51 protein-coding genes and 2 pseudogenes (1 of these 53 cut by a window edge) are annotated in these 56129 nt (G+C 73.0%); 19 read left to right on the plus strand and 34 right to left on the minus strand.

Going from position 1 to position 56129, the window contains the following annotated elements:
* Positions 1-139 precede the first annotated feature (139 nt).
* The 3 genes from ACZ3IG_RS33170 to ACZ3IG_RS33180 all read left to right on the plus strand — a co-directional run bounded on the left by ACZ3IG_RS33170 (position 140) and on the right by ACZ3IG_RS33180 (position 2903).
* Positions 140-943, plus strand: coding sequence for a polysaccharide deacetylase family protein (locus ACZ3IG_RS33170; protein WP_467436755.1), 804 nt, complete (start codon positions 140-142; stop codon positions 941-943).
* An 87-nt stretch (positions 944-1030) separates the two neighbouring features.
* Entirely contained in the window at positions 1031-2125 is a 1095-nt protein-coding gene (locus ACZ3IG_RS33175; protein ID WP_467436756.1) for a DUF5925 domain-containing protein, read from the plus strand.
* 7 nt (positions 2126-2132) lie between these two features.
* Positions 2133-2903: a DUF72 domain-containing protein gene (locus ACZ3IG_RS33180; protein ID WP_467436757.1), complete on the plus strand. Its 771-nt coding sequence runs from the start codon at positions 2133-2135 to the stop codon at positions 2901-2903.
* A 146-nt stretch (positions 2904-3049) separates the two neighbouring features.
* Here ACZ3IG_RS33180 and ACZ3IG_RS33185 read toward each other — a convergent pair whose 3' ends face one another.
* Positions 3050-3418 carry a GntR family transcriptional regulator gene (locus ACZ3IG_RS33185; RefSeq protein WP_467436759.1) on the minus strand — a complete coding sequence of 123 codons (369 nt, stop codon included), beginning with the start codon at positions 3416-3418 and terminating at the stop codon, positions 3050-3052.
* 70 nt (positions 3419-3488) lie between these two features.
* Here ACZ3IG_RS33185 and ACZ3IG_RS33190 point away from each other — a divergent pair, with 70 nt between their 5' ends.
* From ACZ3IG_RS33190 to ACZ3IG_RS33205, 4 genes are all read left to right on the plus strand, one after another.
* On the plus strand, positions 3489-4418 hold the full coding sequence (locus ACZ3IG_RS33190; protein ID WP_467436760.1) for a GNAT family N-acetyltransferase: 930 nt from the start codon (positions 3489-3491) through the stop codon (positions 4416-4418).
* Positions 4399-4956: a ribonuclease FAU-1 family protein gene (locus ACZ3IG_RS33195; protein WP_467436761.1), complete on the plus strand. Its 558-nt coding sequence runs from the start codon at positions 4399-4401 to the stop codon at positions 4954-4956. The genes ACZ3IG_RS33190 and ACZ3IG_RS33195 overlap by 20 nt, the downstream gene beginning before the upstream one ends.
* 125 nt (positions 4957-5081) lie before the next feature.
* Complete coding sequence (locus tag ACZ3IG_RS33200) at positions 5082-5225, plus strand: hypothetical protein (RefSeq protein WP_467436763.1); 144 nt, start codon at positions 5082-5084, stop codon at positions 5223-5225.
* 251 nt (positions 5226-5476) lie between these two features.
* Complete coding sequence (locus ACZ3IG_RS33205) at positions 5477-6487, plus strand: lytic polysaccharide monooxygenase auxiliary activity family 9 protein (protein WP_467436764.1); 1011 nt, start codon at positions 5477-5479, stop codon at positions 6485-6487.
* Positions 6488-6496: 9 nt separating this feature from the next.
* On the opposite strand, the pseudogene ACZ3IG_RS33210 reads toward ACZ3IG_RS33205, so the two are convergent.
* Positions 6497-6808: pseudogene (locus ACZ3IG_RS33210) on the minus strand (MarR family transcriptional regulator); the annotation flags it as partial.
* On the opposite strand from ACZ3IG_RS33210, the pseudogene ACZ3IG_RS33215 reads away from it, so the two are divergent.
* Positions 6801-7037, plus strand: a pseudogene (locus tag ACZ3IG_RS33215) (cupin domain-containing protein); the annotation flags it as partial. The pseudogenes ACZ3IG_RS33210 and ACZ3IG_RS33215 sit on opposite strands and share 8 nt — an antisense overlap.
* Positions 7038-7079: 42 nt before the next feature.
* On the opposite strand, the gene ACZ3IG_RS33220 reads toward ACZ3IG_RS33215, so the two are convergent.
* Positions 7080-7418 (minus strand): hypothetical protein, encoded by a 339-nt coding sequence (locus ACZ3IG_RS33220; RefSeq protein WP_467436765.1) that lies wholly within the window; start codon positions 7416-7418, stop codon positions 7080-7082.
* 83 nt (positions 7419-7501) lie between these two features.
* Positions 7502-7942 carry a hypothetical protein gene (locus ACZ3IG_RS33225; protein ID WP_467436766.1) on the minus strand — a complete coding sequence of 147 codons (441 nt, stop codon included), beginning with the start codon at positions 7940-7942 and terminating at the stop codon, positions 7502-7504.
* 257 nt (positions 7943-8199) lie between these two features.
* On the opposite strand from ACZ3IG_RS33225, the gene ACZ3IG_RS33230 reads away from it, so the two are divergent.
* Positions 8200-9123, plus strand: a complete 924-nt coding sequence (locus ACZ3IG_RS33230) for an RICIN domain-containing protein (protein ID WP_467436767.1) — start codon at positions 8200-8202, stop codon at positions 9121-9123.
* A gap of 165 nt (positions 9124-9288) precedes the next feature.
* On the opposite strand, the gene ACZ3IG_RS33235 is transcribed toward ACZ3IG_RS33230, so the two are convergent.
* The 3 genes from ACZ3IG_RS33235 to ACZ3IG_RS33245 all read right to left on the minus strand — a co-directional run bounded on the left by ACZ3IG_RS33235 (position 9289) and on the right by ACZ3IG_RS33245 (position 14449).
* Positions 9289-9663 carry a peptidase inhibitor family I36 protein gene (locus ACZ3IG_RS33235; RefSeq protein WP_467436769.1) on the minus strand — a complete coding sequence of 125 codons (375 nt, stop codon included), beginning with the start codon at positions 9661-9663 and terminating at the stop codon, positions 9289-9291.
* A gap of 296 nt (positions 9664-9959) precedes the next feature.
* Positions 9960-10928 carry a DNA polymerase Y family protein gene (locus ACZ3IG_RS33240; RefSeq protein ID WP_467436770.1) on the minus strand — a complete coding sequence of 323 codons (969 nt, stop codon included), beginning with the start codon at positions 10926-10928 and terminating at the stop codon, positions 9960-9962.
* A complete protein-coding gene (locus tag ACZ3IG_RS33245; RefSeq protein ID WP_467436771.1) occupies positions 10925-14449 on the minus strand; it encodes a DNA polymerase III subunit alpha in 3525 nt (1174 codons plus the stop codon). The genes ACZ3IG_RS33240 and ACZ3IG_RS33245 overlap by 4 nt, the downstream gene beginning before the upstream one ends.
* Positions 14450-14603: 154 nt before the next feature.
* On the opposite strand from ACZ3IG_RS33245, the gene ACZ3IG_RS33250 reads away from it, so the two are divergent.
* Positions 14604-15665: an ABC-2 transporter permease gene (locus ACZ3IG_RS33250; RefSeq protein WP_467436773.1), complete on the plus strand. Its 1062-nt coding sequence runs from the start codon at positions 14604-14606 to the stop codon at positions 15663-15665.
* Between the two features lie 69 nt (positions 15666-15734).
* Here ACZ3IG_RS33250 and ACZ3IG_RS33255 read toward each other — a convergent pair whose 3' ends face one another.
* From ACZ3IG_RS33255 to ACZ3IG_RS33270, 4 genes are all read right to left on the minus strand, one after another.
* Entirely contained in the window at positions 15735-16817 is a 1083-nt protein-coding gene (locus ACZ3IG_RS33255) for a S1 family peptidase (protein ID WP_467436774.1), read from the minus strand.
* Positions 16818-17052: 235 nt separating this feature from the next.
* On the minus strand, positions 17053-17904 hold the full coding sequence (locus ACZ3IG_RS33260; RefSeq protein WP_467436824.1) for a slipin family protein: 852 nt from the start codon (positions 17902-17904) through the stop codon (positions 17053-17055).
* 158 nt (positions 17905-18062) lie between these two features.
* Positions 18063-18968 (minus strand): S1 family peptidase, encoded by a 906-nt coding sequence (locus tag ACZ3IG_RS33265; RefSeq protein ID WP_467436775.1) that lies wholly within the window; start codon positions 18966-18968, stop codon positions 18063-18065.
* A 205-nt stretch (positions 18969-19173) separates the two neighbouring features.
* A complete protein-coding gene (locus ACZ3IG_RS33270) occupies positions 19174-19980 on the minus strand; it encodes a DUF1684 domain-containing protein (RefSeq protein ID WP_467436776.1) in 807 nt (268 codons plus the stop codon).
* Positions 19981-20491: 511 nt separating this feature from the next.
* Here ACZ3IG_RS33270 and ACZ3IG_RS33275 point away from each other — a divergent pair.
* Positions 20492-20929 carry a cell division protein SepF gene (locus tag ACZ3IG_RS33275; protein ID WP_403544479.1) on the plus strand — a complete coding sequence of 146 codons (438 nt, stop codon included), beginning with the start codon at positions 20492-20494 and terminating at the stop codon, positions 20927-20929.
* Positions 20930-20977: 48 nt separating this feature from the next.
* On the opposite strand, the gene ACZ3IG_RS33280 is transcribed toward ACZ3IG_RS33275, so the two are convergent.
* Both ACZ3IG_RS33280 and ACZ3IG_RS33285 read right to left on the minus strand, forming a co-directional pair.
* On the minus strand, positions 20978-22150 hold the full coding sequence (locus ACZ3IG_RS33280) for an acyl-CoA dehydrogenase family protein (protein ID WP_467436778.1): 1173 nt from the start codon (positions 22148-22150) through the stop codon (positions 20978-20980).
* Positions 22151-22303: 153 nt separating this feature from the next.
* Entirely contained in the window at positions 22304-23914 is a 1611-nt protein-coding gene (locus ACZ3IG_RS33285) for an MFS transporter (protein WP_467436779.1), read from the minus strand.
* A gap of 294 nt (positions 23915-24208) precedes the next feature.
* On the opposite strand from ACZ3IG_RS33285, the gene ACZ3IG_RS33290 reads away from it, so the two are divergent.
* Both ACZ3IG_RS33290 and ACZ3IG_RS33295 read left to right on the plus strand, forming a co-directional pair.
* The gene (locus tag ACZ3IG_RS33290; protein WP_467436826.1) at positions 24209-25399 is read left to right on the plus strand and encodes a hypothetical protein; all 1191 of its coding nucleotides are present in this window, start codon (positions 24209-24211) and stop codon (positions 25397-25399) included.
* A gap of 241 nt (positions 25400-25640) precedes the next feature.
* Positions 25641-26645 (plus strand): phosphatase PAP2 family protein, encoded by a 1005-nt coding sequence (locus tag ACZ3IG_RS33295; RefSeq protein ID WP_467436781.1) that lies wholly within the window; start codon positions 25641-25643, stop codon positions 26643-26645.
* A gap of 69 nt (positions 26646-26714) precedes the next feature.
* Here the strand turns inward: ACZ3IG_RS33295 and ACZ3IG_RS33300 are convergent, their stop codons facing one another.
* Entirely contained in the window at positions 26715-26930 is a 216-nt protein-coding gene (locus ACZ3IG_RS33300) for an I78 family peptidase inhibitor (RefSeq protein ID WP_467436782.1), read from the minus strand.
* A gap of 489 nt (positions 26931-27419) precedes the next feature.
* Between ACZ3IG_RS33300 and ctaD the strand changes: the two genes are divergently transcribed.
* The 3 genes from ctaD (at position 27420) to ACZ3IG_RS33315 (ending at position 30705) form a co-directional block, all read left to right on the plus strand.
* Positions 27420-29111 (plus strand): aa3-type cytochrome oxidase subunit I, encoded by a 1692-nt coding sequence (gene ctaD, locus ACZ3IG_RS33305; protein WP_467436783.1) that lies wholly within the window; start codon positions 27420-27422, stop codon positions 29109-29111.
* Positions 29112-29447: 336 nt separating this feature from the next.
* Complete coding sequence (locus ACZ3IG_RS33310; RefSeq protein WP_467436785.1) at positions 29448-30239, plus strand: hypothetical protein; 792 nt, start codon at positions 29448-29450, stop codon at positions 30237-30239.
* A gap of 202 nt (positions 30240-30441) precedes the next feature.
* Positions 30442-30705, plus strand: coding sequence for a hypothetical protein (locus ACZ3IG_RS33315; protein ID WP_215169958.1), 264 nt, complete (start codon positions 30442-30444; stop codon positions 30703-30705).
* A 79-nt stretch (positions 30706-30784) separates the two neighbouring features.
* Here ACZ3IG_RS33315 and der read toward each other — a convergent pair whose 3' ends face one another.
* The 5 genes from der to aroH all read right to left on the minus strand — a co-directional run bounded on the left by der (position 30785) and on the right by aroH (position 35248).
* Positions 30785-32263 carry a ribosome biogenesis GTPase Der gene (gene der / locus ACZ3IG_RS33320; RefSeq protein WP_467436786.1) on the minus strand — a complete coding sequence of 493 codons (1479 nt, stop codon included), beginning with the start codon at positions 32261-32263 and terminating at the stop codon, positions 30785-30787.
* Between the two features lie 76 nt (positions 32264-32339).
* Positions 32340-32927, minus strand: a complete 588-nt coding sequence (locus ACZ3IG_RS33325) for a lysophospholipid acyltransferase family protein (RefSeq protein WP_467436827.1) — start codon at positions 32925-32927, stop codon at positions 32340-32342.
* 53 nt (positions 32928-32980) lie between these two features.
* Positions 32981-33676 (minus strand): (d)CMP kinase, encoded by a 696-nt coding sequence (gene cmk, locus ACZ3IG_RS33330; RefSeq protein ID WP_467436787.1) that lies wholly within the window; start codon positions 33674-33676, stop codon positions 32981-32983.
* Positions 33677-33803: 127 nt separating this feature from the next.
* Positions 33804-34889, minus strand: a complete 1086-nt coding sequence (locus ACZ3IG_RS33335) for a prephenate dehydrogenase (RefSeq protein WP_467436788.1) — start codon at positions 34887-34889, stop codon at positions 33804-33806.
* Positions 34886-35248: a chorismate mutase gene (gene aroH, locus ACZ3IG_RS33340; RefSeq protein ID WP_467436789.1), complete on the minus strand. Its 363-nt coding sequence runs from the start codon at positions 35246-35248 to the stop codon at positions 34886-34888. The genes ACZ3IG_RS33335 and aroH overlap by 4 nt, the downstream gene beginning before the upstream one ends.
* A gap of 241 nt (positions 35249-35489) precedes the next feature.
* Here aroH and ACZ3IG_RS33345 point away from each other — a divergent pair, with 241 nt between their 5' ends.
* Positions 35490-35906, plus strand: a complete 417-nt coding sequence (locus ACZ3IG_RS33345; RefSeq protein ID WP_467436790.1) for a Rieske (2Fe-2S) protein — start codon at positions 35490-35492, stop codon at positions 35904-35906.
* An 84-nt stretch (positions 35907-35990) separates the two neighbouring features.
* Here the strand turns inward: ACZ3IG_RS33345 and ACZ3IG_RS33350 are convergent, their stop codons facing one another.
* The 14 genes from ACZ3IG_RS33350 to ACZ3IG_RS33415 all read right to left on the minus strand — a co-directional run bounded on the left by ACZ3IG_RS33350 (position 35991) and on the right by ACZ3IG_RS33415 (position 51334).
* Complete coding sequence (locus ACZ3IG_RS33350) at positions 35991-37010, minus strand: ADP-ribosylglycohydrolase family protein (protein ID WP_467436792.1); 1020 nt, start codon at positions 37008-37010, stop codon at positions 35991-35993.
* The gene (locus ACZ3IG_RS33355) at positions 37007-37747 is read right to left on the minus strand and encodes an NUDIX hydrolase (protein ID WP_467436793.1); all 741 of its coding nucleotides are present in this window, start codon (positions 37745-37747) and stop codon (positions 37007-37009) included. The genes ACZ3IG_RS33350 and ACZ3IG_RS33355 overlap by 4 nt, the downstream gene beginning before the upstream one ends.
* A gap of 84 nt (positions 37748-37831) precedes the next feature.
* Complete coding sequence (locus tag ACZ3IG_RS33360) at positions 37832-38749, minus strand: transporter substrate-binding domain-containing protein (protein WP_467436795.1); 918 nt, start codon at positions 38747-38749, stop codon at positions 37832-37834.
* A gap of 87 nt (positions 38750-38836) precedes the next feature.
* On the minus strand, positions 38837-39598 hold the full coding sequence (locus ACZ3IG_RS33365) for a hypothetical protein (protein WP_467436796.1): 762 nt from the start codon (positions 39596-39598) through the stop codon (positions 38837-38839).
* Positions 39595-40080, minus strand: a complete 486-nt coding sequence (locus ACZ3IG_RS33370; RefSeq protein WP_467436798.1) for a hypothetical protein — start codon at positions 40078-40080, stop codon at positions 39595-39597. Before ACZ3IG_RS33370 ends, ACZ3IG_RS33365 begins: the two co-directional genes overlap by 4 nt.
* A gap of 234 nt (positions 40081-40314) precedes the next feature.
* Positions 40315-41433 carry a pseudouridine synthase gene (locus ACZ3IG_RS33375; protein WP_467436799.1) on the minus strand — a complete coding sequence of 373 codons (1119 nt, stop codon included), beginning with the start codon at positions 41431-41433 and terminating at the stop codon, positions 40315-40317.
* Positions 41433-42011, minus strand: a complete 579-nt coding sequence (gene scpB / locus ACZ3IG_RS33380) for an SMC-Scp complex subunit ScpB (RefSeq protein ID WP_467436828.1) — start codon at positions 42009-42011, stop codon at positions 41433-41435. The genes ACZ3IG_RS33375 and scpB overlap by 1 nt, the downstream gene beginning before the upstream one ends.
* A 68-nt stretch (positions 42012-42079) precedes the next feature.
* Positions 42080-43213 carry a segregation and condensation protein A gene (locus ACZ3IG_RS33385; protein WP_467436800.1) on the minus strand — a complete coding sequence of 378 codons (1134 nt, stop codon included), beginning with the start codon at positions 43211-43213 and terminating at the stop codon, positions 42080-42082.
* Positions 43214-43231: 18 nt separating this feature from the next.
* A complete protein-coding gene (locus tag ACZ3IG_RS33390) occupies positions 43232-43753 on the minus strand; it encodes a hypothetical protein (protein ID WP_467436802.1) in 522 nt (173 codons plus the stop codon).
* A 41-nt stretch (positions 43754-43794) separates the two neighbouring features.
* Complete coding sequence (locus tag ACZ3IG_RS33395) at positions 43795-44922, minus strand: ParA family protein (protein ID WP_215168121.1); 1128 nt, start codon at positions 44920-44922, stop codon at positions 43795-43797.
* Positions 44923-45344: 422 nt separating this feature from the next.
* Positions 45345-46469, minus strand: a complete 1125-nt coding sequence (ald, locus tag ACZ3IG_RS33400) for an alanine dehydrogenase (protein ID WP_467436803.1) — start codon at positions 46467-46469, stop codon at positions 45345-45347.
* A 133-nt stretch (positions 46470-46602) separates the two neighbouring features.
* A complete protein-coding gene (locus ACZ3IG_RS33405; RefSeq protein WP_467436830.1) occupies positions 46603-48633 on the minus strand; it encodes a tetratricopeptide repeat protein in 2031 nt (676 codons plus the stop codon).
* A gap of 324 nt (positions 48634-48957) precedes the next feature.
* A complete protein-coding gene (locus ACZ3IG_RS33410) occupies positions 48958-49584 on the minus strand; it encodes an NUDIX domain-containing protein (protein ID WP_467436804.1) in 627 nt (208 codons plus the stop codon).
* 82 nt (positions 49585-49666) lie between these two features.
* Positions 49667-51334, minus strand: coding sequence for a CTP synthase (locus ACZ3IG_RS33415; RefSeq protein WP_467436831.1), 1668 nt, complete (start codon positions 51332-51334; stop codon positions 49667-49669).
* A gap of 532 nt (positions 51335-51866) precedes the next feature.
* On the opposite strand from ACZ3IG_RS33415, the gene ACZ3IG_RS33420 reads away from it, so the two are divergent.
* Together ACZ3IG_RS33420 and ACZ3IG_RS33425 are read left to right on the plus strand one after the other, a co-directional pair.
* A complete protein-coding gene (locus ACZ3IG_RS33420) occupies positions 51867-53669 on the plus strand; it encodes a glycoside hydrolase family 15 protein (RefSeq protein WP_467436805.1) in 1803 nt (600 codons plus the stop codon).
* Between the two features lie 38 nt (positions 53670-53707).
* Positions 53708-55333: a PucR family transcriptional regulator gene (locus ACZ3IG_RS33425; protein ID WP_467436806.1), complete on the plus strand. Its 1626-nt coding sequence runs from the start codon at positions 53708-53710 to the stop codon at positions 55331-55333.
* A gap of 6 nt (positions 55334-55339) precedes the next feature.
* Here ACZ3IG_RS33425 and ACZ3IG_RS33430 read toward each other — a convergent pair whose 3' ends face one another.
* On the minus strand, positions 55340-56129 hold the 3' portion of the coding sequence (locus tag ACZ3IG_RS33430) for a glycosyltransferase family 4 protein (protein WP_467436808.1). Its footprint extends 353 nt past the window's final position; only the last 790 of its 1143 coding nucleotides appear in the window; its start codon lies off the right edge, out of view; its stop codon occupies positions 55340-55342.

The following is a 56129-nucleotide window of genomic DNA, read 5'->3' on the forward strand; positions in this document are numbered from 1 at the left end:
GACACCCCGCCACCGACCGGAGGCGACAGCCACGCCGACACCCCGCCACCGACCGGAGGCGACAGCCACGCCGACACCCCGCCACCGACCGGAGGCGACAGCCACGCCGACACCCCGCCACCGACCGGAGGCGGTGCGCATGGCTGATCCGCGCGTGCCGATCCTCATGTACCACGCCGTCGCCGCCGAACCGGACGACGCGACCCGCGCGCTGTCGGTGACCCCGGAGGCGTTCGCGGAGCAGATGGCGGTGGTGGCGGACCGCGGGCTCACTCCCCTCACCACCGCCGAGCTGGCCGCGGCCTGGCGCTCCGGCCGCCCGCTGCCCGCCCGGCCGGTGCTCGTCACCTTCGACGACGGCTACGAGGGCGTGCACCGCCACGCCCTGCCGGTGCTGGCCGAGCACGGCTTCCCGGCCACGCTGTTCGTCTCCACCGGCTGGCTGCGCGGCCCGTACGACACCGGGGGCGCCCTGGACACCATGCTCGACTGGGACCAGGTGCGCGAACTGGCGGGCGCGGGTGTGGAGATCGGCGGGCACAGCCACACCCACCCGCAGCTCGACCAGCTGCACGCCGGGGACCTGCGGCACGAGCTGATCCACTGCAGGGAGATCGTCACCGACCAGGTCGGCACGGCGCCGGTCTCCTTCGCCTACCCCTACGGCTACTCCGACCGCCGGGTGCGGGCGGCGGTGCGCGAGACGGGGTACGCGCAGGCGCTGGCGGTGGGCAACGGGCTGGCCCGGCGTGCCCAGGGACCGTACGCCCTGCGCCGGGTGACGGTGCGCCGCAGCACCGGCGCGGAGGAGTTCGCGCGGCTGGTCGAGGGCCGGGCGATCACCCGTGCCTTCGCCCGGGACCGGGCGCTCACCAAGGGGTACGCGGTGGTCCGCCGGGCGCGGCAGGTGCGCGGGAGGACCTTCGCCGGCGCGGACCGCTGAGCGCCGGCACGGACCGCTGAGCGCCGGGGTGGCGCGTCCGCCGGGAAACCGGGTGCACGCGCCGCCCCCGTGCCGGATCATGGCGGCATGTCAGTCAACCCGCACGACGCGCTGCCGATCCGGCTCCACGTCGACGACAGCGACTCCCCGACCGACGTCGTCGACGCGCTGTTCCTCGGCCGCTTCGCGACGGGCGAGCAGCCTTTCTCGCACGCGGCCAACATCGACCGGGTGCGCTCCGGCGCGACGCTGCTGCCGCCCGGCGCCAAGGTGCTGCGCGCCGCCCGCGACGGCGACCGCAGCGCGACGCTGGCCGAGGGCGACGGCTGGACCCTGCTGGTCTCCCGGTGGAACCGGGGCGCCGACGTCACGGTGACGGCGACCAGCGCCGACCTGGCCGAGCGGGTCCTCGGCGAGGCCACCGACGGCGCGGCCGACGAACCCGAGCCGCAGCCGGAGAACGTGACGATGGGGTTCTGGTACGTCTCCCCGCGCCGCGGCCCGCACCGCACCACCCGGCAGATCTCCGCCGGTACGTGGGAGGAGGTGCGGCCCAACTACACGGCGCCGGTGGCGGACGCGATGGACCGCCTGATGAAGACGGGCCCCGAGGACATCGCGGGCCGGCTGCTCCTGCTGCACGGCCCGCCGGGCACCGGCAAGACCTCCGCGCTGCGCACCCTGGCGCGGTCCTGGCGGGACTGGTGCCAGGTGGACTGCGTCCTCGACCCCGAGCGGCTCTTCTCCGACGTCGGCTATCTGATGGACATCGCCATCGGCGAGGAGGACGCGGCGGGCAAGGACCGCTGGCGGCTGCTGCTCCTGGAGGACTGCGACGAACTGATCCGCGGCGAGGCCAAGCACACCGCCGGGCAGGCCCTGTCCCGGCTGCTCAACCTCACCGACGGCCTGCTCGGCCAGGGCCGCAACGTGCTGGTCGGCGTGACGACCAACGAGGACCTGGAGCGTCTGCACCCCGCCGTGGTCCGCCCCGGGCGCTGTCTGGCCCGGATCGAGGTGGGCCCGCTCACCCGGTCGGAGGCGGTGGGCTGGCTCGGCACGGAGGAGGGCGTCGGCCGCGAGGGCGCGACGCTGGCGGAGCTGTACGCGCTGCGCCGGGGCACGTCGCCGACCGCGCTGCCGGAGCCGCGGGAGGGCGCGGACGCGGGGCTGTACCTGTAATGGGGTCATGACCCTGTTCGTCGGCACGTCCGGCTGGCAGTACCGGGACTGGCGGGACGTCCTCTACCCGTCCGGGCTGCCGGTGCGGCTGTGGCTGGAGGAGTACGCGGCGGGCTTCGCCACCGTCGAGGTCAACAACGCCTTCTACCGGCTGCCGGAGCGGGAGACCTTCGAGGCGTGGCGGGAGCGGGTCCCGGCGGACTTCGTCGTCGCGGTGAAGGCCAGCCGGTTCCTGACCCACGTCAAGCGGCTGCGGGAGCCGGAGGAGCCGGTGCACCGGCTGATGAGCCGCGCCGCCGGGCTCGGCGACCGCCTCGGCCCGGTCCTCCTCCAGCTGCCGCCCACCCTGCGCGCCGACCCCGCGCTGCTGGACGCCTGCCTCGCCCGTTTCCCGGCCGGCACCCGGGTGGCCGTGGAACCCCGGCACGACTCCTGGTGGACGCCGGAGGTGGGCGAGGTACTGCGCTCCCGGGGCGCCGCGCTGTGCTGGGCCGACGTGCTGTCCCGCCCGGTGACCCCGCTGTGGCGCACGGCCGGCTGGGGGTACGTCCGCTTCCACCAGGGCCGGGCGGTGTCCTGGCCGCGCTACGGCCGGCGTGCCCTGACGGCCTGGGTCCGCCGGATCGCGGCGACCTGGCCCCCGGAGGCGGACGTGTACGCCTACTTCAACAACGACCCGCACGCGGCGGCCGTCCGGGACGCCGTGGCGTTCGCGCGGCTGGCGGGGACGGCGGGGCTGCGGGTCACCCGCGTACCGGAGCGCCTGCCGACGCCCTGAACCGGGTCCCTCCCCGATCCGCCCCGCGTGACACGCCCAGGGGCGCGGGGAACCGCGCGCTCGACCACCACGCACCCGCAGGCAGAAACGCACCGAACCCCCACGGCGCGGCGCTCACCCCCGAACACCGCCCGCAGGGCAAGCGCTCACCCCCCGAACACCGCCCGCAGGGCATCCCGCACGGCGGCCACCGCGTCCTCCTCCGAACCCCCCAGCCGCCGGGCCCGCGCAGCGAACTCCTGCGCCGCCGCGGCCAGCTCCCGCTGCGCCGCCGCCCCCGCCGCGGCGACGAACGTCCCGTTGCGGCCCCGCGTCTCGATCACCCCGTCCGCCTCCAGCGCCCGGTACGCCTTGGCGACCGTGTTCGCGGCCAGCCCCAGGGACTCGGCCAGGCCGCGCACGGTGGGCAGCCGGTACCCGACCGGCAGCACACCCTCCCGGGCCTGCTCGGAGATCTGCGCGCGCACCTGCTCGTAGGGCGCGGCACCGTCGTCGATGTGGATCTTCAGGGTCACGGCACGATTGTCCCGTACCCGGCGGAAAATGAGAGGCGGCCGACCGCGTCCCGCCGTAGCGTGCGCGCACATGACCGTCTCCGTACGCGATCTGCGCCCCGACGTCCGGTCGGAGGTCGAGGAGTTCGCCCTCGTCCGCCACCTGGCCCTCCCGTTCGTCCTCTGGACGCCGGACGCCGTCCTCCACCACCTCACCCACACCCACCCGGACACCCGGGCCCGCTCCCTGGTCGCGGAGGAGGACGGCGAGGTGATCGGCACGGCCCAGGTCGGCCTGGTCCACGAGAGCCCGGAGCCGGGGCAGGCGTACCTCAACGTCTACGTGCGTCCGGACCGGCCGCGGCGCGGCGCCGGCGGGCTGCTGGTACGGGCGGCCGAGGAGTACCTGGCGGCCGAGGGGGCGACGCGGCTGCTCGCCTGGGTGCTGGACGCGCCGGGCAACCGGGCCTTCGCCGAACGGCGCGGCTACCGCGCCGGACGCTCGGCCCACTTCCTCCGCCTGGACCTGGCCGACTGCGGCCTGCCGCCGCTCCAGTCCCCTCCCCCGGGCGTCGCGCTGCGCACCGCCGCGGACTACGCGGACGACCCCCGCCCCCTGTTCGAGCTGGACGCGGAGACGTCGGCGGACGAGCCGGGCGACGTCGACACGGCGCTGGCCGACTACGAGGCATGGCTCACGGAGACCTGGCGGCACCCGCTGCTGGACCTCTCCCTGACCACCGTCGCGGTCGTCGACGGCCGCCCCGCCGCCTTCACCGCGGCGTACACGGACGGCGGCGGCCGGTACGCGACGGCGATGACCGGCACCGCCCGCGCCCACCGCGGCCGGGGCCTGGCCAAGCTGGTCAAGAACGCCTCCTTGCACCGCGCCCGCGCGGCCGGGTGCGCGGAGGCGTTCACGGGCAACGACACCGGCAACGGCCCGATGCTGGCCGTCAACAAGTGGTTCGGGTACGAGGTCTGCGCGACGGAGGTGCGCCATGTCCGCGAACTCGGCTGAGACCGGAGGGGAGACGGGTGGTCCGGTGGACGTGGTCCTGGTCAAGGGCGGCCGTACGAAGATCCGGTACCGGGGCGTGCTCCTGGGCGACGACGGCACCCGGATCACCGTCCGCGCCCCGTGGGCCGGCGCCGGCGTCCGGGACTTCGGCTTCGTACGGTTCGAGCCCGGGGACGTCTTCACCGAGCACTACTGGCGCGACCGCTGGTACTCGGTGAAGGAGGTCCGCGCGGGAACGGGCGTCCTGAAGGGCTGGTACTGCGACATCGTCCGCCCGGCCGTGCGCACCGGCGCCGAGCTGGTCGTCGAGGACCTCGACCTGGACCTGTGGTGCTCCGCGGACGGCACGGACGTACGCCGGCTGGACGAGGACGAGTTCGCCGAGAGCGGTCTGGCGGACCGTGACCCGCCCGCCGCTGCCGCCGCCGTCGCCGCGCTGGCCGACCTGGAACGGCTCGCCCGCGGGGGCGGCTTCGGGCACACGCCGGCACGGGGCGGAGTCGGTCCGTCACTCTCGTACGACCTGCCCCCAGGGTGACACCCGCCACTGACACTCGAATCGTGACAGTGGCCACTGACAGATCCGTACCGATGAGGAACTCTCGCGAAAAGGGTCTGCCCCCGTGAGATCGCGGAACCCGGTGGATCCGTGAGGAGGCAGCCATGCGCCGTGTGACCGTGCACAAGCCCCTGGACCCGAGGAAGAAGACGGACGCCCGCCGGATCCGGGAGGAGGCCGACGCGCGCCGCGCCGGCCGGCCCGAGATCCGCGAGGACATCGCCCGCACCTGGTGGCCGGACGCCTGAGCGGGCCACCTCTGACGGACACCTCCCCCGCGGCCACGTCACGCGCGCCGGCCGGCCCGATCGTCTCGTCGGTCATGACCATGCCGCCGACGGCAGCTACCTGAGCGCAGCCTGAGCACCCCCTTAACGCGACCATAAGGATCCCCGCCGTCGGCCTTCAGCAGGCGTTTCCACGGTTTTCCGGGGCTAGCGTGCTGGCACCCCCACGGGTTCCGGACCGCCTTTCCCAGAAGCCTTCCGAGGAGTTCGCCATGCCCGCACCCCGCAGAGCCGCCGCCGTCGCCGCCGCAGGCGCCCTCCCCCTCGCCCTGACCGTGCTGACGGCCGCGCCCGCGTCCGCGCACGGCACGATGGGCGACCCGGTCAGCCGGGTCTCGCAGTGCTACGCCGAGGGGCCCGAGAGCCCCGACTCGGCGGCGTGCGAGGCCGCGGTCGCGACCGGCGGCACCCAGGCCCTCTACGACTGGAACGGCATCCGCATCGGCAACGCGGCCGGACAGCACCAGCAGTTGATCCCGGACGGCAAGCTGTGCAGCGCGAACAACGACGAGTTCAAGGGGCTGGACCTGGCCCGCGCCGACTGGCCGGCCACCGGCGTGAGCAGCGGCTCGTACACCTTCAAGTACCGCGTGACGGCCCAGCACAAGGGCACCTTCACCGTCTACATCACCAAGGACGGCTACGACCCGGCCCAGCCGCTGGCCTGGGACGACCTCGACCTGTCCGCCCCGGTGGCGACGGCCACCGACCCGGTCGCCGCCGACGGCTTCTACACCTTCTCCGGCAGCCTCCCCGAGCGCACCGGCCAGCACCTGCTGTACGCCGTCTGGCAGCGCTCGGACAGCCCGGAGGCGTTCTACTCCTGCTCGGACGTCGCCTTCGGCGGCACCGGCCCCGCGCAGGGCGAGGACACCACGGACACCGAACCGGCCGCCGCCCCCACCGCCGCCGCCCCCACCGCCTCCGCCCCCTCCGACGAGCAGATCGAGGCCGGAGCCGACAAGTCGACGGTCGAGCACCACGGACACGGCGACCAGGACGCCACCACCACGACCGACCCGACGTCCGCGAGCGAGGCGACGACCGGGGAAAGCAGCCGGCTCACGGCCGCGGGCGGCACCACGAACCTCGCCGAGACCGGCGGGGACAGCACCACCCCGTACATCGCGGTCGGCGGCGCCGCCGTCCTGGCGCTCGGCGCGGCGACGCTCTTCGCGACGGCCCGCCGCCGCACGGCCCACGGCAGCCGGTCCGGCCGCTGACCGACGGGCTCACCAGGCTAGTCGGAGCGGTCCACCGGGCGCGTTCCGCAGCAGCCGGTCCCGCAGAACCCGCACCTTGTCCGCCGCCCGGGCGCAGGCCCATGCGTGCTCGGTCAGCACGACCAGCCGCGCCCGGGCGTCACCGGGACGGGGCCGCCGCTCGGCACACCCCTCGCGAGCCGGCTCGCCGACGAGCCGGCTCGCCGCCTGTCCGGTCACCCCCAGGTGCCGGGCGAGTCCGGTCACGGTGGCACCGTCCGGAGCCAGCCGGGAGAAGGCGGAACCGTGCGCGGGACGCCCTCGAAACCAACGCCCCCATACCGGCAGCGAGGAACTGTGCGCCTGGTCCCGGCGGGGTCCCCGCCGGGACCAGGGCGCCCGCCCACCCTCGACGGCCGCGCGGCCGCGGGCGACACGGTGATCGTCGACGCCGGCCCGGCCCTCGCCCGTCGAGAACCCCACCGGCCCGACGGCGACCATGTGGGTCACCGCCTTCGCCGGCCTGTCGGCGGAGCTCGCCGACGGCACCCGGATCACGCCCCCGTGGGCCTGTCAGCGGTATCCGACCGCACGCCGGGCGGTGGCACCGGCGTCAGCACCGGACCGCGCTGCCCCGGTCGATCCGCACGTACGGACTGTAGATCCAGCCGAAGGTTGTGGAGTACCAGAGGTTGCCCACGTCGTTCGTGTACTTGCAGTAGATCTCCACACGGCTGCCGTAGGCACGGTGACCCGTCACATCGCATCCCGCCGCCGGACCGTCGTGTACCGCCGCCTTGTCCTTCGTGATCAGGCCGGACGCCGTGAGCACGTCCGTGACCGCCCATCCGCAGGCTTCCGCCGGAGCGGGCTGTGCAGCCTGGGCCGGCGCGGCCGAGAGCGCCAGGACCATGGCGGCCCCCGCGGCGGCGGACATCGAACCGAGTCTCATGTGTGTCCCTTTCCGTGACGATGGAAGATGGTGGGCCGGACAGGACCGGGGCCCGCGTTCTCCGAGTGCGCGCTGTCGGCAGCTCAGGCTTCGAACCAGGCCGAACAGTTGGTGTTGACGCCGCCGTTGCACACCTTGTAGCGGGCGATCCCCCGCTCGTCGACTCCGGTCACGTAGTTGGCGATGTCCAGCGCCGGCCCGTCGTAGCCCTGGCTGTTGTGCGCCACCAGCTGGGTCGCGCCCCATCCCCCGGAGGTGAGTGGTTGCGCGTACAAGCGGGGCCCCAGCCCGTCCTTGGCGTAGTCGTGCAGGGTGCCGGTGACGTAGATGTAGTAGCCCCCGCCGGACGACCACAGACATTGCTCGCTGAAGTCGGCGTAGGCTCCGCCGTCCGCCGACCAGGACCCCGACGAACCGCAGAACGCGGCGGCGGAGTCCTCGGTCGCGTGCGAGGGCGCTACGCCGAACGCCAGGGCCGCCATGGCCCCGACAGCCGACAGAACCGCCACAGAGGGAAGTCTCACAGCTTCTCCTTTCGGAAGGGACGGAGGTTTCGATGACCGGCCGTGGCTCGGCCGTCTCGTCCGTGTGAATGGTCCGTGCGACGCGAAGCCGGAACAATGGCGGACGGCTGTCCCGGACAGGGCAGGGCTGTCCGGCATGGTCACCGGCTTGTCCGGGACACGCCCGGACGCAAGTCGGCGGGAAGTGGTCGCCGTCCGATCCGATTGGCGCGGACCGTGATTGACGGTGCCCGGGAACGGTCGCGAGGATCATGTCCATGACCAAACAGGGGGATGTCCGTCTGGAAGACATCAGTGACTTGACCGCGTTCATGGAGTCGCTCCGCCATGTGAAGACGCGGTCCGGCCTGTCGTACCGGCAGTTGGAAGAGCGCGCGGCAGCCCTGGGGGAAGTGTTGCCGCGCAGCACCACCGCCGACATGCTGGGCCGGGAGGTCGCACCTCCGCCCGAGCTGCTGGCCGCCTACTTGAGGGTGTGCGGAGAGGAAGCAAGGATCGGGCACTGGCTGCGGCTCCGCGACCGGATCGCCGGCCAGGCGACGGCCCCGACGCGGGCGGCGGGCCGCCCGGCCCCGCTCGGCCTGCGCGACCGGCGCGTACTCATGGCGGCGGCGACGGCGGCGGTCCTGGCGGCCGTGGCCGGCTTGGCGGCCGTGGCCGGGACCGACGACGGGCCGCCGGCCGCTCGTGAGACTCACGCCGCCGGTTCGCCTGCCGCCGTGAGCCAGGCTCTGCTGAGCGGTTGGGTACGCATTCGCCCGGTGACCGCCCCGGACCTGTGCCTGACCGACGGCCGCGTCCAGGACCGTCGCTACATCCCGTTGGTGGCCGTACAGCGGCCTTGTGCCGCGGTGGCACCGCAGGCCACCAGACTCGTGGACATGGGCAACGGCACCTACCGGATCCAGTGGCACCATCCGGACTACGGCAAGGGTTGTCTCATGGCCCTGGAAGACGGTCCGGGCGCGGGGCTGCTGGAACCGATGGACGACTGCGTCCGGGACAGCCGCTTCCATCTGGAACCCGCGGGTTCCTACGGCGCCGGCACCTACGTCCTGCGCATCGCCGGGCAGGGCTGTGTGGGCATCAGGAGCTCCGCCGCCACCGAGGGCACCGAGGCCGTGATGGAGCGGTGTGTGGGCAAGGGCGGCCAGGTGTTCTTCATCGAGCCGGTCTCCTGAAGCGGACGGCGGTGCCGGGAGGGCGCGGCCAGGAGGCCCTCCTCGCGTCATGACCGCCGCCGGGGGCTGTCCGGGACACGTGTCCCGGACAGCCCCCGGCCAGGCGGCGTCTTGCGCACCGGCGTGCCACATGGCCGGCTGCTGACCCCCGCGGCGGTGCTGTGTTCAGCAACCCCCCAGGTCATGAGAACGGAGCTTGTAGTCGCCGACCAGATTGCCGCTGTCCCCCAGCGAGGTGCATCCCACGTAACTCGTGTAGCTCGCTCCGAGGAAGTAGGCGACGTCGAAGTAGGCGTTGTTGTACACGGACTTCACCGGGTACGAGGACGACCACGAGCACACGACGCTCCCCGACCTCCAGTCGGGGTCGTCGGCCGACCAGTTGCACCGGCTGCCCGTGCCGTTGCTCCCGGAGTAGAAGCACACGTTCCCGACCGGGCACGAGTACGCGGCGGAGGCGGCGGAGGACGAGCCGGTGAGGCCTGTGGCGGTGAGTCCCGCCGCGAGAGCGGTCACCGCCAGGGCACGCTGTATACGCACGATGGTCTCCTTCTGTCGGATGGGCGTTGCCAGACCGTGCAGCCAGAGTCTGCGGAGGTCAGCGACCCCGCAGCAACGGCGTGGCGCTGTCCGGGACAGTCCGTGGCTGTCCCGCCTGCCGGCAGCGCTGTCCGGATGTGCGGCCTACCGGCGTCCGGGCCGCCGGACGGCGTGCGGCCTCTCGGCGCACCGTCCGACAGCATCACCCGTCCGCGCGACCGCGCCTTCGCCGGCCGGCCGGCCGGCCAGGAAGTGAACAGGCCGGCAGGGGCGGCGGACCATCCGCAGGACGGCCCTCAGGCCGCCAGCGCCCCCGGCATCACCGCCCGGGGGCCGAACCTCGCTCGCGCGCGATCCGCGGCCTCCTCGATCCGGCGGACCTTCTCGTCCACCGGGTCGAAGGTGAGCTGGTGGGACGCCTGTTCGGCGGGGGCGAGGCCCTCGGCGCGCAGGGTGACCGCGCGGACCCGGGCGCGCTGGAGGCCGAGCGCCTCGTACATCTCGTAGGCGGCCCGCGTGAGGGCCGCCGAGTGCGCGGTCGGTTCGCGCAGGGCGCGGGTGCGGGTGGTGGCCGACCGGTCGGCGTAGCGGACCGTGAGGGTCAGGGTGCGGCAGATCTTGTCGACGGCGCGCAGCCGGGAGCCCAGTTCCTCGGTGGCCGAGAGCAGGGCGCGGCGGTGCCGGGCGGGGTCGAGTTCGTCGCGGGGGAAGGGGCGTTCGGCGGCCAGGGAGCGGGAGATGCCGTTGGGGACGACGCGGCTCCGGTCGACGCCGTTCGCCTTCTCGTGCAGCTCGCGGCCCGTCTTCGCGCCGACCAGGCGCTGGAGTGTGGACAAGGGCGCGGCGGCGACCCGGCCGAGGGTTTCCAGGCCGTACTCGCACAGGGTGCGGGCGGTGGCCCGGCCGACGCCGGGCAGTTCGGCGACCGGGCGTTCGGCGAGGAACTCCACCGCCTCCTCCCCCGTCACCGCGCGGACCGCCCCCGGCCGGGCCTGGCGCAGCGCCATGCGGGCCAGCATCGGGCCCGGCCCGGCGCCGATCGCGCAGTCGACGCCGTGCAGCGCGAGGGTGCGGACGCGGATCACCGAGGCCAGTTCCACGGCGTCGCGCCCGAAGTACCGTTCGGCGCCGCGCAGATCGGCCAGTGCCCCGTCCGGCGGCAGGGCCTCGACGACCGGCGTGAACTCCTCCAGCAGACCGAGCAGCCCCGGCAGGGCCGCCTCGTACATCGGCGGCAGCTGGAAACGTACGCAGAGGATGGTCATCCCGCACTCCCCGGGCTCTGGTGCCACAACTTCCTTCCCACCGCGGGCCCTTCGCCCGCGGGGCGCAGATCGGCCCAGGGGTGCATCTCGTACCCCGTGGGCATGCGGACGGTCCGCCGCCGCTCCATCTCGTCCTGCGCGGCGGAGCCGGCCGGCGCGGGCCGGCCGTCCGAGCCGGCCAGGCGGCGCCGGGCCGGGCCGTCCCCGGGGGCGTCCCCCTGGGTCCCCCCGGCCAGCCGGGCCGCGACCCCCTCCAGGCCCTCCTCCCGCCGCACCTCCAGCAGTTCGGCCAGGTTCCAGGCGGCGGCGCCCACCACACTGAGGCTGCGCGGCCCGCGCCGCTGCACCACCCCGCGCACCAGCAGCAGCCAGGAGTGGAAGACGGTGTGCGCGCAGGCGTCGTGGGAGTCGTCGAAGAAGGCGAGGTCGACCAGGCCGGTGCCGTCGTCCAGGGTGGAGAAGATGACCCGGCGGCCGGAGCGGACCGGCGGCGTCTGGGTGGCCGCCTTGGCGCCCGCGACCAGTACCGTCTGCCCGTGCCGGGCCTCGCGCAGCCGCCGCGCGGAGACCACGCCCAGCTCGTCGAGGAAGCGGCGGTGGTCGTCCATCAGATTGCGCGAGGCGTCCATCGACAGCACGCCCAGCTCGGCACTGAGCTTCTCCGCCGAGGTGAGGTCGGGCAGCCCGGCCGACGCGGTCTTCCGGCCGCCGGACAGCGGGAGTTGGCCACCGCGTCCGGCGCGGGCGCCCCGGTGCAGTTCGGTCAGGTGCAGTTGCAGGTCGCGGCGGTTGGCGCCGAACGCGTCCAGCGCGCCGACCTGCGCCAGGCGCCCGGCGAGCGGGCGGCTGGGGCGGGCGCGTTCCCAGAAGTCGAGCAGGGAGGCGTACGGCTGCCCGGCGGCGATCCGTTCCGCCTCGGCCTCGCTGATGCCGTGCACGTCCAGCAGGGCCAGCCGCAGCCCCCACACCTTCCTGGAAACCTCCCCGGCACCGGACACCAGTTCGACTCGATGGGCGACCCCCGACTTGTTCACGTCCAGCGGCAGGATCGGCACCCCGCGCCGCCGCGCGTCCGCCAGCAGCAGCCGCTTGGGGTACATGCCGGGGTCGTGGGTGAGCAGCCCGGCGTAGAAGGCGGCCGGGTGGTGGGCCTTCAGCCACGCCGACTGGTACGTCGGCACCGCGAAGGCGACCGCGTGCGCCTTGCAGAAGCCGTACGAACCGAACGCCTCGACGATCTCCCAGGTCCGCCCGATGGTCTCCGCGTCGTACCCGTTCGCCGCCGCGTGCTGCGCGAACCACACCCTGATCCGGCCCTGCGACTCCGGATCGGACAGCCCGCGCCGCACCCGGTCGGCCTCGCCGCGCCCGCAGCCGGTCATGACCGCGATGATGTCGATGACCTGCTCGTGGAAGACGACGACCCCGTACGTGCTCGCCAGGGCGTCCGACAGGTCCTCGTGCGGGTAGCGCACCGGGGCGCGTCCGTGCCGGGCCTCGATGAACGGCCGCACCATGTCGGCGGCGACCGGGCCGGGGCGGAAGAGGGAGATGTCCACGACCAGGTCGTGGAAGCCGGCCGGCTGGAGGCGCCCGACCAGGTCCCGCTGGCCCGGCGACTCGATCTGGAAGCAGCCCAGCGTCTCGGTGGAGCGGATCAGCGCGTACGTCGCCGGATCGCCGTCCGGGACCGCGTCCAGGTCGACCCGCTCCCCCGACGCCCGCTCCACCTCGGCGACCGCGTGCGCCATCGCCGACTGCATCCGCACGCCCAGCACGTCCAGCTTGAGCAGCCCGAGGTCCTCCACGTCGTCCTTGTCGAACTGGGCCATCGGGAACCCCTCGCCACTGGTCGGCATGACCGGCGTACGGGAGAGGAGGGAGGCGTCCGACAGGAGCACTCCGCAGGGGTGCATGGCGACGCCGCGCGGGAGGGCGTCGAGGGCCTCGACCAGTTCCCAGAGCCGGCCGTACTCCTCCTTGCGGCCCGCCAGTTCGCGCAGCTCGGGCAGTTCGCCGAGGGCCGCGCGGGCGTCGCGGGCGCGGATGTGCGGGAAGGACTTGGCGACCCGGTCGATCTCGGCGGGGTCCATCGACAGGGCGGCGCCGACGTCGCGGACGGCGTGCCGGACGCGGTACGTCTCCGGCATCGCGACCGTCGCGACCCGCTCGGTGCCGAACCGGCCGATGATCGCCCGGTAGACCTCCAGGCGGCGCGCGGACTCCACGTCGATGTCGATGTCGGGCAGGACGACCCGCTCCTTGGACAGGAAGCGCTCCATGAGCAGCCCGTGCTCGACCGGGTCGGCGTGCGCGATGCCGAGGAGGTGGTTGACGAGGGAGCCCGCGCCGGAGCCGCGCGCGGCGACCCGGATGCCCATGTCCCGTACGTCGTCGACCACTTGGGCGACGGTGAGGAAGTACGAGGCGAAGCCGTGGTGGGCGATGATGTCCAGCTCGTGGTGCATCCGCTCCCAGTAGTCGCGCCGCCGCTCGTACCCCTTGCGGATCATCCCCGCCGCCGCCCGGGAGGCGAGCGTCCGCTGGGCGGTGCGGCGGCCCGCGCCGACCAGATGCGGTTCGGGGAAGTGGACGGCGCCCATGCCGAGGTCGTCCTCGGGGTCGACCAGGCACTCGGCGGCCGTGGCCCGGGTCTGCTCCAGCAGGCGGTGCGCGGCCTCGCGCCGGAAGCCCGCGGCCTCGACGATCCGCTCGGCGGCGTGCGTCATGGCGTCCGTGCCCTTGAGCCACGCCTCCCCGGAGTCCAGCTCCCCGGCCGCGCCGACCGGGACCAGGCGGCGGGCCGCGTCCAGTACGTCGGCGACCGGGCCCTGGCCGGGGTCGGCGTACCGCACGGCGTTGGTCAGGACGGGGCGTACACCTTGCTCGGCGGCGAAGCCGACGGTGCGGGCGGCCTGGCGCAGGGAGCCGGGGCCGGTGCCGGTACGGCCGTGCCAGACGGCCTCCAGACGCAGCGCGTCGCCGTACACCTCCCGCCAGGGGGCGAGGAGCCTGGCGGCGCGGTCGGGGCGGCCGGCGGCGAGGGCGCGGCCGACGTCGGAGTCGGGGCCGAGCAGCACGGTGAGGCCGTCGGCGTGGTTGTCGGCCCAGGACAGGAGCGGGGTCCCGGGGCCGCGGTGCGCGGCGGAGACCAGCGCGCACAGGCCGGCCCAGCCGCGGGCCCCGTCGCGGGCGAGGAAGGTGACGCGCGGGGCCGACTCGTCGACGAAGGCGCCGCCGCGCACGGGGATACGGCGCCGGTCCCGGCGTACGGAGGTGTCGCCGCGCTCCGGTGCCGGGGCGGGCGGCGCCACCGCCAGGTCCGCGCCGAACAGCGGGCGGACGCCCGCCTTCGCGCACGCCTTGGCGAAGCGGACCGCACCCGCGAGGGTGTCGCGGTCGGTGAGGGCGAGGGCGTCCATGCCCCGCTCGGCGGCGCGCTCGGCCAGCCGCTCCGGGTGGGAGGCGCCGTAGCGCAGGGAGAACCCGGAGACGGTGCGCAGATGCGTGAAACCCGGCACACGCACCTCCCGCACTGGTGACCTTCCGACATTCTGTCGAACGTCTGTTCCAACAACCTCACCCCCACCATACCTCCATCTTCGAATGTGTGTACGACATCCATCCGGCCCCGCCCCACCTGCACAAACGCCCTCCGGCAGGGACCGTGGGGGCATGGCGCACACCTCAGGCGGCACCGGCAACCGGAACGGATCGTTCCTGGATGAGGTGAAGGACGCGGTCACCCCGCGGGCCACGCTGCTCGTGCTCGGCGTGCTCGCGCTCCAGCTGCTGTTCATCGCCTCCTACGTCGGGGCGCTGCACGATCCGAGGGCGAAGGACGTGCCCTTCGGGGTGGTCGCGCCCGAGGACGCGGCCGGGCGGACGGTGGCCCGCCTCGAACGGCTGCCCGGCACGCCGCTGGACCCGCGCACGGTGGCCGACGAGGCGGGCGCCCGGAAGAAGATCATGGACCGGGAGATCGACGGCGCCCTGGTCGTGGACGCGCGCGGCACCCGGGACACGCTGCTGGTCGCCTCCGGCGGTGGCACCGCGCTCGCCACCACCCTGGAGCGCCTCGTCACCGAGGCGGAGCGGGCCGAGCGGCGGACCGTGGAGACCGTCGACGTGGCCCCGGCCTCGGCGCGGGACTTCGACGGGCTGTCGTCCTTCTACCTGGTCGTCGGCTGGTGCGTCGGGGGCTATCTGTGCGCCTCGATCCTCGCCATCAGCACCGGCGCCCGGCCGGCCAACCCGCGCCGCGCGGCGATCCGGCTGATCGTGATGGCGCTGGTCGCGATCGTCGGCGGGCTGGGCGGGGCGGTGATCATCGGGCCCGTCCTGGGGGCGCTGCCCGGCAGCGTGGTCGACCTGTGGGGACTGGGCGCCCTGGTCACCTTCGCCGTCGGCGCCGCCACGCTCGCGCTCCAGGGGCTCTTCGGGGTCGTCGGCATCGGGCTGGCGATCCTGCTGGTGGTGATCGCCGGCAACCCGAGCGCGGGCGGCGCCTTCCCGCTGCCGATGCTGCCGCCGTTCTGGAAGGCGATCGGCCCGGCGCTGCCACCGGGCGCCGGCACCTGGGCGGCCCGCTCGGTCGCCTACTTCAGGAGCAACGACCTGACCCTCCCGCTGCTGGTGCTGTGGTCCTGGGCGGTGGCGGGGACGGTGATCACGATGCTGGCGGCGGTGCTGCGCCGGCGGCGGCAGGGGGCGCGGCTGCCGACGCAGGCCGGCTGACGCCCCCGTACACCCGCCGAGGTCCCGCCCCTCGCGCGCGGGGCGGGACCTCACAAGAGCCTCTGCGGGTCAGCCGATCTCGGTGCCCGTGGCCGACAGCGCCTCCGTCACCGGCTGGAAGAAGGTCTCCCCGCCCGAGGTGCAGTCGCCGCTGCCGCCGGAGGTGAGGCCGATCGCGCTGGAGCCGGAGAAGAGGGAGCCGCCGCTGTCGCCGGGCTCGGCGCAGACGTCGGTCTGGATGAGGCCGCCCACGATGTCACCGCTGCCGTAGTTCACGGTGGCGTCCAGGCCGGTGACCGTGCCGTCGTGCACCTCGGTGGTGGAGCCGCTGCGGGTCACCCGCATGCCGACGGTGGCCTCGGCGGCGTCCGTGATGGACTGCGCCGAGCCGTCGTAGAGGTTGACCTCGCTCGGGTGGTCCACGTCGGCGGTGTACTTGACCAGGCCGTAGTCGTCGTCGGGGAAGCTGGAGACCTCGTTCTCCCCGATGACGGTGCCGGACGAGTCCGACCAGGAGGTGATGGACTCGGTGCAGTGGCCGGCGGTCAGGAAGTACGGCTCGCCGCCCTTGGTGACGTTGAAGCCGAGCGAGCAGCGCCCGCCGCCGCCCGTGATGGCGTCGCCGCCCGCGACGAAGGGCTTGTACTCCCCCTTCGTCCGCTTCAGCTCGGCCTTGGCGCCGAGTCCGTCGACCACCTCGGTGAGCTTGGCCCACTCGGCCTTCGAGACCGTGCGGTCGGCGGTGACGACGACCTTGTTGGCGGTCGGGTCGGTCACCCAGGAGGTACCCGGGATCGTGGCGTCCCGCTTGAGGGTGGTGCGCGCGCTCTTCAGGTCGGCGAGCGAGTTCTCGACGATTCTCGCGGTGGCGCCGGCCTCCTCGACGGTCCGCGCGGCGGCGGCGTCGAGGACGTTGACCACCAGGCTCTCGGACCGGGCGTCGTAGTAGGTGCCCGCGGCGTCGGCGCCGAGATCGCCGAGCAGGGTGGAGGCGAGCTTTCCGGCCGCGATGGCCGACAGGGTCTCGGGGGTGGCGGACGCCGGGGTCTCGCTGGCGTTCGCGCTCTGGAACGTGACTCCCGTGGCGACCAGCGCGACGATGCCCGCGCCTGCCACGGCTGCCCGCCGCCTGGGTATGCGTCGGTGCTTCAACTCATGTCCTCCTGTGGGGGGTCGGCCCGTGGGGTTGTGGGGACCTCGCGGACCGGAAGGCCGGTTGACGGGCGCTTACTCTTCCGAACGGCACAGGTCGCACACAAGGTCGACTTCGAGACGTGCGCACGACAACTTCAGCGCGGGCACACGGCCTCCACCCTTTGCTCCCGGTCCAGGGAAAATTCGCAGAGCAAACACTCCGGGCGAGGAACCCGTCAGCGGAGCGTGAGGTCTAGTCCTGTCTGGATTCCACCTCTTGCGCTCCGCCGTCCTGGTGTGCATCTACGCGCGATGGCCCGCTCCGCGCGGCCTCCGGCGGGACCGTCTGCTGCGCCCGCTCCAGGAACCGCAGCAGTTCCACCGGGAAGGGCAGGACGAGCGTGGAGTTCTTCTCGGCGGCGACCGCCACCACCGTCTGCAGCAGGCGCAGCTGGAGCGCGGCCGGTGTCTCCGACATCTCCTTGGCCGCCTCGGACAGCTTCTTCGACGCCTGGAGCTCGGCGTCGGCGTTGATGACCCGGGCCCGCCGCTCCCGGTCGGCCTCGGCCTGCCGGGCCATCGAGCGCTTCATGGTCTCGGGCAGGGAGACGTCCTTGATCTCGACGCGGTCGATCTGCACGCCCCATCCGATGGCCGGGCTGTCGATCATCAGCTCCAGGCCCTGGTTGAGCTTCTCCCGGTTGGACAGCAGGTCGTCGAGGTCGCTCTTGCCGATGATGGAGCGCAGCGAGGTCTGCGCCATCTGCGAGACCGCGAAGCGGTAGTCCTCCACCTGCACCAGGGCGTCCGCCGCGTCCACGACCTTGAAGTAGACGACCGCGTCGACCCGCACGGTCACGTTGTCCCGGGTGATGCCCTCCTGGGCGGGGACCGGCATGGTCACGATCTGGAGATTGACCTTGTGCAGCCGGTCCACGAACGGCACGACCAGGGTGAAGCCGGGGCCGCGCACCTGCGGCCGGAGCCGGCCGAGCCGGAACACCACACCCCGTTCGTACTGCTTGACGACCCGCGCCGCGGCCATCGCGTAGACCACCGCCGCGGACGCGACCGCCGCTCCCGCCGCCATCAGCTCCTCGACCATCACGGCCCCCAGGGTCCGAAGTGGGCGCATCGAGTGCTCTTTGTGCGCTCTTCGACGGTAACGCCGGTTCCGTGCAAAAGGGAGCCCCCGCACGGCAACTGCCGTGCGGGGGCTCCCGGTACTGCCGGCCGCGCCCGCGGGAACGGGATCGGTGAGGATCAGTAGACGCTGACGCCGTAGGCGCTCAGGGCCTCCGTGACGGGCTGGAAGAAGGTCGTGCCGCCCGAGGTGCAGTCGCCGCTGCCGCCCGAGGTCAGACCGTACGCGGTGCCGTTGCTGCCGTAGAGCGAGCCGCCGGAGTCACCGGGCTCGGCGCAGACCGTGGTCTGGATCAGCCCGTAGACGATGTCGCCGCTGCCGTAGTTCACGGTGGCGTTGAGGGCGGTGACCCGGCCGCTGTGGGTACCGGTGGTGGAACCGTCACGGATGACGGTGGCGCCCACGCTCGGCGTCCCGGCGCTGGTGATGTCCACGCCGTTCGCGGTGCCGGGCCGGGCGACGGACCCAGTGTACCGCACGATGCCGTAGTCGTTGGTCGGGAAGCTGGAGCCCGCGGTGGTACCGATGGCGGTGGTGCGCGCGGAGTTGGAGTACCAGGTGCCCGCGCCGTCGGTGCAGTGCCCGGCGGTCAGGAAGTACTGGGTGCCGCTGCTGTTCTGGACGTTGAAGCCGAGGGAGCAGCGCCAGCTGCTCGCGTAGATGGCGTCGCCGCCCTGGATCAGCTTGTTGAACGTACCGTTGGTGCGCTTGATCGTGAGCGCGCCGGCCTTGTCGCCGGCCTGCTCCTTGATCTTCGCGATCTCGGCCTGGGACACCGTCTCGTCGATGGTGACCAGGACCTTGCCGCTCTTGCTGTCGACGGCCCAGGCGGTGCCGGGGACGTCGGCCTTCAGCACCGAGTTGCTGGCGCTCTTGAGCTCGGCGGAGCTGAAGGTGGTGGGGGTGTCGGCCGCGGTGGCGCTGGGGACCGCGATCGCGGCGGCGGCCACGAGGCCGGTGGAGACGGCGATCAGCCGGGTGCGTCTCGTGATACCGCTGCGGGGGGTGGTGCGCTTGATCCTCACTTTTCGTTCCTCCACGGGGGAAGTAGGGGGCCCGTTCGTGGGGTTGCAGGGCCCGTGAGGCGCAGCCAGGGGACCCCGGATGTCCGGATTCCGGAAACGGCGTGCCCCTGACAAGCGCTGAGTGGGAGTATTCGGCCGAACGAACGGTCGGCGCAAGGGTGCCTTTCGGCCGTCACCACTAGTACGACCGGTACGGCCGCCTCACTCAGCGCACCCGGCGCAGCTGCCGCTCCCCCGCCTCGACGCCGACGTCGAGGGTGTTCCCCGGCGGCGGGAAGGGGCAGACGAAGTGGTCGGCGAAGGCGCACGGCGGCAGCTGCGCGCGGTTGAGGTCGACCGTGGTCCGCCCGTCGGCGTCCGGCGCCGGCGGGTACAGGAACCGGAAGCGGTAACTGCCCCGGCCGCTGGTGGTGTCCGCGAACACCGCCCACAGCGAGCCGTCCGCCTCGACGGCCACCTGGAGCGTCAGCTCCCGCCCGGCCAGGGTGAAGGCCACCTCCCCGCCGAGCCCGAGGCCGCGCTCGCGCCCGTCGGCGTTGGGCACCCGCACGCTGCGGTGCCCGCCGGTGTACGGGGTGAAGCGACCGGGCACCGACCAGCGCGGGTCGTACGACGTGGCCTCGATGCCGCGGAACGCCCGCCGCGCGTCAGCCCCCGGGTCGAAGTCCCGTACCCCCCACACCCCCTCCCGGACCAGCACGACCAGCCGCCGCTCACCGCACGCCACCCGGGCCGCGTCCACCGGCCTCGCGTCGGCCGTGAGCCGCGCCCCGCCGTCCAGGGGCCGGCCGTCCACGGTCAGCCCGTCGGCCGCCCCGGCCGTCAGCAGCACCCCGCCGGCGTCGGCGGTCCAGCGCCCCGGAACGCCCGGGAGCCGTCCGTCGGGATGGTCGGGCAGCCAGTACGTGCCGGTCAGCGCGAGCGGACCGTAGGGCGCGGAGACCGCCGCCACGCGGTCCTCGTGCCACCGCCGCCACCGCGCCTCCGCGTCCGCCGGGTCCGTCGTCGTCATGGATCAACCCTTTCACACCGGTACGACAGGCGTCCGTGCCGCGTCGAGCCGAGCCCCCGTCAACACCGATATGGGCAGCCCGTCCCACTTGGGCATGATCCCGTACGGACGCGCCGTATTCCCCGCGCGAAGCGGTGCACAATCCTCACGAACGCGCCTCCACCGGCCGGCGGAACTCTCCCAGGCCGGTGCCGGCCAGGGGTTCGGCGGCACCCGGACACCGCACCCGGCCGCCGCCTTCCGCGGCGCTGAACTGCGACATCGGGCCGACCGCCTTGTTCACCCGTACGCCCCGCCGCTCACCCGTCCGCCAGGAACAGTCATATTTCACTCATAGTCAGGGGCCGTTTGGGAAACGACCCTTGGGACACATGGACTCTCGACGGATTCGCTGTGCACCAGTACCGTCACAAACCCCCCGCGCGGCGTCTAACCACTTGGCGCGACGTCCGCATCATGGACGACGATAGGGATGCGGACAGCACGAAAGACCGCTTGAGAGGAGGCGTCCATGGGATCGGTACGCAAGGCGAGTGCGTGGCTCGGCCTCGTCGACGACAACGAAGACGAGCGCTACTACGACGACGACTACTCCGAGGGCAACGAATCCGGGGACGCCTGGGTCACGGACCCCCGGGTCAAGGTCGCCTCGGACACGGCCGAGGAGAGGGGCCGCCGCATCGGCACGGTCACCCCGGACAGCTTCCGGGACGCCCGCGCCATCGGCGAGCTGTTCCGGGACGGGGTCCCGGTCATCATGAACCTCACGGCCATGGAGGCCGGCGACGCCAAGCGCGTGGTCGACTTCGCGGCCGGCCTGATCTTCGGCCTGCGCGGCTCGATCGAGCGGGTGTCCAGCCGGGTGTTCCTGCTGAGCCCGTCCGACACCCAGGTCATCAACGGTGAACCGGCCGCGCACCGCACGGACGGGTTCTTCAACCAGAGCTGAGACAGGGCCGCCCCCGCCGGCCCTGTCCCCCGCGTCTCCCCCCGGCCCTCACCGGAAGGCGTCGAGCCCGGTGAGCGCCTTGCCCAGCACGAGCTGGTGCATCTCGACGGTGCCCTCGTAGGTGAGCACCGATTCCAGGTTCGTCGCGTGCCGCATCACGGGGTACTCCAGGGAGATCCCGTTGGCGCCGAGCACCGTCCGCGCCGTACGGCAGATCTCGATCGCCTCCCGTACGTTGTTCAGCTTGCCGAAGCTGACCTGCTCGGGACGCAGACTCCCCGCGTCCAGGCGCCGCCCGAGGTGATGGGCGAGCAGGATCCCCTTGTGCAGCTCGACCGCCATGTCGGCGAGCTTGGCCTGGGTGAGCTGGAAGCCGCCGATGGGCCGCCCGAACTGCTCCCGTGTCTTCGCGTACTCCACCGCCGTCTCGAAGCAGGCCCGCGCCGCGCCCATGGCGCCCCACACGATCCCGTACCGGGCGTGCGTCAGGCAGCTGAGCGGCCCGCGCAGCCCCGTGACCTCCGGCAGCACCGCGTCGGCGGGCAGCCGTACGTCGTCGAGGACGAGTTCGCTGGTGACGGAGGCCCGCAGGGACCACTTGTGCTTGATCTCGGGCGCGGAGAAACCGGGCGTGCCGGCGGGGACGAGGAAGCCGCGGATGCCGTCGCCGGTGCGCGCCCACACCACGGCCACACCCGCCACCGACCCGTTGGTGATCCACATCTTGCGGCCGTTCAGCACCCAGTCGCTGCCGTCGCGCTCGGCGTACGTGCGCATCGCGGCGGGGTCGGAGCCGTGGTCGGGCTCGGTGAGCCCGAAGCAGCCGATGACCTCGCCGGCGGCCATCCGGGGCAGCCAGGCCCGCTTCTGCTCCTCGCTGCCGAAGCGGTGGATCGCGTACATGGCGAGGGAGCCCTGCACGGAGACCAGCGAGCGGATGCCGGAGTCCGCGGCCTCCAGCTCCAGACAGGCCAGCCCGTACTGCACGGCGCTCGCGCCCGCGCAGCCGTACCCGGTGAGCGACATCCCGAGCGCCCCGATGCCGCCCAGTTCGCGGGCCAGCTCCCGGATGCCGGGCAGCTCGCCCTTCTCGTACCAGTCGGCGACGTACGGCAGGACGCGGCCGGCGGCCCAGGACCGCACCGTGTCCCGGACCGCGAGGTCCTCCGGGGAGAGCAGGTCGTCGATGCCGAGGGGGTCTGCGGGGTCGAACGCGGGCATGGTCCTCCGTCCAGGACATTTAACTAGCACTGCTAGTCACGGCTCCCGGCCGACGTTACGGCCCACCGCGGCGCGCGTCCAGAGCCGCCGCGCCCGCCGACGGCGAACAGGCCCCACGGGCGACGTGGTGCGCGGACGGGAGAGAAAAGGCCCTCACACCGAGACACGCGACTCCACCGCGTCCCTGGGTGCGGGCACCCCCGCCTCCCCCTCGCACCGCATCCCCCGAGGCAACCGCAACGCCATCCCCGCCCCCGCCGACAACAACCCCGCACTCACCACCAGCGTCACATGCAGCCCGTGCACGAACGCCCCCTCCGCCGCCGACCGCAACGCCACCCCGCCCGGCCCCCCGAGCCGCGCGGCGACCTCGTACGCCTCCCCCAGCGAATGCCCCGCCGCCGCCGACGCCGCCGCCGGCACCCCCTCGACACGCGCCAGCCCGGGCGCGTACGCCGCGTTCATCACCGTACCGAGCAGCGCGATCCCGATCCCGGCGCCCAGCTGGTAGGACGTCTCGCCGATCGCCGCCGCACCGCCCGCCTGTTCCGCCGGCGCCTCGCTCAGCATCGACTCGTAGGCCCCGAAGAGCGTGGTCTCCAGACCGAACCCCAGCAGCAGGAACCCGCCGAACATCAGCGCCCACGCGTCGGTCCGTCCCAGCGCCGTCAGCAGCAGCACCGCCCCGGCCGTCAGACAGAACCCGAAGCACACCATCCGGCGCGGCCCCAGCCGCCGCAGCATCCGCGCCCCCGCCAGCCCGGCCGCCATCGCCGCCAGGGTCAGCGGCAGCAGCCGCAGCCCCGTCTGCAGCGGCGACAGCCCGAGCACCAACTGCAGGTACTGCGCCGCGATCAGCTCCAGCCCCACCAGCGCGAGCATCGCCAGCACGATGCACCCCACCGACGTACTGAACGCCGGCCGCCGGAACATCCGCAGGTCCACCAGCGGACGGACCCGCCCCCGCTGCCGCCGCACGAACAGCGCGAGCAGCGCGGCGCCCGCCACCAACGACACCACCGTGGCGACGCTCAGCGCCGGCTCACCGCCGCCGAGCCGTTTGACGCCCAGCACCACCCCGAACAGCCCGGCCGCCGCCAGCAGCGCGCCGACCACGTCCCAGGGCCCCTGGTCCGCGCCCTCGGAGGAGGGCTTGGACTCGGGCAGCAGCAGCCGCCCCACCGGCAGGCCGACCAGCATCAGCGGAATGTTGACCAGGAAGACCGAGCCCCACCAGTAGTGTTCGAGGAGGAAGCCGCCGAGCAGCGGTCCGACCGCCGCGCCCACGGCCGCGACCGCGCTCCACACGCCGATGGCGAGGGCCCGCTCCCGCCGGTCGGGGAAGACCTCCCGCAGCAGCGACAGCGTCGCGGGCATGATCATCGCGCCGCCGGCGCCGAGCAGCGCGCGGGCCGCGATCAGCACCTGGGCGGTGTCGGCGCAGGCCGCGAGCGCCGAGGCGACGCCGAACAGCGCGTACCCCATCAGCAGGATCCGCCTGCGGCCCACCCGGTCGCCCAGCGTGCCGAACAGGATCAGCAGCGAGGCGCAGACCAGGGGGTAGACGTCGACGATCCAGAGCAGTTCGATCGCGCCGGGCCTGAGGTCCTCGGTGACGGCGGGGACCGCCACGTGCAGCACGGTGGCGTCCAGCGCCACGAGCAGCAGGCTGACGCAGAGGACGACCAGGACCACCCAGCGGTTGGCACCGGCCCCGGCCGCCCGGCGGCGCGGCGACACGGCGGCCGCGGTCGTCCCGGACATGTACTACCTCCCAGAAGTTCCCTCGCGTGCGGCGGGCTCGCGGGGCGGGGAACTCCCGCGACTCGGCCGGAGGAAGCGGTGGCTCCGGCCCGCGCGACGACGGCGAGTGGCTCGTCAGAGTACGCGAGTCCACGCGCGCCTCGCGTGGCACAGCTCTCACCGATCCTGGTCACAGGTGTGGCGTGCACCACTGCTCCCACCGGTACCGTCGGCACCGACCGCCCGTAGCGCCCGTACCGCCCGTACCGCCCGCCCGGCGGTCCCCGACCCGTGCCGATAATCGAGCCCGTGACCGTGACCGATCTCAAGACGCGCGCGGCGCCGGGCCGGCCGGGTGCCCTGCGCCGGGCCGCCCCGGCGCTCCTCGGCTTCGCGGCCGTGCGCGCCCTGGGCCTCATCGCCCTGGCCCTGTGGAGCGCCGCGCGCGACAAGAGCGCGTACACGCTGCTGACCGCCCGCTGGGACTCCCTGTGGTACTCCGGGGTGGCCGCGGGCGGTTACGGCCACGAGGTGCGGCTGCCGAACGGTGACGTCCACTCCGACCTGGCCTTCTTCCCGCTGCTCCCCTGGCTGGAGCGGCTCGGCGCGGCGGTGTCGCCGCTGTCGCACGCGGACGCCGGTTTCGCCGTGAGCCTGCTCGCCTCCCTCGCGGCGGCCTGGGGGATCTTCGCGGTCGGTGACCAGGTGTACGGCCGCCGCGCGGGGATCTGCCTGGTGCTGCTGTGGGCGGTGCTGCCGGTCGGGATCGTGCAGTCGATGGCGTACAGCGAGTCGCTGTTCACGGCGCTGGCCGCCTGGTCGCTGTACGCGGTGCGCGCCGGCCGGTGGGTGACGGCGGGCACGCTGGCGCTGGCGGCCGGGCTGACGCGTCCGGTGGGGCTCGCGGTCGCGGCGGCGGTGTGGGCGGCCGGCGTTGCGGCATTCGTGCGAACCCGTGGCCCGGACGCCGCGCACGGCGCTCCCGCGTCCGCGCACGCCCCCGGAGAGGGCGCGCGGTGTGCGTTCGGGATGCTGCTCGCACCCCTGGGCGCCGCCGGGTACGTCCTGTGGGTCGGCCACCGCACCGGCGACGGTCCGTTCGGCTACCTGGAGGTCCAGGCGGGCTGGCGCAACGGCTTCGACGGCGGCTGGGCCTTCGCCCGCTTCACCGCCGAGAAGTTCACGTCGTTCCCGTCGGCCCTGGCGGGCGCCGGGCTGGTCCTCGGCGTCGCCCTGGTGGTGTGGCTGTACGTCACCGGCGTACGGCGGCGCCTGCCGCTGCCGCTGCTGGTGTACACGGGGATCGTCACCGCACTGGCCCTGTGCGCCTCGGGCTATTTCGGCTCGAAGCCGCGGCTGCTGCTGCCCGCCTTCCCGCTGCTGCTGCCGCTCGCCGCGGCCCTCGCCCGGGCGCGCCCCGCCAGGTCGGCGGCGGTGGTGGCGGGGACCGCCGTGGCGTCGGCGCTGTACGGGGCGTTCTGGCTGAACGGCTCCGGTCCTCCGTGACCCACCGCGAACACCCTCGGTGAGCACCGGGAGAATTCCACCCCAGCATTCGGTGAACGAATTCATAAGCACGATAAAACCGCCACCTGGAATGATCAAAAGAAATGAAGGCCACGATCGGCATGGTCCGCCGAATCCAGGGAATTAGGACCGGCCCCTGAGAGGAATCCCACATCACATCGTCATCACAAAGCCGTTGATTCGTCGGAGATGCGAGCTCACTCGCTGTAACGTCGATTGGGTGCGTACCGAACGGAACCTCACCCGTCTGGACCGGGTGTTCGCGAGACTGGACCGGGAGCCGGAACGGCCGGTCCATCTCGACGTGCCGAAGATGAGCCGGCACAGAATCGCGTTGCTCGTCGGATCGCTCGCGTTCTACGTCGCGATCGTGTGGGCCGTGGTGATCACCTCCTGGCTGGTCCGGCTCGACTGGCAGGTCATGTTCTTCCGGCCGTACCAGCAGTGGTCGGAGATCCACGCGTTCGTCGACTACTACGTGGTGCTGGGCCAGCGCGGCCCCACCGCCGTGATGGTCGCCGCCTGGCTCGGCTGGCGCTCCTGGCGGCAGCACACGCTGCGTCCGCTGCTCGCGCTGGGCGTCTCGCTGCTGCTGCTGAACGTGACGGTGGGCGCCGCCAAGTACGGCATGGGGCGGCTCGGACCGCACTACGCGACCACGGTCGGCGCCAACGAGATGTGGGCCGGCGGCGATATATTTCCGAGCGGTCACACCGCCAACGCCGTGGTGACCTGGGGCATCCTGGCCTATCTGGCCTCCACGCCCCGGGCCCGCCGCTGGCTGTCCGCCCTGTCCGCGGTCACCTCGCTGGGCGTCGGGCTGTCCACCGTGTACCTCGGTACGCACTGGCTGAGCGATGTGATCCTCGGCTGGGTCGCGGGGCTGCTGATCCTGCTGGCGCTGCCCTGGTTCGAACCGCTGATCGCCCGTGCCGAGTCCTTGATCCTCGGCCTGCGGGACCGCTGGGCGGCCCGGCCCGGGCGGACGGCCGTCGCGGCCTCGCCCGCGGTGCTCACCCCGGCCGCCGCCGACCAGGACGCCCCGGCCCGCGAGCCGGTCGCCACGGCCCGTTCCTCCCGGACGCCGGTCTACCTGGCCCCGGGCCCGCACAGCACCCGTGCGGAGCGCTCACCGGTCACCCCGGCCGGCAGTCGCCGCCCGCCGCACTCCGACCGCCACCCACGGGGCACGGCCTCGCCCGCCCGCCCCGTCTCGGGCGGCTGACCGTCCCGGTACGCACCCGTCGGCCCCGGCCCCTTGTGGGAGACCGGGGCCGACGCCGTTTCTCGTTTCTCAGCCCTTCCAGGCCCGTGCGACGCGGCCCTCGCGCACCTCGAAGTTGAGCCGGCCCGCGCGGTACTCCATGGTGATGATCGCGCCGGGCGGCAGGGACCGCACGGACGTCCATCCCCGTTCCCGCGCACGCTCCTCGGCCGCGTCCTGGCCGAGGCCGAGGTATGCGTCCGGACTGTCCTGGGGTTCGCCCGAAGGTGACGGAATCGGTGCCATGGGGCCACGCTATGCCCTGGTTCCCGGCCGGGGAAGCCCGGATCGGTAACCGGTCCGCGACCCGCCTCCCGTCACACTTCTGTCACAGATCACGCTCTGCGTTTTGGCCGAACTGCGTCACCCGGACGAGCGGTTCCATACGGCCGCCCAGGGCCTGTGCGGAGCTTGTGCGGGGAATTCCCGCGAGTCCGCCCGCGCACCGTCCCGACTCTTCGAATAACCGCACGAAAAGGGCCGGACAAAAACCCCCGGGCACCCTCTCGCATTCCGGCCACGGGCGGCGTTCTCGGCATGCTCATGAATCGCCGGGCAACCCGGTCCGGACACGGACCGCCACGGGCGGGCAGGGGCGGGCACGGTGCGGTCCGGACACGGAGCGCGTCACCGTCGTACGCCCCCTGTCGGCGGGCGGGCGGCGCGAGCATCATGGCGTGGGCGCACAGGAGGGACCGGCGGGGCCGGAGGCGACGACGACGGAGGGGCGGGCGGATGGGTACGCAGACCGTAGGGGCCGCGGCGAAGCCGGTGCGCGCCGGGCGGCGGGGCCGGGTGGTGGTGGACTGGCTGACCACCACCGACCACAAGAAGATCGGCCACCTCTACCTGATCACGTCGTTCGCGTTCTTCCTGATCGCTGGTGTCATGGCCCTGATGATGCGGGCCGAGCTGGCCCGGCCGGGGCTCCAGCTCGTCGACAACCAGCAGTTCAACCAGCTCTTCACGATGCACGGCACGATCATGCTGCTGCTGTTCGCGACCCCGAGCTTCGCGGGCTTCGCCAATGAGCTGATGCCGCTCCAGATCGGCGCCCCCGACGTCGCCTTCCCGCGGCTGAACATGCTCTCGTACTGGCTCTTCCTCTTCGGCGGCCTGATCGTGCTCGGCTCGCTGCTGGTGCCGGGCGGCCCGGCCGCCTTCGGCTGGTTCGCCTACGCGCCGCTCAACAGCCAGGTGCACTCCCCCGGCGTCGGCGCCGACCTGTGGATCATGGGGCTGGCGCTGTCGGGGTTCGGGACGATCCTCGGCGCGGTCAACTTCCTCACCACGATCATCGGGATGCGCGCCCCGGGCATGACGATGTTCCGGATGCCGATCTTCGTCTGGAACACCCTGTTCACGTCGATCCTGATCCTGCTGGCCTTCCCGGTGCTCGCGGCGGCACTGCTGGTCCTGGAGGCGGACCGGCGGTTCGGCAGCCAGGTGTTCGCCGCGGACAACGGCGGCGCGCTGCTGTGGCAGCACCTGTTCTGGTTCTTCGGGCACCCCGAGGTGTACATCATCGCGCTGCCGTTCTTCGGGATCATCAGCGAGATCATCCCGGTCTTCGCCCGCAAGCCGCTGTTCGGCTATCTGACGCTGGTGGCCGCGACGATGGCGATCACTGGTCTGTCGGTGGTGGTGTGGGCGCACCACATGTTCGTGACGGGCGCGGTGCTGCTGCCGTTCTTCTCCTTCCTGAGCTTCCTGATCGCGGTGCCGACGGGGGTGAAGTTCTTCAACTGGACCGGCACCATGCTCAAGGGCTCGCTCTCCTTCGAGACGCCGATGCTGTGGGCGACCGGCTTCCTGGTGTCGTTCCTGTTCGGCGGCCTGACCGGCGTGATCCTCGCCTCCCCGCCGCTGGACTTCCACGTCAGCGACACCTACTTCGTCGTCGCCCACTTCCACTACGTCGTCTTCGGCACCGTCGTCTTCGCGACCTTCGCCGGCTTCTCGTTCTGGTGGCCCAAGTTCACCGGGAAGATGCTCGACGAGCGGCTCGGCAAGATCCATTTCTGGACGCTGTTCACCGGCTTCCACCTCACCTTCCTGGTGCAGCACTGGCTGGGCGCCGAGGGCATGCCCCGCCGGTACGCCGACTACCTCGCCGCCGACGGCTTCACCGCGCTGAACACGCTCTCCACCATCGGCGCGTTCCTGCTCGGCGTCTCCACGCTGCCGTTCCTCTACAACGTCTGGAAGACCGCGAAGTACGGCCGGAAGGTCGACGTCGACGACCCCTGGGGCTTCGGCCGCTCCCTGGAGTGGGCGACCTCGTGCCCGCCGCCCCGGCACAACTTCCACGCGCTGCCCCGCATCCGCTCGGAGTCGCCGGCCTTCGACCTGCACCATCCGGCGTACGCGGGACAGGCCCCGCAGCCCGAGCCGAAGCGGCACCAGGCCGGTTCCGGGTCGTCCTGACACCGCCACGCACACTCGTTCGACACCACCTCGGGCACCGACGATTTCCGGCACCCGCTTCATTCGCTGATTTCCTGATTTATCGACCAGTCACTGAGGTGACTCGCGGCCCCTCTCACCTTGTCGACTCCCTTGATACATACGGGAGTTGACGAGAGTTGCCGGATTCCGTCCGGCAGGCGACGGTCCGCGTCGGACGGTCGATTCCCTGTGCCGCCGGGCGTGACTCCCGCGACAGATCGCCCGTTGTCTTCTGCATGAGCCGGGGACCCACCCGGACCACGGGCCGGGGGCACCCCCGGCTTTGCCACGCATCGCATCCCGAGGGAGCCACCCGTGCCGCGCATGCTCGACGTCAGCGACGAGGTACGCGCCGAGATCGGCGACGAAGAAGCCGACCGCCTGCTCGCCGGAGAGACCGCCCCGGGCAGTTACGACTGCACGTCCTGCCGCACCCCGGGCGACTGCGAGCAGGAGCGCACCAGCACCGTCCTGTTCATCGGGGAGGAGACCGCCGTCCTGGCCTTCGCCCACGCCGGCTGTCTGCCCTCGCAGGTCGTCAAGGTGACCGAGGAGCAGCTCCAGGGGGCCGTGAAGGCCATCAGCGGCGGCGGCCCGCTCGGCGGTGCCCCGGAGCCCGAGAAGGCCGCGCCCGAGCAGGCGGTGCTCGGCGTGACCAGCGGGCTGGTCCTGATCGCCGGGGAACTGCACCCGGCCCTGGTCGTGGAGCCGACCGCGCCCGTCGTACGGCCCGGCACGACCGGTCCCGGCGACGAGTTCCTGCCGCTGCTGATCGAGCAGGGGTTCATGCCGGTCACCGAGCTGGCCGCCGTACCGCCCGTGCTGCACGGCTGGTCCGTGCTGCTCGCCGTGGGCCAGCTGCACGCGGTGCTCCAGCCGGGGGCGGGCGACGGACGGCCGGTGGCCTGGTGGCAGGCGCACCAGCCGCTCCAGGTGACCGAGGGCTGGCGCACCGCCGCCAACAAGCACCAGCAGGTCCTGATGTTCGCCGCCCCGGTCGGCTCGATCGGACGCCAGCCGCGCGAGGACCTGCTGCGGGACGCGCTGGACAAGGCCGCGGCGGGCGGACGGCTGGTCGCGGCGGCGCTGCCGCTGGCCGGCACCTGAGCGCGCCCCCGCGCCCCCGTACCAGCCGCTCCCGCTCCCACGTCCCCACGCCCACCCCTCCCCCGTCCTCACGCCCGCCCGCCTTCGCTCCGCACGCCGGGCCGTCACCCCCACCGCCCCACCACCCCGCCGTCACGGCCCCGTGCCCCGAAGACGCACTGCTCAGCCGCATCTCTTCGGCCGCGGGGTCGTTTGCACGAATGTGCACACATACGACGCCTTCCACCGCCAAGGCGGCCCCTCGGCCACGCCGATCTACGACGCGCTCTACGCCGAGTACGTGAGGTCCTTCCGCGCGCTGCCGGGCGACCGCAGCGGCGAGGAGCATCTGGGGTTCGTCTCCTTCCGGTACATCCAGCGGGGCAGGGGCTCGTACAGCGCCTACAGCGCGGGGGCCCACAGTGCCCGGTTCGGTATGCACCACGTCCCGGCCGCCTTGCCGCCGGCCCCGCGCAGAGGCGTCTGACGGCGGGCAGTGTGAAGGGGGCGGACCCGGTGACCGGGTCCGCCCCCTTCACACTGCCGTCGCGGTCACCTCACCGCGCCTACTTCTTCTTCGCGCCGCGCTTCTCGCGCACCCGCACCGAGATATGGATCGGCGTCCCCTCGAAGCTGAACTCCTCGCGCAGCCGGCGCTCGATGAACCGGCGGTAGCCCGCCTCGATGAACCCGGACGCGAACAGCACGAACCGCGGCGGCTTGGTGCCCGCCTGCGTGCCGAACAGGATGCGCGGCTGCTTGCCGCCCCGCACCGGGTGCGGGTGGGCGGCGACCAGCTCGCCCAGGAAGGCGTTGAGCCGGCCGGTCGGCACCCGGGTCTCCCAGCCCGCCAGGGCCGTCTCGATCGCGGGGACCAGCTTCTCCATGTGCCGTCCGGTGCGCGCCGAGACGTTGACCCGCGGGGCCCAGGCGACCTGGCCCAGCTCCGTCTCGATCTCCCGCTCCAGGTAGTAGCGGCGCTCCTCGTCGAGGGTGTCCCACTTGTTGAAGGCGAGGACCACCGCGCGGCCCGCCTCCACGGCCATGGTGACGATCCGCTGGTCCTGCACCGAGATGTTCTCGGACGCGTCCAGCAGGATGACGGCGACCTCCGCCTTCTCCACGGCGGCGGCGGTGCGCAGCGAGGCGTAGTAGTCGGCGCCCTGCTGGAGGTGGACCCGCTTGCGGATACCGGCGGTGTCGACGAACTTCCAGGTCACGCCGCCCAGTTCGATCAGCTCGTCGACCGGGTCGCGGGTGGTGCCGGCCAGCTCGTTGACGACGACGCGCTCCTCGCCCGCCACCTTGTTCAGCAGCGAGGACTTGCCGACGTTCGGGCGGCCGATCAGGGCGATGCGGCGCGGGCCGCCGACCGCGGTGCCGAAGGTCTGCGCCGGGGCCTCGGGCAGGGCCTCCAGGACCTGGTCCAGCATGTCGCCGGTGCCGCGGCCGTGCAGCGCGGAGACCGGGTGCGGCTCGCCGAGGCCCAGGGACCACAGGTAGGACGCGTCGGCCTCGCCGCTCGGGCCGTCCACCTTGTTGGCGCACAGCACGACCGGCTTGCCGGCCTTGCGCAGCAGCCGTACGACCGCCTCGTCGGTGTCGGTGGCGCCGACCTTGGCGTCCACCACGAAGACGACCGCGTCGGCCGCCTCGATGGCGTACTCGGCCTGCGCGGCGACGGAGGCGTCGATGCCGAGGACGTCCTGCTCCCAGCCGCCGGTGTCGACGACCTTGAAGCGGCGGCCGGCCCATTCGGCCTCGTAGGTGACGCGGTCGCGGGTGACGCCGGGCTTGTCCTCGACGACCGCCTCGCGGCGGCCGATGATCCGGTTGACCAGGGTCGACTTGCCGACATTGGGGCGGCCGACGACGGCGAGGACGGGCAGCGGGCCGTGCCCGGCCGCCTCGATCGCGCCCTCGACGTCCTCGACGTCGAAGCCCTCTTCCGCGGCGAGCTCCATGAACTGCGCGTACTCGGCGTCGCCAAGCGCCCCGTGGTCGTGCTCCTCGCCCGAGCCCTCGGAGTGGATGTCGTCGTTCATGAAGTCCGTACCTCGTTCATCGTGGTGATCGGTGGCCACCCTGTCTGTCCCGGGTGATCCACTACTCAAGTGTTACCTAGCGCCCGGTGAGGCGCCTGGCGTTTTCCAGGTGCGCGGTGAGCTGCTTCTGGATGCGCTCGGTCGCCTCGTCCAGCGCCTTGCGGGTGCGCCGCCCGCTGCCGTCGCCCGCCTCGAAGGGGTCGCCGAAGACGACGTCCACGCGGGAGCGCAGCGGGGGCAGCGCCTTTATCAACCGTCCTGGCCGGTCGGAACTTCCCAGCACGGCCACCGGCACGATCGGCGCCCCGCCGCGGACCGCGAAGTACGCGAGCCCCGCGCGCAGCGCGGCGAAGTCGCCCTCGCCCCGGGTGCCCTCCGGGAAGATCCCGAGGGCGCCGCCGGCCGCGAGCACGTCCAGCGCCCGGGTGATCGCCGTACGGTCGGCGCCGGAGCGGTCCACCTTCAGCTGGCCGATGCCGGTCAGGAAGCGGTCCAGCGGGCCGACGAACGCCTCCTTCTTGATCAGGAAGTGCGTCGGCCGGGGCGCGACGCCCATGACCATCGGGCCGTCTAGGTTGTGCGCGTGGTTGACGGCGAAGATCACGGGGCCGGCGGCGGGCACCTTCCAGGCGCCGAGCACCCGGGGCCGGAACAGCCCGTACATCAGGCCGACGCCGATGCGCCGCCCGACCTCGGCACCCCGCTCGGAGGGCTGTGTCACTTGGCCGCCCGCTTCTCCTCGACGAGGGTGACGACACACTCGATGACCTGCTGGAGGGTGAGGTCGGTGGTGTCGACCTCCACGGCGTCGCCGGCCTTGGCGAGCGGGGACGTCTTCCGGCCGGCGTCGGCCGCGTCCCGCTTGATCAGCGCCTCCTGGGTCGCCTTGACGTCGGCGTCCTTCAGCTCGCCGCTGCGGCGGGCGGCGCGGGCCTCGGCGGAGGCGGTGAGGAAGATCTTGAGGTCGGCGTCCGGCAGCACGGTGGTGCCGATGTCCCGGCCCTCGACCACGATGCCGGTCACCGCGGCGCCGGCGATCGCCCGCTGCAGCTCGGTGATCCGGGTCCGGATCTCCGGGACCGCGCTGACCGCGCTGACCTTGGAGGTGACCTTCTGGGTGCGGATCGGGCCGGCCACGTCCACGCCGTCGACGGTGATGGTGGGGTTCCCCGGGTCGGTGCCGGAGAGGATCTCGGGCTTCTCGGCCGCCGCCGCGACGGCCCGCGGGTCGTCGGTGTCGATGCCGTTGGTCACCATCCACCAGGTGATCGCCCGGTACTGGGCGCCGGTGTCCAGGTAGCTGAGGCCGAGCTGCGCGGCGACGGCCTTCGACGTGCTCGACTTGCCCGTGCCGGAGGGGCCGTCGATGGCGACAATCACGGCCGGGTCGGTCGGGGCGGCGCCGTTTTCCACGAGGGGACACCTTCCTGGTGCGGTGGGGTGGGGGTGACTGGGGTTGCGGGGGCACGCGCGCCCCCCGCACCAGGTTACTGGCTCGCCACCGCGCCTCGGACCGGCCTCCTCGGGGGCCGGGCGGCGGTCACTGCCGGATCGCCCAGCCCCGCTCCCGCAACGCGGCCGTCAGCACGGTGGCCGCCTGCGGCTCCACCATCAGCTGCACCAGGCCGGCCTGCTGCCCGGTGGCGTGTTCGATCCGTACGTCCTCGATGTTGACGCCCGCCTGTCCCGCGTCCGCGAAGATGCGGGCGAGCTGGCCCGGCTGGTCGTCGATGTGGACGGCGACGGTCTCGTAGACCCGGGGGGCGCTGCCGTGCTTGCCGGGGACCCGGACCTGGCCCGCGTTGCCCCGGCGCAGCACCTCCTCGACGCCGGCGGCGCCCTCGCGGCGCTTGTCCTGGTCGGCGGACTGCAGCGCGCGCAGCGCCCGTACCGTCTTCTCCAGGTCGCCCGCGACGTCGCCGAGCACGTCGGCGACCGGGCCGGGGTTGGCGGAGAGGATGTCGATCCACATCGCCGGGTCGGAGGCGGCGATCCGGGTCACGTCGCGGATGCCCTGCCCGCACAGCCGTACGGCGGCCTCGTCGGCGTGCTCCAGGCGGGCGGCGACCAGGCCGGAGACCAGGTGGGGCATGTGGGAGACGAGGGCGACGGCACGGTCGTGGGCGTCGGCGTCCATCACCACCGGTACGGCGCCGCAGAACGAGACCAGCTCCAGGGCGAGGTTCAGCACCTCGGTGTCGGTGTCCCGGGTGGGAGTGAGCACCCAGGGGCGGCCCTCGAAGAGGTCGGCGGTGGCGGCCAGCGGACCGGACTTCTCCCGGCCGGACATGGGGTGGGTGCCGAGGTAGGACGTGAGGTCCAGGCCGAGCGCCTCCAGTTCGCGGCGCGGGCCGCCCTTGACGCTGGCCACGTCGATGCAGCCGCGCGCCCGGCCCCGCCGCAGCACGTCGGCGAGCACCCCGGCCACATGGGCGGGCGGGGCGGCGACGACCGCGAGGTCGACCGGCCCGTCCGGGGCCTCGTCGGTGCCGGCGCCGAGCGCCGCCGCCGTACGGGCCTGCTGGGGGTCGTGGTCGGCTAGGTGGACGACGACGCCCCGCCGGGTCAGGGCGAGGGCGGCGGAGGTGCCGATCAGGCCGGTGCCGATGACGAGTGCGGACCTCACTGGGCGATGTCCTTGCGCAGGGCCGCCGCGGCACCGAGGTAGACGTGCGCGATCTCGGCGCGCGGCCGGTCGGACTCGATGTGCGCGAGGATGCGGACGACGCGGGGCATGGCGCCCTCGATGTCCAGCTCCTGGGCGCAGATCAGCGGTACGTCGGTGATGCCGAGCTTGCGGGCCGCGGCGGCCGGGAAGTCGCTGTGCAGGTCGGGGGTGGCCGTGAACCAGATGCTGATCAGGTCGTCCCCGGTCAGGCCGTTGCGTTCCAGCACCGCGGTGAGCAGCGCGGACACCTGCTCGTCCATGTGACCGGCCTCGTCCCGCTCCAGCTGGACGGCGCCCCGGACCGCTCGTACCGCCACGGCATTGCTCCTCGCTGATCCGCGTATCGCTGATCTGTGTACCGACTCTGATCCGTCCAGCCTAGCCAGCGCGTGCGGAGCGGGAGCGCGCGCCCGGCCACTGAGACGGCGGCGCCCCGCGCACGACCGGGGCGCGTTTTGCCGTACTCATCCGGGTTGCTTCCTCTTCGCCCGCTTCGGTGCCATGCTCGTCCCCTCCCCCTCTTCCCCTCTCCCCTCCCCCCTTTCTCGGAGTGACGACATGACCCACAGCGCGACGCGCCGCACGGTTCTCCTCACGACGGTCGCGACGGGCGCGACGGCGTTCACCACGGCGGCCTGCGGCGGCGGGGACGACGACGGCGGCTCCTCGTCCGCGAGCGAGTCCCCGGCGGCGGAGCTGGCGCGGACCGGCGACATCCCGGTCGGCGGCGGCAAGGTCTTCAAGGAGCGGAAGGTGGTGGTGACCCAGCCGGAGGAGGGCGACTTCAAGGCGTTCTCCGCGGTCTGCACCCACCAGGGCTGTGTGGTGGCGGACGTGTCCGGCGGCACCATCAACTGTGCCTGTCACAACAGCAGGTTCGCCATCACCGACGGCGCGGTGCGGCAGGGCCCGGCCACCGAGCCGCTGCCCGCCGAGCGGATCACGGTGGAGGGAGACTCCGTCCGCCTGACGTGATGGCCCGCCTGACGTGATGGCCCGCCCGCGCTCCCGGGCGTGACTCGCCCACGCCCCTGCCCCGGCCGCCGCAGCCGGTGTGGCTCAGGCGTCCCAGAGCGCCCCGAACGCCACCAGGTCGGACCGGTACTCGATCCGGTCGGCCCACTCCTGCGGCCAGGCCCCGGCGCCCAGGTGGGCTCCGGCGAAGGCGCCCGCGAGGCAGGCGATCGAGTCGGAGTCGCCGGAGCTGCAGGCGGCGCGGCGCAGGGCCGTCAGCGGGTCGCCGGGGAAGAGCAGGAAGCACAGCAGCCCGGTGGCGAGGGCCTCCTCCGCGATCCAGCCGGCGCCGGTGGCCAGGCACGGGTCGGTCTCCGGCGAGACGGTACGCACGGCGCCGCGCAGCCGGTCGAGGGCGGCCAGGCACTCGTCCCAGCCCCGCGCGATGAACTCCTGCGGCCCGGCGTCGTCGGCCCGGGTCCACAGGTCCCCGAGCCAGCGCTCGTGGTACCGGGTGCGCTGGTGCAGGGCGTACGACCGCAGCAGCCCGACCAGTCCGGTCGGCTCGGCGCCCGTGGCGAGCAGCCGTACGGCGTGCGCGGTGAGGTCGGAGGCGGCGAGCGCGGTGGGGTGCCCGTGGGTGAGCGCGGCCTGCAACTGGGCGGCGCCCGCGCGCTGTTCGTCGCTCAGCCCGGGAAGGAGCCCGAGCGGGGCGACGCGCATGTTGGCGCCGCAGCCCTTGGAGTGGATCCGGCTCGCGTCCTGCCAGCGCCGCCCGCGGTCCTCCAGCAGCTCGCAGGCGCGTATGCAGGTGGTGCCCGGGGCGCGGTTGTTCTCCGGCGACCGGTTCCAGGCGATGAACTCCTCGCGGACGGCCCCGGCCGTCCCCTCGGGCTCCAGCACCCCCCGGTCCGTCGCCGTGCGCAGACCGCGGGCCAGCGCCAGTGTCATCTGGGTGTCGTCGGTGACGTACGCGGGTGCGGGCAGCGCCATCTCCCGCCAGGGGCCGCACTTCGCGAGGATCGACGGCACGTCGCTGAACTCCGTCGGGAAGCCGAGGGCGTCCCCGAGGGCGAGTCCGGTGAGCGCGCCGGTGGCGGCGCGCTCGGTGAGGGTGGTGGTCATGCGGGGCGTCCTTCCCGGGACGGTCGGAGCAGGGGCGGGTGGAGGGCGCCGGCCGGGCCCGCGCGGTAGAGGGCGGCCGGTTTGCCCCGGCCGCCGGTCAGCCGCGCGGCGCCGGGGACCGGTTCGACGAAGCCGGGGGTGGCGAGGACCTTGCGGCGGAAGTTGGGGCGGTCCAGGGCCGTGCCCCACACCGTCTCGTAGACCCGCTGGAGTTCCCCGAGGGTGAACTCGGGCGGGCAGAAGGCGGTGGCCAGGCAGGTGTACTCCAGCTTGGCGCCGACCCGTTCGCGGGCGTCGGCCAGGATGCGCTCGTGGTCGAAGGCGAGGTGGCGCGCCGCGTCGTACGGCACCCAGCGGGCCTCGGCCGCGTCGCCGCCGCCGTGCGGGTCGGGAGGGTCGGGCAGCAGACAGGCGAAGGCGACGGAGACGACCCGCATCCGGGGGTCCCGGCCGGGTTCGCTGTAGGTCCGCAGCTGCTCCAGGTGGAGTCCGGTCACGTCCGCGAGGCCGGTCTCCTCGGCCAGCTCGCGCCGGGCCGCCGTCTCCGCCGACTCGTCGGGCAGCAGGAAACCGCCGGGCAGCGCCCAGCGGCCGGCGTACGGCTCCTGGCCCCGCTCGACGAGCAGCGCGTGCAGCGCGCCCGCGCGGAGCGTGAGGACGGCGAGGTCGACGGTGACGGCGAAGGGCTCGTAGGCGTGCTTGTCGTAGGCGTCCGCGGGACCGCCGGCTCCGTCCATGACGCGACCACCCCTCCTTAATAGTCACTACGACTATAAAGAGGGGTGCGGTCCCGCACAAGCCCTCCGCCGGGCCGACCCGGCTCAGACCTTGGGTTTGTCCACGCAGGAGTGCGCGTCGATGAGTTCGTCCTCCGGCTTGTGCGTACTGATCCAGTCCGGCTGGTCCTGCACCAGCAGCGGCAGCGCCTCGCGGAAGTTGCCCTGCCACTCGCGGCCGCCCACGTAGCCCTTGAGCCACTCGGCGAGCGCCAGACAGTCGTCGCGGTGCCCCTTGGCGAGGCCGATCCCGTAGTGCTGCGGAGCGCCGACGGTCAGGCCGGGCACCACGTGCAGCCCGCCCTTCCCGGTCTCCTGCTGGGCGAAGCCGTACAGCAGCACCTGGTCCGTGGAGACCGCGTCCACCTTGTCGTCGCGCAGCTTCTCCACGCACTCGGCGGCGTCCGTGCCGCCCACCGAGACGGTGTCCTTCAGCTCGGCCAGCGCGACCCTGGAGGTGGTGCCGTCCCAGGTGCAGACGCGTTTGCCCGCGAGATCGTCGTGGGTGCGGATCCCGGAGTCCGCGTGGACCAGGAAGCCCTGGACGGTGGTGAGGTACGGGCCGACGAAGTCGATCTCCTCCATCCGGTCCGGCGTGACGGAGAACGAGGCGATGATCAGGTCCGCGTCGCCCGACTGGAGCTTGGTGATGCGGGCGGCGGAGGGTACGTCGGCGTTCCGGGTGACCTGGACGCCCACCTCGTCCTCCAGCCACTTCTCCAGGTCGAGGAAGAGCGCGTTGTCGAAGCCGGAGTAGGTGTAGTTCTCCAGCAGCGACATGCCGGGCAGGTCCTTGTGCATGCCCACGTCGACCTCCCGCACGCCCAGGAACGTCCCGTCGTGCTGGTCCGCCGAGCAGGCCGTCGTCACGAGCGCCGCGCACGCGAGCGCCGCCGCCCAGCCCCGTGCCCGGCGCCCGGCGCGTGCCCGCCCCGCTCTCCGCCCGGCCGCGATCCGTCTCACGTGTCCTCACGTCCCCTCGGTCCTGGAGTGCTGTTCCGGTCGGTCGTGGAGTGCTGTTCCGGCTCAGTCGTGGAGTGCTGTTCCGGCTCAGTCGTGCAGAGCGGCCTCGGCGACGGAGGCGTGGATGCTGCACCCCGGGTCGGAGTGGAGCACCAGGTCCACCTCGACCTCGCCCTGGATGCCGCCCAGCGGCAGCGAGAACGTCTCCCCGCCGCGTACGTCCTCGACCCGGTGGGCCGAGCTGCCCGCGAGCTTCGCGTCGTACGTGGTGGCCGGCACGCAGGACTGCGCCCCCGGCACGGCGTCGGTGAGTTCCAGGGCGAGCCGCAGGTGACTGCGGCGCGGCTCGTTCTCCACCGTGACCGTCAGCCGCCGGCCGTCCGCCGCGGACGTCCCGCCCGTGACCCGGACCAGGCCCGTCACGTCCACCTCGCCGTGGTCGGCGTAGTGGTCCATGCCGAAGACGCCGAGGGACGCGAGCAGGACCGCGCCGAGGGTCACCAGCGGCTGGAGCCGGCTCCACCGCTTCTTGTTCCGGCGGGCCACCGCGCGGACCAGCCCGGCCACCCGGCTCAGGGACAGGCAGAAGGCGGCCGCCATCAGGGCGTACACCCAGCCGAGCTGACGGGCCGGGGCGTCGGGGGCCAGGGACAGGGCGACGGCCTCCAGCAGGAACACCAGGAAGAACTGCGGCCAGTCGGTCCAGCGCTGGACCTTGCCCGCGCCCACCTTCCACTCGGGTGCGCCCAGCATCAGCGCGATGACCTGATTGGCGCTGCCGATGCCGAGGGAACCGGTACCCGAGACGTCGGCACGGCCGTGCGCGGAGTCGTGCTCTCTCCCGCTCACCGCCGGTCCTCCCGGGGCTCCTCTCCGGGCTCGTCCCGTGGGTGGTCCTGGTGGTCCCTGATGTTCAGGCCGCCCATGTTCTCCACGTACCCGATGCCGAAGGCGCCGGGGCCCGACACGTGTGCGGTGGCGTGGATGTGTCTGGACGGCCGCAGCGCCCTGGCCTCGTCCTCGATCAGGGCGCGCAGGTCCGCGGGCCGCTCGGCGAGCCTGGCCTCCAGCCATCTGCCGACGGCCCGGTCCAGGGCCAGCCGGTCGGCGTCGGACAGGTTCCTGATCTGCTCCACGGCCGCGTCGGCCGCGGGGTCGGCCGGCTCGCCGGAGCGGCGCTCCAGCAGCCGGCCCACGAGGGCCCGTCCCCGCTGCACGACACCGTCCGCCGCCTGGTTCTGGGCGGACTGGACGACGGCGCCGGCGAACCCGGCGGCGGCAGTGGTGATCACGGGCGCGATGGTCTGTGCGGCGGTCAGCAACTCCGACATAGGACTCCCCCGGTCCTCGATGCAACCGTGCCGTCCGGCCGAACCGGATCAGGGGCTCACCGTGCTCGAACGCCCGACCGTCTCGACAGGTCCAGACTACCGGGCGACTACGCCTTGTGGGGGACCGGTTATCTTACGGTGACTCCAGTGGCACACGACCGTCACCGCCGCCGCCCAGCCGCGCGGGACCCGGCCCTCTCCGGCCGGGTCGGGTCCCGTCGTCCGCATCGCGGCCTAGAGGTCGACCTCCTTCATCAGCATCCCGACCTCGGTGTTGGACAGCCGTCGCAGCCAGCCCGACTTCTGGTCGCCCAGGGTGATCGGCCCGAACGCCACCCGCACCAGCTTGTCGACCGGGAACCCGGCCTCGGCGAGCATGCGGCGCACGATGTGCTTGCGGCCCTCGTGCAGGGTGACCTCGACGAGGTAGTTCTTGCCGGTCTGCTCGACGACCCGGAAGTGGTCCGCGCGCGCGTACCCGTCCTCCAGCTGGATGCCGTCCTTCAGCTGCTTGCCCAGATCGCGCGGGATCGGCCCGACGATGTGCGCGAGGTAGGTCTTCTTCACGCCGTACTTGGGGTGGGTCAGCCGGTGTGCCAGCTCACCGTGGTTGGTGAGCAGGATGACGCCCTCGGTCTCGGTGTCCAGACGCCCGACGTGGAACAGCCGGGTCTCGCGGTTGGTGACGTAGTCCCCGAGGCACTGCCGGCCCTCCGGGTCCTCCATCGTCGAGACGACACCGGCGGGCTTGTTCAGCGAGAAGAACTGGTACGACTGGGTCGCCACGGTCAGGCCGTCGACCTTGACCTCGTCCTTCTCCGGGTCGACCCGCTTGCCCTGCTCCAGGACGATCTCGCCGTTGACCTCGACCCGGGCCTGCTCGATCAGCTCCTCGCAGGAGCGCCGGGAGCCGTAGCCCGCGCGGGCGAGGACCTTCTGCAGCCGCTCGCCCTCCTGCTCGGCGCCGGGGAAGGTCTTGGGGAGCTTGACGTCCTTCTTGCCCGCGTACCGCTCGCGGTTGCGCTCCTCGGCCCGCGCCTCGTACTCGCGGGACGTCGCCGGGACGCTGCGTCCCCGCTGCTGGGGCTTCTTCGGGCCGCCCTTGGGGCCGCCGCGGGCCGCGGGGCCGCGGCCCGACTTCGGACCGTCCTGGGTGGCGCCGGGGCCCACGTCGTAGCGCCGCTCCTCCGGGCGCGGCTTCTTCGGACGGCCGCTGCCCTGCTTGTCGTCGCGGTTGTTGCCGGCGCCGCGGTGGTTACCGCGCCCGCCGCCGCTCCCGCCGCGGCCGCCGCTCGTGCCACCACGGCTCCCGCCGTTGTTTCCGCTGCTGTTCCTGCCGCTGCTGCTTCGCATCAAATGTCCGTCTGGTCGTCTGCGTCATCGGGACCCGGCGCATCGGGTGCGTCCGGATCGAACGACGGAACCCCTTCCAGCGTCTCGGCCTCGATCGCCTCCGCCTCGGGGAGGAAGGGCGCCAGCTCCGGCAGCTCGTCCAGGCCGCGCAGGCCCATCCGCTCCAGGAAGTAGTTCGTCGTCACGTACAGGATCGCACCTGTTTCGGGTTCCGTGCCCGCTTCCTCGACCAGACCCCGCTGGAGGAGGGTGCGCATCACGCCGTCGCAGTTCACGCCGCGCACGGCGGAGACCCGGCTGCGGCTGACGGGCTGGCGGTAGGCGACCACCGCGAGGGTCTCCAGCGCGGCCTGGGTCAGCCGGGCCTGCTGGCCGTCCAGGACGAAGCCCTCCACGGCGGCGGCGTACTCGGGCCGGGTGTAGAAGCGCCATCCGCCGGCGATCAGCCGCAGCTCGAATCCGCGGCCCTGGGCGGTGTACTCGTCGGCCAGCTCGCGCAGGGCGTCCGCGATCCGGCGCCGCGGCCGTCCCAGTATCTTCGCCAGGTGCTCCTCGGTCGCGGGCTCGTCGACGACCATCAGGACCGCCTCCAGAGCGGGCTTGAGGTCGAGGTCCGCGACGGACGGCGCCGCGCCGGCTTCGTCGCTCACGTGCTCTTCTCCTCCTCCGGCCGCACGGGCGGCCGGTCGAACTCGTCGGTCACGGCCCCTTCGGCGGCCCCGTCCCCGCCGGTCCAGCGCACCAGCAGCTCACCGAGGGCGGTCTCCTGGTCCAGGGCGACGGCCTTCTCCCGGTACAGCTCCAGCAGGGCCAGGAAGCGGGCCACGACGGTCAGGGTGTCGCCGGTGTCCGCGGTCAGCGTCCGGAAACTGGCCTCGCCCAGCTCTTTCAGCCGGGCGACGACGATCCCGGCCTGCTCCCGCACACTGACCAGCGGCGCGTGGATGTGCTCGACGTACACCTGCGGTCTCGGCTTGGGCTGCATCGCCTTGACCGCCAGCTTGGCGAACCCCTCGGCGCCGATGCTGATGACGACGTCCGGCAGCAGTTCGGCGTGGTGCGGCTCCAGTCCCACGGTACGGGGGTAGCGGCGGGCCTCGTCGTCCAGGCGCCCGCTGAAGATGTCGGCGATCCGCCGGTACGCGCGGTACTGGAGGAGGCGGGCGAAGAGCAGGTCGCGGGCCTCCAGGAGCGCCAGGTCGGCCTCGTCCTCGACCTCCGCGGCGGGCAGCAGCCGGGCCGCCTTCAGGTCGAGCAGGGTGGCGGCGACGACGAGGAACTCGGTGGTCCGGTCCAGGTCCCCGTCGGGCCCCAGCGCCCTGATGTGCGTCATGAACTCGTCGGTCACCTTGGACAGGGCTACCTCGGTGACGTCCATCTTGTGCTTGGAGATCAGCTGGAGCAGCAGGTCGAAGGGGCCCTCGAAGTTGGCGAGCCGGACCTTGAACACCCGGTCGTCGGCGCTGCCCTCGGCCGCGCTGTCGGCAGCGGAGCGGCCGGCATCCGAACGGCCGGCGTCCGGGGAACCCGGTCCGGCTCCCGGCGCCCCCTGCGCCCTCTGCGGCACGTCGGCCGTGTCGTCCGGCCCGGCGCCCCTCGCGGGCGGTACGGCGTCCGGTCCGGGACCGGAACCGGCACCGTGCTCCGGCCGGACCCCGCCCGGGTCCCGCGTCGGCTCAGGCGCGGGCGGCGTGGTCGCCGGGGAGGCTCCCGGTCCCCGCCCCAGCGCACGCCGACGGCCGCCGGAGGCACCGGCGCGGGGAACGTCGTTGGAGGTCATGGCCTCCGCAGGCTACCGCTACCGTCCGCGCAGCCGGCGTACGAGGATGCTGGCGTCCCCACGGGTCTCCAGGTCGGCGAGGACCACGGCGACCGCCTCGCGGACGATCCGGCCGCGGTCGACGGCCAGTCCGTGCTCGCCCCGGAGCACCAGCCGGGCGTGCTCCAGGTCCATCAGCTCCTCGGCGGAGACGTACACCGTGATCTTCTCGTCGTGCCGCTCGCGCCCGCTGGGGCGGCGCGCGGCGGCCCGGCCGCGCTTGCGGGGCTGGCCCGCGGCAGAACCTTCCTGCGTCCCGTCGGGGCCCGCCCGCCGGGCGGAGCGTTCCGCGCCCCGGCTGTGCGACTCGCCGTTCGGTCCCGGCTCCGCGTCCGCGGCCACGTGCTCGGCGCCCCGGCCGTCACCGCCCTGCGCGGGCACCGACTGCGGCGCGTCCTCGGCGGCGGCCGGGTCGCTCTCCCCGGCCGGAGATCCGGCCGGCGCCGGCACCCGGGCCTCGCCGCCCGCCTGGCGCCTGGGGCTGGACGCCTGAAGCCCCATACCCCCTGTCGTACGGAAGAGTTCGTCGGCCCCCGGCAGACTCACTCGGCGTGACACCGGGCGAGCACCTCCCTGGCGAGCTGGCGGTAGGCGGCGGCACCGACGGAGTTGGAGGCGTACGTGGTGATCGGTTCACCGGCGACCGTGGTCTCCGGGAAGCGGACGGTACGTCCGATGACCGTGTGGTAGACGTGGTCGTCGAACGCCTCGACGACCCGCGCGAGCACCTCACGGCTGTGCACCGTGCGCGAGTCGTACATCGTGGCGAGGATGCCGTCCAGCTCCAGGTCCGGGTTGAGCCGCTCCTGGACCTTCTCGATCGTCTCGGTCAGCAGCGCGACACCGCGCAGCGCGAAGAACTCGCACTCCAGCGGCACGATCACCTTGTGCGCGGCGGTCAGCGCGTTGACCGTGAGCAGGCCGAGCGAGGGCTGGCAGTCGATGACGATGTAGTCGTAGTCGTCCAGCAGCGGCTTCAGCGCGCGCTGGAGGGTCGACTCGCGGGCGACCTCGCTGACGAGCTGCACCTCGGCCGCCGACAGGTCGATGTTGCTGGGCAGCAGGTCCATGTTGGGGACCGCCGTCTTCAGCAGCACCTCGTCGGCCGCCATGCCCCGCTCCATGAGCAGGTTGTAGACGGTGAGGTCGAGCTCCATCGGGTTGACGCCGAGACCGACCGACAGCGCGCCCTGCGGGTCGAAGTCGACGAGCAGCACCCGGCGCCCGTACTCGGCGAGCGCGGCACCCAGGTTGATGGTCGACGTCGTCTTGCCGACGCCGCCCTTCTGGTTGCACATCGCGATGATCTTCGCGGGACCGTGGTCGGTCAGCGGGCCCGGGATCGGGAAGTACGGCAGCGGGCGTCCGGTCGGGCCGACGCGCTCACGGCGCTGTCGGGCCGCGTCGGGCGCGAGCGTGGCCGCGTACTCGGGATCCGGCTCGTACTCGGCGTCCGGGTCGTAGAAGTGCCCCTGGGGCAGTTCGTCGTAGTCGGCGAAGTGGTTGCGGGGCGCGCCACTTCCGTCGCCGGCCATGGCGTTCACGTGTTGGCCATCCATCTTCGGGTGTGCTGTCTGAGTTGCCTGCGGACTCTGGTGGGCTGCGAAGGTTCGCACAGCGACGGAGCCGACAGCCTCGAACCGCCCAGGGCCTCCGGGCCCTGCGGGCATTCCTGGTTGACCACCCCCGGGAGTAAATGTCGACTCATTCACAAGTCGTCTTACCTCCTTGGTGACCAGGAAACTTCTAGACAGGTCAGCGTGGCACCATGCCGACGATTGGCGACTCTATGGCGTGTCGGCGGTCCGCAGCAACACAATCCGCCGGACCCGGCCCGATGTGTCGGCAATGGAACACCCCTCTGTCAAGGGCGTACGGCCGTCGCACAGCAGGTTTCACCGGTGTACGAATGGGTTCAAGCGTTACGTTCGAGGCGAGTTGAACGAGAATCGCAAAGTGACCATACACACACCCGGCCGGACCTTGTCGACAAGGTCCGGCCGGGTGTGTGGCATTGACGACCGAAGTTGACGTGTCGCCTTTGCCTGATGACGACTTGCCTGATGACGACGTGCCCGATGGCGGCGTCCTGTCAGCCGAGCAGGGCGGACAGTTCCACGTGGTCCAGGCCGTGCGCCTCGGCCACCTCCTTGTAAACGACCTTGCCGTCATGGGTGTTGAGCCCCTTGGCCAGCGCGGGGTCGCGGCGCAGCGCCTCCACCCAGCCGCGGTCGGCCAGTTCGACGATGTACGGCAGCGTGGCGTTGGTCAGCGCGTAGGTGGAGGTGTTGGGCACCGCGCCGGGCATGTTGGCGACGCAGTAGAAGACCGAGTCGTGCACGGTGAAGGTCGGCTCGGCGTGGGTGGTCGGGTGGGAGTCCTCGAAGCAGCCGCCCTGGTCGATCGCGATGTCGACAAGGACACTCCCCGGCTTCATCCGGGAGACCAGCTCGTTGCTGACCAGCTTCGGCGCCTTGGCTCCGGGGATCAGGACGGCGCCGATCACGAGGTCGGCGTCGAGGCAGGCCTTCTCCAGCTCGAAGGCGTTGGAGACGACGGTCTGGATCTTCGTACCGAAGATCTTGTCCGCCTCCTTGAGCTTGTTGATGTCCTTGTCCAGCAGGGTCACGTGGAAGCCCAGGCCGATGGCGATCTGCGCCGCGTTCCAGCCGGAGACCCCGCCGCCGATGACGACGGCCTTGCCGGCCAGTACGCCGGGGACGCCGCCGGGCAGCACGCCGCGGCCCCCGTTGGCGGCCATCAGGTGGTAGGCGCCGACCTGCGGGGCGAGCCGGCCCGCCACCTCGGACATCGGGGCGAGCAGCGGCAGGGCGCGGCCCGGCAGCTCGACAGTCTCGTAGGCGATGGCGGTGGTGCCGGACTCGATGAGGGCGTCCGTGCACTCCTTGGAGGCGGCCAGGTGCAGGTAGGTGAAGAGCGTCTGGTCCTTGCGCAGGCGGTGGTACTCCTCCGCGACCGGCTCCTTGACCTTCAGCAGCAGGTCCGCGGCGGCCCAGACCTCGTCGGCGGTGCCGAGTATCTCCGCGCCCGCGGCGACGTACTCGGCGTCCGGGATCGAGGAGCCGACGCCCGCGCCGCGCTCGACGACGACCTGATGGCCGTGGCGCACCAGCTCGTGGACGCCGGCGGGGGTGATGGCCACCCGGAACTCGTTGTTCTTGACCTCGCGGGGGATGCCGACCTTCACGTCGATCACGGTCCTTGGCTCAGGGAATGGGGCTACTACAAGACATACCCGGGCATGCGAGGGCACACCGGGGAGACCGCAGGAGAACGTGCGGTAGAGCCAGTCTAATGAAGGTGTTCCCGCTGTCTAGCCTTTCAAAGCATCAATCGTCGGCGGGTGTGCTACGGATTTCGTAGGTGTTAGCTCCTTGTTCCGGCTGGGATTCATCCTCCAGCAGCCGCTCGGACCGGCTGCGGTGCAGCCCGGCCGCCGCGGGGTCGCCGAGGTGCTCCAGCGTGTCGGCCAGCCTGAGGTGCAGGGCCGCCTGGAGCCGGGTGTCCTCGGCGCGGCGGGCCCACTCGACCGCCTCCTGGCAGGTCCGGAGCGACTCCTCGGGGCGCCCGGCGTACTCCTGGACCCGGGCCAGCTCGCTCAGGGCCCGTGCCTGGGCGGCCACGTCGCCGGTCCTGCGGTGGCCGGCCACCGCCGCGCGCCAGTTGCGCAGGGCCTCGCCGTAACGCCCGGCGTAGGTGTGGGCGGCGGCGATGCGGCCGTAGAGCCGGGCGGCGTCCGCGCGCTCGTCCCGGGCCAGGCGCTGGGCCAGGGCCCGGCCGAACCAGTCGGCGGCCCGGTCGTAGTCGCCCAGCTCCAGGTGCGCGCCGCCTACGGATTCCATCGCGCGGCCGGTGGCGTACGGGTCGTTCGCCTCGCGTCCGGCGTCCAGCGCGGCCCGGTAGCGCACCAGCGCCTCGGTGGTGCGGCCGGTGCGGGCGTCCAGGTCGGCGAGGTTGAGCAGGGCGGCGGCCTGCTCGCGGGGCAGCTCGCGGCGGACGGCCACGTCCAGCACCAGCCGGTGGATGCCGTACAGGTCGGGGGCGGCCGCCTGGGTGCCGGTGTGCGCCACCAGGGCCCGTACCAGCTGGGACATCAGCCGCCGGGCGAGGGTGTCCAGCTCGCCGTCGGCGACCGCGAGGCGGGCCGAGGCCAGCAGGGCGGGCCGGCGCAGCCGCAGCCACTCGGCGGCGTCCCGGGGGGTGGCGAAACGCAGGGCGCTGGGCATGCCGAGGAGTTTCTCGCGGGCTCCCGGGCTGTCGGTCTCGGTGATCGCCCGGCAGGACTGGAGCAGCCGGACGGTCCGCTCCAGCATGCGGGCGCGGGCCAGCTGGAGTTCGGCGGGCCGGTCGTGGGTGCGGGCGTGGGCGGCCAGGAGGGGGTGCAGGCAGCCGGGGACCTCGTACTCGGGCAGCGGGGAGTCGAGGGGGCGCAGCAGGCCGAGGGCGACGAAGTCGTCCAGGGTGGTGCGGGCGCTGCCGACCGAGCAGCCGGCCAGGGCGGAGGCGGTGTGCGGGTCGACCAGGCCGGCCGGGGCGAGGGAGAGCAGCCGCAGCATCCGGGCGGCGGCGCTGGGCAGGGAGGCGTGCACGAGCCGGAAGACGCGGGCGACGGGGTCGCTCTCGTCGGTTCCGGCGGCGTGCAGTTGCTTGGCGAGGTCGGCGACGGCGGCCTTGGGGCGGGCGGCGAGCCAGCCGCCCGCCAGGGCCAGCGCGGCGGGCCGGCCCCGGCACTCCTCGACCAGGGACTCGGCGGCCCGGGGGTCGACGGTGATCCGTACCGAGCCGATGCGCCGTTGGAGCAGTTCCACGGCGGACTTGGTGTCCAGCCCGCCCAGGGTGCAGGGGCGGACGTCGGCGATGCCGGTGAGCGGGCCCTCGGCGACGGCGACGACCAGGCAGCCGGGGCTGTCCGGCAGCAGCGCGTCGACCTGCTCGGCGTCGGCGGCGTCGTCGAGCAGGAGCAGGGTGCGGCACCCGGCGAGGGCGGTGCGCAGTTCGTGGGAGAGGTCGTCCTCGGCGGCACCGGGCCGGGTGGTGCGGCCCAGGGCGGTGAGCAGGTCCCGGGCGAGGGAGCCGACGGGCACCCGGGTGCCGTCGGGTTCGCTGAGCCGGGCCCGCAGCAGGCCGTCCGGGTAGTCGCCGGCGACCTGGGCGACGAGCTCCTCGGCGAGGGCGGTGCGGCCGGAGCCGGGGCGGCCCGCGACCAGCAGCACCCGGGCGCGGGGGGCCTTGCGGCCGGAGAGGGTGTCCAGTCCCGCGCGCGCGATGTCCGCGCGCAGCGCCTTCAGCTCCCTGGTGCGGCCCAGGAACCACGGTTCCTCGTCAGCGCCGCCCGACAGCCGCGCGCCGTCCGGCCGCATTCCGTCCGGCCGCATCCCGCCGGGCCGCGCGCCCTCCGACCACCCCTCGTCCGACCGCGCGCCGTCCGGCCGCACTCCGTCGGATCGCGCCCCGTCGGACCGCATCCCGTCCGACCGCGCGCCGTCCAGCCGCACGCCGTCCGTGTCCACCGCCTGATCCGTCACGGGCCACACTCCCGATCCCACCGCGCACCGGTGCCCGCCGGAACTCCCGGTTCGGGCGTTTTCCGAGCCTAGTTCAGGCTCCGGCGGGTTCCGGCGGGAGCGGGGCGGCAAGATCGCCCAATCGGATCAGCAGATCGTCACATCAGCTGAAGTAGCCACTCAGGCTTCGAACGGACGTGCGGGCCAGGGCGCCTGGGCGGGCCGCAGCGCGTCCAGCCCGTCTCCCTCCCGCGCGGCGACCAGCGAGAGCACGCCCACCACGAGGCAGTTGTTGTGCAGCTCGCCGGCGAGGACCCCCCGGACCAGGTCGGCCACCGGCACCCGCGCCAGCTCCATGTCGGCCTCCTCGTCCTCGACCTGGAAGCGCTCGCCCTCGGCCTCCGACAGCTCCCGGGCGAGGAAGATCCGTACCGCCTCGTCGCAGCCGCCGGCGGTGGTGTAGACGTCGGTCAGCACCCGCCAGTCCTCGGCCTTGACGTGCGCTTCCTCGTACAGCTCGCGCTGGGCGGCGTGCAGCGGGTTCTCGCCGGGGACGTCGAGCAGCCCGGCCGGGATCTCCCACAGCTTGTGGCGCACCGGGTGGCGGTACTGACGCAGGACCACGACCCGCCCCTCGTCGTCCAGGGCGAGCACGGCGACGGAGCCGGGGTGGACCTGGTAGTCACGGGTGACGACGGTGCCGTCGGGCATGACCACCTCGTCCGTGCGGACCGAGGTCTTGTTGCCGCGGAAAGGGGTGTCCGTCTTCCGGATCTCCCACTCCTCGGGGGTGTCCTTGATGGTCATGCCCTTGTCCTCCCAGACGTACGCGAAAGCCGGGGCCCGCCCCGTTCGAAGGGCGTGCCCCGGCCACCGTACAACTGTCGTGTTACTTCGCGGTCTTCCGCTCGACGGCCGCCTTGACCAGCCCCGCGAAGAGCGGGTGCGGGCGCGTCGGGCGCGAGCGCAGCTCCGGGTGGGCCTGGGTGGCGACCAGGTACGGGTGGATCTCGCGCGGGTACTCGACGTACTCGACGAGCTTGCCGTCCGGGGAGGTGCCCGAGAAGACGATGCCGGCCTTCTTCTCCAGCTCCGCGCGGTAGGCGTTGTTCACCTCGTAGCGGTGGCGGTGGCGCTCCTCGACGTACTCCTTGCCGTCGTACACCTCGCGCACGATGGACCCCTCGGCCAGCTTCGCCGGGTACATGCCGAGCCGCATGGTGCCGCCCATGTCGCCCTCGCCGGCCACGATGTCGAGCTGCTCGGCCATGGTGGAGATGACCGGGTGGGCGGTGGCGGGGTCGAACTCGGTGGAGTTGGCGTCCCCGATGCCGGCCAGGTTGCGCGCGGCCTCGACCACGATGCACTGCAGGCCCAGGCAGAGGCCGAGCAGCGGGATCCTGTTCTCGCGGGCGTACTTGATCGCGCCGACCTTGCCGAGCACGCCGCGGTCGCCGAAGCCGCCCGGGATGCAGATGGCGTCGACGTCACCGAGCTGCGCCTGGGCGCCGGCCGGGGTCTTGCAGTCGTCGGAGGTGACCCACTTGATCTTGACGCGGGCCCGGTTGGCGAAGCCGCCGGCGCGCAGCGCCTCGGTGACCGAGAGGTAGGCGTCGGGCAGGTCGATGTACTTGCCGACCAGCGCCATGACGATCTCGTGCTCGGGCTTGTGGACGCGCTCCAGCAGGTCGTCCCAGGTCGTCCAGTCCACGTCGCGGAACGGCAGGTCCAGCTTGCGGACGACGTAGGCGTCCAGGCCCTCGGCGTGCACGACCTTGGGGATGTCGTAGATCGAACGGGCGTCCGGGCAGGCGACGACCGCGGCCTCGTCGACGTCGCACATCAGCGAGATCTTGCGCTTGATCGCGGTCGGCACCTCGCGGTCGCAGCGCAGCACGATGGCGTCCGGCTGGATACCGATGTTGCGCAGCGCGGCGACGCTGTGCTGCGTCGGCTTGGTCTTCAGCTCGCCGGAGGGGCCGATGTAGGGCAGCAGCGAGATGTGCACCACGAAGACGTTGTCCCGGCCCACCTCGTGGCGGACCTGGCGGACGGTCTCCAGGAACGGCAGCGACTCGATGTCACCGACCGTGCCGCCGACCTCGGTGATCACGACGTCGACCTCGTCGGTCGCCATGCGGCGGATACGGTGCTTGATCTCATTGGTGATGTGCGGGATGACCTGCACCGTGTCACCGAGGTACTCGCCGCGCCGCTCCTTGGCGATCACGGTCGAGTACACCTGGCCGGTGGTCACGTTGGCCGAGCCGTCGAGGTCGCGGTCGAGGAACCGCTCGTAGTGGCCGATGTCCAGGTCGGTCTCCGCGCCGTCGTTGGTGACGAAGACCTCACCGTGCTGGAACGGGTTCATCGTGCCAGGGTCGACGTTGAGGTAGGGGTCGAGCTTCTGCATCACGACGCGCAGACCCCGGGCCTTGAGCAGCATGCCGAGGCTGGAGGCGGTCAGCCCCTTGCCGAGAGAGGAGGCGACACCCCCGGTGACGAAGATGTGCTTGGTCGTCGAAGCTGTGCCGGATCGAAATGCGGCGGGCGGCATGGCCAAGAGGGGGCTCCCGTGGTCGCGGTCTGGGGTGCGATACGGCGGTCCGCCGGAGGTGTCCGGGGGTGGTGCCGTCGCTGCGGTTCGGGGGTTTCGTTCCCACCGGTCCACGGGCTACCAGCGTAACAGCGCTGGAGAGCGATGGCTTCCGGCCACGCTCCGCGCACGTCCGGACACGTCCGGACATGGGGGAACGCGCTGTCCGCCCCGCTCGCCGACCGCTCACTCGTTCGGCCGAGCCGGGTTGCCGGGAGCTGCGCACAGACCGTCTACGTGCGTCGTATCCTGCTCGGACCTTCACTGCCGAGCCCGGCCGGCGTCACGGCACCACCCCTCGCCCGTACGCACCGGAACAACGAGAGCTCGTCAGTTCGTTGAACAACAATTGGCGTCCAGGGCCACAGAGTTTGGCTTCAGGCCCGGGCGACTGCTTTGCTTCATCGATCAACGACGCATGACATCCACCCCTTGACCGCACCAAGCGACAACCCCCTTGCGGGGTGACGTGGCCGTTCGACTGGAGTTGCACGTGGCCGGGCGCATCGAAGACTACGCACTCATCGGAGACATGCAGACCGCCGCGCTGGTCTGCCGGGACGGCACAGTCGACTGGCTGTGCCTGCCCCGTTTCGACTCCCATGCCATCTTCGCCGGTCTGCTGGGCACGGAGGAGCACGGATTCTGGCGGCTCGGACCGGCCCACGCGGCCGACGCCGAGCCCCCGGCCGCCGTCCGGCGCGGCTACCGCGGCGACTCGCTGATCCTCGAATCCGAGTGGGACACCCCGCGCGGCACGGTCCGGGTGACCGATTTCATGCCGCCCCGCGACGGCGCCCCGCAGCTGATCCGGATCGTGGAGGGCGTCTCGGGCCGGGTGCCGATGCGCTCGGAGCTGCGGATGCGCTTCAGCTACGGCCGGGTGGTGCCGTGGGTGCACAAGCACGAGGGCCGCACGGTGGCCGTCGCGGGCCCGGACTCGGTGTGGTTCGACACGGAGGCCGAGACCTACGGCAAGGACCTGACCACGTACGCGGACTTCACGGTCGCGCCGGGTGACCGGATCGCGTTCACCATCTCCTGGGAGCCCTCGCACAAGCAGCCGCCGCCGCTGCCGGAGCCGGAGCAGTCGCTGACGGCGACCGAGGACTTCTGGCGCGAATGGGTCGAGCACTGTACGTACCACGGCCCCTACCGCGAGGCCGTGATCCGCTCCCTGATCACGCTGAAGGCCCTGACCTACGCCCCCACCGGCGGCATCGTCGCGGCGCCCACCACCTCCCTGCCGGAGGACATCGGCGGTGTCCGCAACTGGGACTACCGCTACACCTGGCTGCGCGACGCGGCGATCACCCTGTCCTCGCTGCTGCGCACCGGCTACCGCGAGGAGGCCCGCGCCTGGCGCGAGTGGCTGCTGCGGGCGGTCGCGGGCGACCCGGAGAACCTGCAGATCATGTACGGCATCGCGGGCGAGCGCGAGCTGGGCGAGGCCGAGCTGGACTGGCTGCCCGGGTACGAGAACTCCGGCCCGGTCCGGGTCGGCAACGGCGCCGCCCACCAGCTCCAGCTCGACGTGTACGGCGAGGTCACCGAGGCCCTGCATCTGGCCCACATGACGGGCCTGGCCCGCAACGACTACGCCTCCGTCCTCCAGCTCAAGCTGATCCGCTACCTGGAGGACCACTGGAACGAGCCGGACGAGGGCATCTGGGAGGTGCGCGGCCCGCGCCGCCACTTCGTGCACTCCAAGGTGATGGCCTGGGTCGCGGTGGACCGCACCATCAAGCTCATCGAGTCCGGCGACGCCGACGGCCCGCTGGAACGCTGGAAGGAACTGCGCGACGACATCCACCGGGACGTGTGCGAGAAGGGCTACGACAAGGAACGCAACACGTTCACGCAGTCCTACGGCTCGCGCGAGCTGGACGCGTCCCTGCTGCTGATCCCGCAGGTGGGCTTCCTGCCGCCGGACGACAAGCGCGTCATCGGCACCGTCGAGGCGATCCAGCGCGAGCTGTCCACCTCCGACGGCTTCATCCTGCGCTACCCGACCGACGGCGAGGACGAGGGCGTCGACGGCCTCCCCGGTGACGAGGGCGCCTTCCTGGCCTGCTCGTTCTGGATGGCCGACGACCTGGCGATGATCGGCCGCGTCGACGAGGCGCGGAAGCTGTTCGAGAAGCTGCTCTCGCTCCGCAACGACCTCGGTCTGCTGGCCGAGGAGTGGGACCCGCGCCTCAAGCGCCAGGTGGGCAACTTCCCGCAGGCGTTCAGCCACGTCCCCCTGATCGACACGGCCCTGCGGCTGACGGCCTCGGGGGCGTACGGGGGCTGACCTCGGGGACGGACGGCGGGCCGGGGTAGCGTCCGGCCATGGACGTGGGCGAGGGCACCGGGATCACCGTGCGGCGCGCGCTGGAGCTGCCCGGACTGCGCTCCGGGCTGCCCGAGGTGGTCACCGGCGCCGACCGGCTGGGCCGCACCGTGCGCTGGGCGCACGCCGGTGAGGTGCCCAACATCGCCTCGCTGCTCAAGGGCGGCGAGCTGCTGCTGACCACCGGCTACGGCTTCGGGGTCCGCTCCGCCGACCAGCGGGCGTTCGTCCGCACCCTCGCCGAGCGCGGCATCGCGGCGCTGGTGGTGGAGCTGGGCCCGCGGCTGGCCCGGCTGCCCGCCGCCGTCGTCGACACCGCCCGCGCGGCGGGGCTGCCGCTGGTCCAGCTGCACCGCGAGGTGCCGTTCGTGGCGGTCACCGAGGAGGTCCACACCGAGATCGTCAACGGCCACTACGCGCTGCTGCGCCGCGCCGAGGAGGTGCACCGCCGCTGCACCGAGGCGCTGCTCGGCGGCGGCGGGGTGCCCCAGGTGCTGGACGTCCTGGCGGGCTTCGCGGGCAACCCGGTGTTCCTGGAGACCCCCGACGGCCGGCTGCTGTACGCCGCCGGGGCGGGCCCCGAGGGCACCGAACCGCTCCAGGTCTGGGAGGGGCTGCGCGGCCCGCGCAAGGACGCCCCGCCCCCGGCCGGCTCGGTCCTGGTCGACGTACCCGGCGGCGGCCCCGGCACCGGCTCGGTGCGGGCCCGGCTGGTCCTGCTGCCGGTCCGGTCCGCGCCGGCGCCGGTGCACCGGATGGCGGCGGAGCGGGCGGCGGACGTCCTCGCCCTGGTGCTGATGCAGGCCCGCCAGGAGGAGGAGCTGGCGGCGCGCGGGCGCGGTGACTTCCTCACCGACCTCGCCGAGGGCCGGATCGCCGCCGCCGACGCCCCGGCGCAGGCCCGCGTCCTGGGCTTCCGGCCCGGCGACGGTCCGCTGCTGCCCGTGGTGATGCGGCTGGGCGACGCCCTCTCCCCCGCCGACGGCGGCTGGGCGGTGCTGGCCCGCGCGCTCGCCGAGGAGCTGGCGTCGCTCGGGGTGCCCGTCCTGCTGGGGGTGCGGCCGGTCGAGGGCCGGGTCCCGCTGCTGCTCGCCCCGCGTGCGGAGGCGGAACGGCCGGCCCTCGCCGACCGGGTCGCGGCGGCGCTGCGGGCGGGCGCGGAACGGGGCGCCCCGCGGCGGCCGGGCACCCGGCCGCCGGTCGTGGTCGTCGGGGTGCCCTGCGACTGGGCCCAGGTGCCGGCCGGGCTGCGGCACACCGCGGAGACGGCGGCCGCGGCACAGGGTCTGCCGGACCGCCCCTGGTACGACGCCCGCCGCCTCGACACCGAGCTGCTGCTGTGGCGGCTGCGCGACCATCCGGACCTGGCGGCCTTCGTGGACCGCGCGATCGGCCCGCTGCGCGACCACGACGCCCGCTCCCGGCCGCCGCTGCTGCCGACCCTGGAGGCGTATCTGGCGCACGCGGGCCGCAAGGCGGAGACCGCCCGCGACCTCCACCTCAACCGGCAGACGCTCTACAACCGGCTGGCCCGCATCGAGGAGTTGCTCGGCACCGACCTCGACGACCCGCAGACGGTACTGGCCCTGAGCCTTGCCCTGCGCGCCCGCCGGCACGTGTCCTGACGGGCCTCAGAGCAACGGCCGAGGCTGCGTCAGCTCGTCGTACACGCTCAGCACCTGGGCGACCGTCTCGTCCTCGGTCGGCCAGCCGGCCGCCTGCCGCGCCCCGACGTCCCGCAGCGACTCGCGCCGCCCGGGATCGCCGAGCAGCCGCACGACCGCGTCGGCGAACGCCCCCGAGTCCCCGGACGGGACCAACTCGGCGGCCTCGCCCACGAGTTCCCGTACGTCGTCGATGTCCCCGGCGACCAGCGGCACGCGCGCGTGCAGGGCCTCCCGGGCCAGTACGGAAGCCGTCTCGTGGCGGCCCGGCAGCAGCGCCAGGTCGGCCGCGGCGAGCAGGTCGGCGACATCGTCCCGGCGGCCGACGAGGACCACCGGCAGTTCCTCCTCCTCGATCCGCCGTTGCAGCGCGGGCCGCAAGGACCCCTCCCCGGCGACGACGACCAGCGGCTCCGGGTCCAGGTCGCGCCACACCCGCGCGGCGTCGAACAGCACCTCGTACCCCCGCCGGCGTTCCAGCGCGCCGATCGCGATCAGCAACGGGCGCCCGGTGGCGCCCAGTTCGGCACGGATCTTGGGGCGCCGCAGGTCGGCCTCCTCGGGATCGGCGGGCGGGCGCGGGCCGAGCAGCGCGACGGCGGCCAGCCGGGCGTCCCGGGCACCGCTGCGCCGCGCGTGGTCCACCAGTCCCGGGGTGGTCCCCAGGACCACCGTGGCGGCCTTGGTCACCCGCCGCTCCAGGACCCACAGCAGCTGCGCCCGCGGGCCCTCGGCGTGGACGCGGTCGTGCCAGGTG

This window comes from Streptomyces sp. NPDC016677, assembly GCF_055562815.1.

Bases quoted from the DNA above. Each gene is read 5' to 3' on its own strand.
- ACZ3IG_RS33170 (WP_467436755.1), top strand. From the start codon at position 140: ATGGCTGATCCGCGCGTGCCGATCCTCATGTACCACGCCGTCGCCGCC.
- ACZ3IG_RS33175 (WP_467436756.1), top strand. From the start codon at position 1,031: ATGTCAGTCAACCCGCACGACGCGCTGCCGATCCGGCTCCACGTCGAC.
- ACZ3IG_RS33180 (WP_467436757.1), top strand. From the start codon at position 2,133: ATGACCCTGTTCGTCGGCACGTCCGGCTGGCAGTACCGGGACTGGCGG.
- ACZ3IG_RS33190 (WP_467436760.1), top strand. From the start codon at position 3,489: ATGACCGTCTCCGTACGCGATCTGCGCCCCGACGTCCGGTCGGAGGTC.
- ACZ3IG_RS33195 (WP_467436761.1), top strand. From the start codon at position 4,399: ATGTCCGCGAACTCGGCTGAGACCGGAGGGGAGACGGGTGGTCCGGTG.
- ACZ3IG_RS33200 (WP_467436763.1), top strand. From the start codon at position 5,082: ATGCGCCGTGTGACCGTGCACAAGCCCCTGGACCCGAGGAAGAAGACG.
- ACZ3IG_RS33205 (WP_467436764.1), top strand. From the start codon at position 5,477: ATGCCCGCACCCCGCAGAGCCGCCGCCGTCGCCGCCGCAGGCGCCCTC.
- ACZ3IG_RS33220 (WP_467436765.1), bottom strand. From the start codon at position 7,418: ATGAGACTCGGTTCGATGTCCGCCGCCGCGGGGGCCGCCATGGTCCTG.
- ACZ3IG_RS33230 (WP_467436767.1), top strand. From the start codon at position 8,200: ATGACCAAACAGGGGGATGTCCGTCTGGAAGACATCAGTGACTTGACC.
- ACZ3IG_RS33240 (WP_467436770.1), bottom strand. From the start codon at position 10,928: ATGACCATCCTCTGCGTACGTTTCCAGCTGCCGCCGATGTACGAGGCG.
- ACZ3IG_RS33250 (WP_467436773.1), top strand. From the start codon at position 14,604: ATGGCGCACACCTCAGGCGGCACCGGCAACCGGAACGGATCGTTCCTG.
- ACZ3IG_RS33260 (WP_467436824.1), bottom strand. From the start codon at position 17,904: ATGGTCGAGGAGCTGATGGCGGCGGGAGCGGCGGTCGCGTCCGCGGCG.
- ACZ3IG_RS33270 (WP_467436776.1), bottom strand. From the start codon at position 19,980: ATGACGACGACGGACCCGGCGGACGCGGAGGCGCGGTGGCGGCGGTGG.
- ACZ3IG_RS33275 (WP_403544479.1), top strand. From the start codon at position 20,492: ATGGGATCGGTACGCAAGGCGAGTGCGTGGCTCGGCCTCGTCGACGAC.
- ACZ3IG_RS33280 (WP_467436778.1), bottom strand. From the start codon at position 22,150: ATGCCCGCGTTCGACCCCGCAGACCCCCTCGGCATCGACGACCTGCTC.
- ACZ3IG_RS33285 (WP_467436779.1), bottom strand. From the start codon at position 23,914: ATGTCCGGGACGACCGCGGCCGCCGTGTCGCCGCGCCGCCGGGCGGCC.
- ACZ3IG_RS33300 (WP_467436782.1), bottom strand. From the start codon at position 26,930: ATGGCACCGATTCCGTCACCTTCGGGCGAACCCCAGGACAGTCCGGAC.
- ctaD (WP_467436783.1), top strand. From the start codon at position 27,420: ATGGGTACGCAGACCGTAGGGGCCGCGGCGAAGCCGGTGCGCGCCGGG.
- der (WP_467436786.1), bottom strand. From the start codon at position 32,263: ATGAACGACGACATCCACTCCGAGGGCTCGGGCGAGGAGCACGACCAC.
- ACZ3IG_RS33325 (WP_467436827.1), bottom strand. From the start codon at position 32,927: ATGTACGGGCTGTTCCGGCCCCGGGTGCTCGGCGCCTGGAAGGTGCCC.
- ACZ3IG_RS33345 (WP_467436790.1), top strand. From the start codon at position 35,490: ATGACCCACAGCGCGACGCGCCGCACGGTTCTCCTCACGACGGTCGCG.
- ACZ3IG_RS33350 (WP_467436792.1), bottom strand. From the start codon at position 37,010: ATGACCACCACCCTCACCGAGCGCGCCGCCACCGGCGCGCTCACCGGA.
- ACZ3IG_RS33355 (WP_467436793.1), bottom strand. From the start codon at position 37,747: ATGGACGGAGCCGGCGGTCCCGCGGACGCCTACGACAAGCACGCCTAC.
- ACZ3IG_RS33370 (WP_467436798.1), bottom strand. From the start codon at position 40,080: ATGTCGGAGTTGCTGACCGCCGCACAGACCATCGCGCCCGTGATCACC.
- ACZ3IG_RS33375 (WP_467436799.1), bottom strand. From the start codon at position 41,433: ATGCGAAGCAGCAGCGGCAGGAACAGCAGCGGAAACAACGGCGGGAGC.
- scpB (WP_467436828.1), bottom strand. From the start codon at position 42,011: ATGGTCGTCGACGAGCCCGCGACCGAGGAGCACCTGGCGAAGATACTG.
- ACZ3IG_RS33385 (WP_467436800.1), bottom strand. From the start codon at position 43,213: ATGACCTCCAACGACGTTCCCCGCGCCGGTGCCTCCGGCGGCCGTCGG.
- ACZ3IG_RS33390 (WP_467436802.1), bottom strand. From the start codon at position 43,753: ATGGGGCTTCAGGCGTCCAGCCCCAGGCGCCAGGCGGGCGGCGAGGCC.
- ACZ3IG_RS33395 (WP_215168121.1), bottom strand. From the start codon at position 44,922: ATGCCCGCAGGGCCCGGAGGCCCTGGGCGGTTCGAGGCTGTCGGCTCC.
- ACZ3IG_RS33405 (WP_467436830.1), bottom strand. From the start codon at position 48,633: ATGCGGCCGGACGGCGCGCGGCTGTCGGGCGGCGCTGACGAGGAACCG.
- ACZ3IG_RS33410 (WP_467436804.1), bottom strand. From the start codon at position 49,584: ATGACCATCAAGGACACCCCCGAGGAGTGGGAGATCCGGAAGACGGAC.
- ACZ3IG_RS33415 (WP_467436831.1), bottom strand. From the start codon at position 51,334: ATGCCGCCCGCCGCATTTCGATCCGGCACAGCTTCGACGACCAAGCAC.
- ACZ3IG_RS33425 (WP_467436806.1), top strand. From the start codon at position 53,708: ATGGACGTGGGCGAGGGCACCGGGATCACCGTGCGGCGCGCGCTGGAG.